We start from the raw sequence: 43910 nt of genomic DNA on the forward strand, positions 1-43910 counted from the left end.
TCTCAAAAAATGATAAAAAATTATGGCAGAAATCCAAAGAAATAGTACTGGTCTTTCAGGAGAATATTTTGTCGCAGCTGAACTTCTTAGGAGAGGATTTAGCGTAGGAATTACTATGGGAAATGCTAAGTCAATCGATATTCTTGCAGAAAAGGATGGCAAACAATTTATTATTCAAGTTAAAGCCATTTATAAAAGAAAGAATGTAGGATGGCCAATGATGAAGGATAAAATTAATCTGAATCACTATTATATATTTGTAAATCTTAATGGGGATCAAATGTCAGCTCCTAATTTTTATATTGCTACGGGTAAAGAAACCTATGATAAGTGCAAACAATATTCAACGAGGGGCATTGTGGATCTTTCAACACTAAATAACGATGAATTCCTTGGCAATTGGGAAAAGCTTAACAAGGATTCTTTTTGAAATCTCAAAAAACGATCACAAAATATGGAAAGCTACAAATTACCATTATACTTAGGAATTCTGCTTGGACTTTTAGTTTGGTTGATTCCTATTTTTAGATTATCTACAAAATTCATTACATATATGGCCATTGTTATGGGAGGATTCTGTGTATCAGGATTTTTAAAATTCAATGCAACATTTAGTGAAGTGAAAGAAGTTCTTCCATATTTTGGATTGCTGCTTTTGCTTTCTTTGATTACTATTATTAATGATTTGTGGGTCAATTTTAAATTTTAAAAAAAGATGGCTAGTATCAAGCTTCCTTTAAATGAAGTACAGCAGTTAGCAATACCAGGTATTGTAAAAAAAAATAATTTAATATATAATTTTATCATGGAATATTCTGTAGGTGTTGAATTAGAATTAATTGAAATATTAAAAAAGTATTGTTTCAATTTTAATTTTAATATTTTGGAAAGGGATGAAATTCTTTTTCTCCCAATACAATTTTCAGTAAAGCAAAATTTTGACTTTTACCCATGTATATTTGGTTTTTATGCACAATTATTTGATGAAGAATTAGTGAAAGACTTATTCAGCTATCAAGCTTCTCATTTAGAAGCGATAGATAAAAAAAACTTTATTATTCACTTTGCATTTCGTAACAAGCAAAGGCTGATTTAAGTCTCTAAAGAGCCGATTTATAAAATGGGAAGAAACGCAATTAAAACTATTTTAAATCTCAAAAAACGTATGATGGAAAATATAACGCAACTAGAAGTAATGCACTTTACTGCTTTATTTTATCACAATTGGACTCAAAATGATTTTGAGATAGCTTTTGAAAATTCAAGCCTTGGATGGGATTATCACTGGATTAAGTTACAAGGTAAAATTCAAGATAATGCAAACCCGACACAAGCAATTGTTTCTGTAGTGCTCAATATGGACGAAGAACATCAAAAAATGCTTTTAGACTTTATTTTAAATGTGAAATATGTAAAAGAAATTACGGAGCATAAAGAGTGGCGGATTGAACTATCAAAACTTATGGAAAACAGAAAATAATCTCAAAATACGATATGATGAAAACATTAAAAAATTATTTTAGGAATAAATTAATATTTGCAAAACCATTATCTGGAAAACAAATATCTGTGATACCTGGAGAACAACAGAAAGATGCAGGAGAAAAATTGAGAATGATAGATGAAGAACATTATAAAGAACTATTAATTAGATCTGAATATGCTTCTTTCTTCAAAGAATATGTTAATGATGATTGGGACAGAAATAATCTATTTATAGACATTATTGAAACAGAACAAAATATTTTTTTTTCACGTTCAAAGCACAAATTGGTATATCCTTTAAAATCTAAAATTTCTGAACTTCCATTAACTGATAAAGAAATAGATCATTTGAAGAATCTTTTTAAAACCGATTATGACATCATAAAGGAAATCTCATTGGGAAAGTATTTAATGAATATTTCATGGCTTAAGAGCTATTCAGAACACCAAGAAACAAAAAGTCCGGAGGTGTTTTATAAATGGGTTTTTAAAATTAATAATTAGTCTCAAAAAATGAAAAGAACTATGGGAAAAGACGAAAAGAAACCTAGTAAAAAAAACTTGCTTGAAAAAGATTTATTAATTGCTCCAGTAGGAACGGGAAAGCCTTTCCCCATTACAGATGAATTAATTAAAAAAATGTCTCTTTCAGAAAAGGAAAACCTGGTTAAATTCTTCAATCTTATCAGGAAGAAAGGAGGGGAAATTAGCAACCAAAATAATTAATCTCAAAAAATGATATGAACAATGGATAACGAAAAGAAACCTATTAAAAAAAACTTGCTTGAAAAAGATTTATTAATTTCTCCGGCAGGTACAGGAAAGCCTTTTTCTTTAACAAGATTCCATATTACAGAAAATGGGTTATTAATGGATGGAACGGAGAGAGTCTCGATTCCTGAATGCTATGTTATGGCATCATCTTATATGGAAGCAGTAAACATTTTAAATGATTTCTTGAATACTAAATTTCTTACAGAAAATATTCAACTGGTTACACGAATAGAAAGAATAGCATTTGAAAATGCAAATTGATTAATCTCAAAAAACGCTAAATATGATAACAATATTAACATTGAGTAATACAGAAAGGTTTGTTCTTTTTGGAGTTGTGAGCTTAGCTTTAACAATGTATGTTCTGATGACATGGCTGCCAAAGTGGAATAAGATAAATAATTACAATAAAGTTTTAAGGATTATTCTTTTTAGCAGTATAATAACATATAGTTTTTATGTTTTTAAAATCTTTCAGGAATGGTCTAATACTGCAAAACCATATATTGGGGTTGGCAAAATGATGCACATACAGTTAGAAGAAATTTTTATAAAAGAGCTGGAAACTAATAATGTTTTTATAGCATCAATTATTTTGACAATCATTGCTGCAGTTTTATCTTATTTTGTCAAAGATGCTGGTAAAAAGGAATTTCAAAAGGAGATATTAAAAATGAAATAATCTCAAAAAACGATAAAAAAATAAAAATGGATTACGATTTAATTTTCAAAATAGTTCTATATTTTTCTTTAATTGCTACATTGGCAATGGGTGCATTAGCAATTTTCAAGAAAAGATTTTCAAGAAAATTTTTAATAAATTTTTTTGTATTCGGTCTTTATGTGGCAGCCGTTAAAGTTTTTGCTGGATTAATGATTACATATTTTCAAATTGATAATTCAGGCTACTATTTAATTATAAGCCTTATGCTTTTGGCTGTAACATTCGCTTTTATAAAGTATTCTTTGTATTTAATAAAAGAAGAAAAAGAACACCTACTTTAAGATAATAAAGTCTCAAAAAACGATAATATGAAAAACTGTAAAATAATTTTTAGTAAGCATTCTGGATTCTGCTATCAAGAAGCATTGGCAGAACTGACTGTAAACGATGAAAGCACACTTAATACAATACTAAATTTGGGTTTTGAAAGGGAAGATTTACAATCTTTATTTGTAGAAGAAAATATTGAATATTTAACTTCAGATCCGGTGTATTTTAGAGAAGACGAACCCAACTCTCCTGAGTATAAGAATAAAGAGCAGGCTACTGTTTTGGTAAAAAAGATCTGTTCCGAAAAAGGTTTTAAAATTGAAGATGATTATAATTGTTTTGACTTTAGTTTTCCTCGAATAATGTTTAATTAATCTCACAAAACGATGTACCAAAACACAAACATATCTATTGAAAATTTGACAAAAGAACTCAATTTTCAGAAAAAAAATCATTATGATAGGAATTTTCATAAAAGAGTTAGGGAGGTTACCTCAAAGAGATTTTCATTATCTAAATTAATACAGCCTTACCAATTTGCTGCGTCTATTAAATTTAAATCGAGATTGGATAGAGATTTCGCTTATTTATTAGAGTATGATTTTAATGTAAAATGTTACTTGGAGCAACCACTTATAATTGTGTATGAGGATATTCAAGGTAATCGAAATTTATACTGTCCCAGTTTTATTGTAGAATATTATGATGGAACAGCTCCAAAACTAATTGAAGTTGTAAAAGAAAGTATGTTAAGCAATATGTCTCTAGAGCAAGAGAATAAATATAATGCAGTCAAAGAATTTTGCAAAAAGAATGGACTAGAATTTTGTTTGATAACTGATGTGCAAATTCGTATTGAAAAAAGGATAGAATTAAGTAACTATAAATTTCTGTTTCAATATAGAGATTTCTATAGTAATGTGAATAAAGAAGAAAAAGGCTTTCCAGAGTTTAATACCGACGTTGCATTGGTAAATCATAAAATGAAAAGGGGATCTAAAATTACTATTAAAGAGCTGCTTATTTCAATTACAATTGATAAAAAAAGACATAAAGAACTGCTTTTTCAAATATGGTTTATGGTGGCGAATCATTTTTTTACTGCTAACCTTAAAGAAAAATTAACTGTAAAATCACTTATTACTAAATAAATCTCAAAAAATGATAGATTCTATGAAAATAGCATACAAATTGAAATTTATAATATTTTTTTCACTACTGTCAACATCTTTTTTTTCACAGAAGTTTAGTTTTGTTTATGAAGCTAAATATAGAACAAGTAAAGAAAAATCTGAAGATATTAATACTGAAAATATGATTTTGGATTTTGAGAATAATACTTCTATTTTTAGAGACTCCATGTCCAGAGATGCTGATTCCCTGAAGCTCATTAATAAAAATGGAGGCTATATAATGGGGATTGAAAATCAATTTTATATTAAAAAAGATATCACTAATAAAAAAATAGGAAAAATTATTACTTATTTAAGAGCAAATTATCTTCTCCCGGTTGATGAACAATTGAATTGGAATATCTTACCGGAACAAAAAACAATTGGAAAATATAAATCTCAAAAAGCAGAAGTTAGTTATGGTGGTAGAAACTGGGTTGCTTGGTTTACGACAGAATTACCTTTTAATGATGGTCCCTATATTTTCTATGGATTACCTGGTTTAATCATTTCCATTGAAGATACAGAACATGATTACTCATTCAATTTAATACAGGTAAAAAAAGGAAGCAATTGGTTTGATGTAAGGACAAAAACCATTACAATCAACTGGACACAATATGATCAGCTAGGAAAATCATATTATAATGACCCTTGGAATTCCAAAACCGGCAAAAAAGTTACATTTACAGATCCCCAGGGAAATGAAAAAGATATGCATGAAATGATCAGAGAAGCGCAAAAATCTATTCTTGAAGAAAATAATCCTTTAGAGTTGAATCACAAAATCAATTATAAATAAAAACTTCTGCCGGAATGGGTATCGCCATTTTGAATTAGAGAGTTTTTGAAATTTTAGGTTTTAGAAAATGATAGATCTCAAAAAAATATCTCCCACTGGCCACGTTAATCATTCTCCCGGTTCCGGAACCCGGAGCGCTGCACAATATTGCTAAAGAAAAAAAATAGATTAAAAAAGGACTTCGATTAAAACGGGTATTAATCTATACATGGCTTAAATTTCTTGAGCATTAAAAATTATTAAATGCGTCAGTTTTTGACGTTGCTAAGAATTATTTTTGGTTATATAGAATATATATATTAACTTTGCTAAACAAATGACAACAAAAGTATTACATATCAATAAGCCAAGTAAAGACGTTCTTAATGTTTTTATGAGACTTCGTCTTGAAAAAGAGGAAAAAATAAGATCTGTAAAAGAATCTAATAATTATAAGACTTTTAAAAAGATATAATAATTGGAATTTGAGTCTGAAATTCCTTTTGAAACAAAAGAAGGGAATAAATATGTATTACGTTTCTCTTCTTTTAATGAGGATGCAGTACCGATTCAAAGTCCAATTGTTGAATTAAATCTTATACCTTTACAATTAAGTTCTCAATTTAATTCTTTCCACACGTTTAATTATATAGTAAAAGAAATCACTAATTATTTGAAGGATAAACCTGATGTAATTGTTTACTATTATTGTGATAACAAAGAACTTTTTTGGAGAACAAATAGACCAGCTATACCATATCAAGAATTTAGGAGTAATCTGTTTACAGCTATGTTCATGAGATCTAATCCAGATGATTTATTATTACGATCCTTTATAATTAAAGATGTAGAAAATGGAGATCATTATGTTTCATTACTTCATAGACAACATCATTTAGATCAAATACAAGTATTAGAAGATCTGATTAAGGATTTTCATAAGAGTGATTCTTAAACTAGAATCGTGTTCCTTTTTCAATTAGTTTATTTATCTCCAATTGAATTTTTTCTCTTGACAGCGGAGTCTGAGAGATTACTTCATAAGCGTCATCAAGAAAACTTAAAATTTCATCATCGATCATTGCGGATAGATAGACATAGAGCCATTTTCTATCTACATCATCGAAATAATGTTCATTAAATTGATTGAGAGTCTTAGAAGATTCTCTCCATTTAGTGCCAAAATAGCCATCAAACTCATGATTTTTCCTTTGCGCTTCACCGTGAATTAAGTCCATTGCGTCTAGCATATAATTTTTTAAATCCTTAGGATCATCTACCAAATATTCTACTAGTATATTTCTTACAGTTATCATATTAAAATAGCTTCTAGTTTTGGGTCATATATTGGATATATAAAATTCTTATGAGTAGTATCTTTCAGCCAGCTTTCCCGAGCTGCATTATCTAATACTATTGGCATTCGCTTTTTATTGTTGTGTATCTCAGACATTAATTCATTTGCCACACTTGTGCAAATAGAAAATGATAACAGGTCCTGTCCTGAACTTTTATCTTTCCAAATATTATAAATTCCCGCGAGGGCGAAAGGTTTGTTTTCGTTGATTAAATGTATATAATACTTTTCTTTTTTCTTACCAGCCGGATCTAGCCATTTCCACTCATAAAATCCATTTACTAAAACAAGACATCTATTATTCACGCTGTTTTTAAATGAGGGTTTAATTTCCAATTCCTCACCTACAGCATTTAAAGTATTTGTTTGAAATGACCGATCTTTTGACCATGAAGGCAATAGACCCCAATCTCCCAAAACAACATGATCGGGTTCAGAATCAATAATGATAGGAACTTTATTATCATATTCACCTTTCTTCCGAAAACCACTCAGAACTGGTGTTGCTTTAAATTCTACTTCAAAGCCTACATTAAATTCTTTTTCGATGTCTTCTTGTGTATAATTAGTTGAAATTGTGTAGCACATATTCTAAGCTTTTAGTATTAATATTTCATTAGTTGATAAAAACTCCTGTTTCATGATCCAAGTCCTTTTAAGATTCATCCCGGCAAGTTTTACTTTTGGACTTCCATATTTGGAATTAATCATATCTACGGCATCCATCACAGGTTTATGTTTTTGAAAAGAATCTTCATCAAAAAGACTGACAATTCTTTCATTCTCAGGAACAAATGTACTCAATATTACGCCTGCCTTTTTATATTTGAAGTCTGGCTTATAAATTTTATTTAACGCCTTTTTTGCATACTTTGCTATCTCCATAGAAGAGCTGTAAGGATTGGGCAAAGTCACTGTATAACTTTTACTATATTGAGGAAGGTCCTTCCGGAAGAAATTAGTAGTTAAAAACACGGTAATATGCCAGCAACAGCTTTTCTGAGCCCGTAGCTTTTTTGTACATTCTGATGTAAAAGTTACAATTCTTTCATTTAGAAAATCAAAATCATCAGTACCCTTATCAAAAGTACGTGTTGTGGCAATCTGTTTGTTAGGTTCAGAATAACTAATATCATATTGCTTTATACCAAGCAATTCATTTTTCATCCTTATACCAAAGATTCCCATTTCTTTTTTTAAAAACTGATCTGGCAAGTTCACAAAGTCGATAGCTTTTTTTACACCATAATCCAAAAATCTCTTTTCATACCTTCTTCCTATACCCCATACATCACCAATGGAAATCCATTTAAGCGCTTTTTCAATTTTTTCTGGGGTATCTATAGTATATACATGTCCGAGTTCATGAGAGTATTTTTTTACAATCTTGTTGGCGACTTTTGCCAGCGTTTTTGTTGGAGCTATTCCTATAGAAGTGGGAAGATCCAATCCTCTAAAAATTCTATCTCTCATTTCCGTCATTTTTAAATTTATGTTAGAATGCCCATCGAGATAGATCCATGATTCATCCACTGAATAACTTTCAACCATATCAGAGTATTTTTCTATTATAGACTTCATTCTGTTACTCAAGTTTCCATACAAAGGAAAGTTAGCGGATCTTAAAATCAAACCATGAGATTTAACCAGGTGATCAATTCTAAATTTGGGTTCTCCCATTTGAATGCCTAATTTTTTAGCTTCCGCACTTCTGGCAATAACACAGCCATCATTATTTGATAAAACAACAAGAGGTTTACCCCGATACTTTACTTGATATAAGGTTTCGACTGTTGTATAAAAATTGTTAGCATCACAAATGGCTATCATAAGTTCTCATCTATATTTTCTTACGATTCCCACAATCACCCCCCAAAGCAAAAACGATGTTGTTTCGTCAATATCAAAATCTGCATAGTTTTTATTAGCCGTTTTAAACTGTAGGCTTTTTAAACGATTGTTAGAATCATATTTGGGATTGAATCTTTTTATATAAGGCTGATCATCGATATATACAGCTACTAAATCCAGTTCTTTCGGAGTGAGACCCTTTTCAATTATTGCCCAATCATTATTATAAACCCCTATCTCAGAAAGGCAATCACCCTCTATTTTTGCAGGAAAAGTTGTTTCAGAATTTTTGATTAAAAAGCTAAATAAGTCCATTTCTGGATAATCATCAGCCGGACTGGAAAAACTCTGATATCCACTAGCACCCGCTAATAGAGACTCATTAAATGGCTTTAATATTACCGGGTCGGTACTTGCCAGTTTAAATATTTCTAATTTTCCGCTATGTTTTTCATGACTGTTCATAATGCAAAATTAGACACTTTTTTTGCCTAAAACATTCGATATTATGTTAAACTTTTCACAGCAAAGTTAACAGCCTAATACGACAGAACTTGTCGTATATTTTTAATACTTCCTAATCTGAAGCTTTAAAAATAAAATAATCAGAAATCTGGACTTCCACATTTTTTTTTATTGTTACTGAGTAAATTATTACTCCTGCTAATAAAAGCAATCCTCCCACTATTGCAACAGGGTGAGGCTTTATAAGTTGAATAAATTTTTTCATTTTATATATTTTTCATTTTTTAATAAATACTTTCAATTTTCCAAAAGTACGATCGACTTTAAAAAAAATCCGGTTTGCTAATTTTGCCCATTAATAAAGAGTTTTCAATGTACATATGGATATTAATTAAAGTTGTGACGCAACTTTTACATATTCTTTCTATACTAAAGATAAATTTCTTCAAAAATGTTTTATTTTATCTGCAGGTGCAGATCTTTCCACCCTTGGAGGATCCTTCCGGAACAATGCCTGTGATCTCATAAATATCCCCAGCTGGCCCCACTGATCTCTCTCCCGGATCCGGAACCCGGATGGCTGCACAATATTGCTAAAGAAAAAAAAGCCTCAGGACTCTCCCTGAGCTTCCCTTTATCATGGTTAAACTCCGATATCCTTTTTATCTGCAGGCGCAGATCTTTTCACCGGAGTTTCCTTCCGGAACATTACCGGTGATCTCATAAATATCTCCAGCTGGCCCCACTGATCACTCTACCGGATCCGGAACCCGGAGCGCTGCACAATATTGCTAAAGAAAAAAATTAAGAGCTTCAGGACTCTCCCTGTGCTTCTCTTTATCCTGGTTAAACTCCGATATCCATTTTATCTGCAAGCGCAGATCTTTCCACTCCCGGAGGATCCTTCCGGAACAATGCCAGCAATCTCATAAATATCTCCAGCTGGCCCCACTGATCACTCTACCGGATCCGGAACCCGGATGGCTGCACAATATTGCTAAAGAAAAAAAATAGGGCCCTCAGGACTCTCTCTGTGCTTCTCTTTATCCTGGTTAGACTCTGATATCCATTTTATCTGCAAGCGCAGATCTTTCCACTCCCGGAGGATCCTTCCGGAACAATGCCAGCAATCTCATAAATATCTCCAGCTGGCCCCACTGATCACTCTACCGGATCCGGAATCCGGATGGCTGCACAATATTGCTAAAGAAAAAAAATAGGGCCCTCAGGACTCTCCCTGAGCTTCTATTTATCCTGGCTAAACTCCGATATCCATTTTGTTTGCAGGCGCAGATCTTTTCACCCCCTGAGGATCCTTCCAAAATAGAAAATTAAAAGAATACGGTTTACCGTAAAATAGTTTAAATTTTTGTTATTTAATTTGTTAAAAAAATCACGAAATAGGGTATTATTTGAATAGTTTTTTGTATATTTGATAAGCATTAAAAGCACCGGTGCAGGTGGATAAAGTCGCAGAATAAATATGCAGTTTCATAAATTTAGACTCTCAATCGGAGAGATTGAACTTTCAGAAGAAGATATCAGACTTATAAAACCACAAATAGATAAAGCCTTTGTGGGTTTAGAGCAAGACGAGTATGAGAAACTTAAAGAATCAAAACCTGATGAAATTAAAATGGCTTTAGAAAATATGGATGATGATGAGCTTCTTTATATTGCTAAAGTAAATGACCAGAAAAAGCCTGATAATCGCTATAGACCTGACTCATTTTCTCAAAAAATTTATCGAGAATTGTTTAAAAGGAAAGGAGATCTTGGTTATAAACAATTAAATCATCTAAGCACGATTCAAAGAAAGTATCTAACAAGTTTAGGATTAAAAGAACGATAGATAATCAAAAACCACCGGTGCAGGTGGATAAAGTCGCAGATAAATATGAAAAATAGAAATCCACATTATGTAATTTTTAAAGTTACAGGAATAGAAAGAAAAGTAAAAAAAGGATCTACATTGCAGATTAATGATAGATTTGTAGGAATGTTTTTTCCACTTAATAACGAAGTCCAATTCTGTGATGTTAATGAAGAAGAATGGACTTTTAAAGTAGGTATGCATTGTGAAATAATTGATACAATATAATTGATGAATTTAATAATTTTAATCCCCTTATTATATGGATTTTAAAAAACTTATTGAGACAAAGAAGATTATAACCGAAAAAGAAAGAAAAGCACAAATCTCTTTTTTAATTACAGGCCCAATAGCCGTTTTTTCAGTCGTCTATCTTATTACGCTAAAAGATATATTAGATGTATTTATTATTTTAATAGGTTCTTTTACGGCATTGATTTGGCCCCTTTTTTTACTAAAAAAAATAGAGATTATTAGAAAACAGAAAATCTTGGTTGAGATTGAAATAGAAAATTATGAAGATGAAGAAAGAAGAACTACTCAAGGTATTTTAAAGCTGGTGACAGGAGCTAATATTAAAAGTACTTTTATCACACCTAAATATAAAGATGATCCATATCGTGATATAGATAACAATTCGATATATTATATAGATAAAATTGTTGGTTTTGAAAGATTGTTAAGGTAATTAATAAAATATAATAAATTAAAAAATGAAAAAGAGATTAATTTTAATTGCAATAATGGTAATTGTTTATTTCTGTGGCATCATTTTTTACCCTAAATATTTCAGAGAACACTTTCCGCAAAATACAGTGCTTTTTGATAAGAATGGAAAAAAAATGGCTGAAGGACTTTTTACTAGTGATGATAAGTTTTACATAAGTTATTCTACCGGTGAGAAAATTAATAAAAATGATATACATGATGTTTATTTTCTTCCTGAAGATAAACAACCAGCACCTTCTCGCTATATATTTCCAGTTATTGTAACCATACTTCCATTAATATTGTTTTTATTTTATTACTTTAAACCATCAAAAAGCAAAGAAAAAAATTGAAATTTTGTTATTCTCAAACTTCAACATCTGATCAGAGTTTAGTTTTTAAGTAATATTTTTTGAATCAATTTCGCTTGATTGGCTACAAAATTATTTTTTTTAATCTGTTACGGAAAGCCGTAGTGTAATCAAATATAAGAAGCTCAGGACTCTCCCTGAGCTTCTATTTATCCTGGCTAAACTCCGATATCCTTTTTTATCTGCAGGCGCAGATCTTTCCACCCCCGGAGGATCCTTCCGGAACAATGCTGGCGATCTCATAAATATCCCCAGCTGGCCACGCTGATCATTCTCCCGGATCCGGAACCCGGATGGCTGCACAATATTGTTAAAGAAAAAAATTAAGACCCTCAGGACTCTCCCTGTGCTTCTCTTTATCCTGGTTAAACTCCGATATCCATTTTATCTGCAGGCGCAGATCTTTCCACCCCCGGAGGATCCTTCCGGAACAATGCTGGCGATCTCATAAATATCCCCAGCTGGCCACGCTGATCATTCTCCCGGATCCGGAACCCGGATGGCTGCACAATATTGCTAAAGAAAAAAATAAGGACCTTAGGACTCTCCCTGTGCTTCTCTTTATCCTGGTTAAACTCCGATATCCATTTTATCTGCAGGCGTAGATCTTTCCAAAAATACTTTTGTAAAAGTTTGCACAATTTTAAATCAATGTTTCATATTCCAATACTTTTGATTCAAATTAAAAAATATGACTTATAATCAGAAAAATCAATTACAATCAAATATTCAAGCTGTTTTACTTGCAAAAAAAATTAATGATTTACCTAATTATAAACCATCTGAAGATGAACTTCTTATCTTAAATCAATATAAGGGATTTGGTGGAATCAAATGCATTTTATTTCCGATGGAAATACCTTGGACAACTATAGATAGTATTAGTAAAATAGATCTCAAACTAGAAAATGAAATAAAAAACTTTTACAACTATATTTCAGAAAATTTTGAAAATTTCGAACATATATGGTCTTCAATAAAAGAAAGTGTATTAACATCGTTCTATACTCCTGATTATATTGTGGATCTTCAAGTTTCCAATTTATATAATAATAATCCAAACAATATCATTTCCATTCTGGATCCTTGTGCTGGTAGTGGAGCATATATTGATTCGTTTCTACGATATTATCCAGATTCAAAAATTACCGGAGTGGAGAAAGATTATTTAGCAGCTTATATTCTTTCTGCTAAATATCGAAATGTTTCTAATGTGACCATTATTAATAAAGGTTTTGAAGAAGTTAACTTCCGAGAAAAATTTGATTTTATTTGTTCAAATATTCCTTTTGGAAATTTTAAGGTAAAATATAAAAATTATGATAATAAAATAACTGGAAAAATTCACAATTTCTTTTTTTATCATTCAATGAAACTTCTTAACGAAGGAGGAGCATTAAGCCTACTTACATCAACAGGAGTTCTCAATTCCCCATCAAATAAATTCTTAAGATCTGAACTGGCTAATGAAATCGAACTTTTAGATATTGTTGCGCTTCCTAAAAATGTATTTATTGAGAATGGAGCAGAAGTCTCAACTCATATATTTCAGGGGATTAGAAGATCTAATGCTTCAAAAGATCAAAGATATATTGAGACATTATCTTATGAAGGAGTTTTAATTAATGAGTTTATTTACAATAATTTTGATAAAGTATTCTTAAAGCAACCTCAAATTAGTACTGATCCTTATGGTAAAGAGGAATTTAATTATTTAATGGAAGCAGAGGAGATTCCTGAAGCTTTTAGAGATCGGAGCGTTCTTATACCACAACTTAGGTTTGTTAGAATCTCCGAAGACAAAGAAGAATTTATCTTTCAAAATTTCCCTTTTCCTACTTTCAATTATGAAGATATTGATACTACGGATCAACTAAATCTCTTTAGAAATGATATTAATACTGCAACTGGATTTGATTCATATAAATCACTTGCTATTATTTCAGCTAATTATAAAGGTAAGGAAGTACCTTTATTTACCGTTGCAAAATTTAATGAAACAAGCATTACGAATGGTACTTCAATACTTCAAAAGAAATATGTAATCGATGTTTATTCCAATATAATATGGCCACAAACTGGCACTATAATTTTAACTAGTCGTGAGTTTAAAATTACATTTGATAAAATTGTTGATTCTCTTCAAAATAATGCCAAAAATCACTCATTATTAGTAGATCTAAATATTAATGAAAGTAAAGATGGAGATGAGTTTTCTAAATACTTTTATGCTAGATTTAATCAGCCTTTAATATATAAAACTTATCAGTATAGTTTTGATAATTTTTCTTTTCATAAAGAACCAGTCGTTGGAATGCTAGCATTAAATAGATTTTATGAACCGGCTAGAATTTTTGAAATTAATGATGATAATCAAGATAGAATTTTTGGCTTGGAAAGTCTTCAAACTAATGAGAGTGATATTGATCTGATAAAGCAATATCTTTTAGTTTATGATGCTTATAATCTACTTCTAAATGCAGAACGAAATAAGATACAAAATATAGAATCCTTTAGAGAGAGACTTAATGTACAGTATGATATGTTTGTATCATATTTTGGGTTCATAAACGATAATAAAAAAGTCTGCAATTATGATTCTGATTATTTTTCACTTTTAAAAAGCTTAGAGAATTTTTCAGAAGAAATAGAAACGCAGATTGACTTATTTACAATTAACAAATTTACAAAGTGGGTTAAAGCAGATATATTTTTTTCGAAAACAGATGCTATTGAACAATTAGATGTTAATCTGGCTTTAGCAAAATCTTATAATTCAAAAGGTAAAATTGATATTGACTATATATCAGGCTTGTCAAATTTAGATACTGAACAAGTAATTGAATTATTAAAAGGAAAAATTGTTAAAAATCCTTTGTCAGAAAGTTTTGAATTAAGGAGTTTATTTTTTTCTGGCAATATAAAAGATAAAATCAGGAAAATTGAAGAACTAAAAAATCCGGAAAATGATTTGCTGCTAACAGAATTAAGTTCCTATTTGCCAACAACAATCCCTTTTGAATCTATTAATATTCAATTGGGAAGCCGATGGTTTCCACAGGATCTTTTTAAAATCTTTTTAAAAAAATATTTTGAGCAAGATTTTTCAACCAACTACAATCAGAACCTGGATAACTTTTTTGTAACTACAACAACTTCAGATTACAGTGCGAAATATAGAAGCTTTAATTATGAGTGTCATAGTGGAAGATATATCTATCCTACTGATATTATTTACAATGCTTTTTATGATCTTTATCCCATTGTTACTTACAAAACTATTGACGATATTTCAGTAACAGATGAAGCCGCTACAAAATATTATAAAAGAGAGATCACAAAACTACGTAAGGAATTTTTAAATTTTATTTATGATTTATCATTAGATAAGAAAACAGAGATTACACAACTCTATAATGATAAATTTAATAACATTGTTATTGCATCGTACGATACAGAAATTCTTGATTTTTCAGATTTTGATATCAAATCTTTTGGTATACCAGAAATATATGAACATCAAAAACGTGCTCCATGGAAAATGATTTCCAATGAAGGAGGAATTGGAGATCATGAGGTTGGATTAGGTAAAACATTTACTATAGCTGCTACTGCTCACTTCGGAAAAAAACTTTCTGTGTTTAAAAAGCCGGTGATAATAGGAATCAAAGCTAATGTTTCTGATTTGGCAACGGCATACAGAACATTACTACCTGCTTCTAATGTGCTATTTGCTTCTCATAAAGAATTTACGGCCAAAGAACGTGAAACCTTTCTCAATCGAATTAGAAACAACAATTATGACGTTGTGATTATGTCTCATGAACAGTTTTCTTCTATTCCTCAAGATCCGGATGTTGAAAAAGATATCGTTTCACAAGAGCTAACAGATGTTGAAGCTAATCTACTCGATGCAAAAGATATTGATATTAGTAAAAAGCAGTTAAAAGGGCTTGAAATACGCAAGAAAAATTTAGATGCTAAACTTGAAGTTTTGATTGATAAAATTAGGAATAGGAAAGATGAAAATGTACTTTCTTTCACTGATTTAGGTATTGATCATATAATTGTTGACGAATCACATAAGTTTAAAAATTTAATGTACCAAACAAAGCACACCAGAGTAGCTGGGCTTGGTAATACAAACGGTTCTCAACGAGCTAATAATTTACTAACTGCACTTAGAACTATTCAAAAAAATACAAAGTCAAATGAATATGGTGCCTCTTTTTTTTCCGGTACTCCAATATCAAATTCAATTACTGAACTTTATTTGCTTCAGAAATATTTAACTCCAAAATCTTTAAAAGAAAGAGGTATATATAATTTTGATGCCTGGTGTTCAAATTTCGCTGAAAAAACTATTGATTTTGAAACTAATATGATAAATCAAATTATTGCAAAGGAGAGATTTCGGTATTTTATTAATCTGCCTGAACTTTCTTTGATGTATAATCAAATGGCTGACGTAATGACAGGTGAACTTGCTAAAATTGATAGACCTGAAAAGAATGAGTTCCTAATGTTAAATGAACAGACACCATTACAAAAAAGATTCTATGTAAAACTTAAAAAATTCTTAGAAAATAAAGATCAAAGTATATTAGGTCTTGATAAACCATTGAATATAGATTCTCAATCAACGGCTTTATCCCTGGTAGCCATGAATTTAGCTTTTAAAGCTTCTATTGATATGAGATTAATTTCTGCAAGGTATCCTGACGAACCCGGAAGTAAGGTAAATTTAACTGTAAAAGAACTTGTAAATAGATATTATAAAGAATCTGCACAAAAAACAGCGCAGATTGTTTTTGTGGATATTAGTACACCAAAAAAGAAATATGATTTTGAAGAACTCGAGGAAAATTATAAAAATAATGTATTCACATCTATCTATGATGATATTAAATTCAAATTAATAAAATCTGGGGTTCCTGAAGCTGAGATTGCCTTTATACAAGACTATAATACTGAGATAAAAAAAACAAAACTTAGTAAAATGATGAATAATGGAGTAATCAGGTTTCTAATTGGAGGAACTGAAAATGCGGGTACCGGATTAAATGTCCAGTATAGACTATCTTTTATCAACCATTTATCAATTCCATGGAAACCAGCCGAACTTGATCAACGAAATGGGAGAGGTTTCAGAACAGGGAACTGGTTTGCAAAGAATTTCAATAACAATAAGATTGATATTGGATTTTCTGTCACAAAAAATACATTAGATAATTACAAAATAGATATTAATAAAAATAAGGAAGGATTTATTAAACAAATTAAAGGAGCTAGTATCGGATTGCAAATTTCTCGTAGAATTGATGAAGGTTCTATTGATGAAAACACTGGGATGTCTTTAGCTGAACTTCAGGCACAGCTAACAGGAGATAATACAATGTTATTAAAAACTAAAGTCGACAACCAGATTAAGGAATTAGAGCAAGATCAATATCTAATAATAAGTAAGAATCGGGAAACTGTTCAAAAAATTGAATCAAGCAAAAAAAGGCTGAGAGAATATGAGTCAATTAAAGTGAAATTTCAATTTGATTACTCATCATACAAATCTAAGGTGGTAATGGACGAAAAAGGGAATAGGGTTAATAAACCAATTTATTTTGAGCTAGATTCAAAGGCAACAAATGTAGAAATCTATGAATATCTAAAAGGATTAGTTGAAATAATAGGGCCTTCATTGGATATGTATAGTAAAAAAGTGATTGGCGAATTGTTTGGATTTGAAATATTTATAGAAAACCATTCATGGCTTGGTGTTCTTTTTAAAATCAGGAATAAAGAAGCTATGGAAAATAGTACTAGGCTTGAATATTCTGTTAATGAGGGTAAAATAAATTTGGATAGTGTTCAATCTGCAATGACATTTTTCATTAGATCTATAGATACAATATGCTCTAAAATAAAAAATGTTGAAGAAAATATAGAAAGAGAAGTAAAAGCTATTGATGCCTTAATATTATCGTCTAATCAAACATTTAACCAAGAAGAAAAATTAAGTGATTTAAAACTTGAAAGTGAACTTTTGGAAGAAAAAATAAAAAATTCTTCGGTACAAGATGTAATGTCTTATGAGACTAAGAGTTTGGTTATTGATAATGAAGAAAAATCATTTAAAATAATTTCAGATCTGGAAACATTAGATAAGGCTATACTAAATGAGCATTTAGGAGAGCAGCAGAAATTTATAGGAATCTTTTGTAATACTAGTGTCAGGGATATATTGAATGAAATGTCAGAATCAGAAATGCCAGGATTCAGAATTGAAAGTCAAAACTTGGATTTTAAAAACTATCAGCATTTCATGAAAATTCTGATTTATGATTATGATATAATGTATTGTTGCTTAGATAGTATTGCTAAAAAAGAAAATCTAATGTGTTTACAGCGGTACAATATTTTAAAAGATGAAGGTTATAAAAATGTTTTTGTTTCTAATGATTCTGCAAACTTTTATTCATATAATGATGAAGCTACAAAATTTTCTGAAATTTTAGGCATTCCCGTTATTCTTAATAATGGAAATACAATTTTAAAAATTTCTAACAAACAGATAAATCAAATAAAAACCGATCTAAATGTCAATCATGGAATTGAAATCTCATTAAACCAAATACTGGAGAATTCTGAACAAAATCAAAACTTAGGATTAAAAAAATAATATTCTCTTTAAATAAACTTTCAAATTGCTTTGTGACAATAAAAAATTTTATAACTTTGTCACAAAGCAATTTTTATTATGAATAGTTTGTCACAAAGTATTAATATTGAAAAACAACTTGCTGATAAGAAAGACAAGTACGTTGAAATTTTTAAACTTCACTATCCGGACAACCAGATTACTGAAAAAAGTTACGATATCACATTAATTCGTGTCTTGATTATGTATTTTCTTTATCAGGAAAAGAAAGTTAATAAAATAAAAGGTGCAAATTTTGAAACAATAGCCTCTTTTTTCGAGGTAAGACACACTACTGTAGTGAGAGCTGTTGAAAAGGTAAACTCGTATATTCAAACATTAGAGGATGAACGATTCAAAAGTAAAATAGGTACTGTAAAACATCTAAAAGATTTTAATCTGTACTACTACATATTTCAAAATATTTTTTTGAATTACAAGTGTTCTGCATAATGTAAAACGTTATGAAAAATTCTCAACCCACAAAAGAATTCTATAATCTTTTTAATTACCTATTTGAATTCTATAATGTAAACCTGTTTCAGGGAAATTTAACTTATCCAATGATTGTAATAACCAGGAATAAAAATGTTTTTGGACATTATTCATTCAAAAGATGGGTTGATTCTACTTCTACTGAAAATGTAGATGAAATTGCAATAAATCCTCTGTGGTTTCATAAATACCCATTAACTGAAATATGTCAAACTATTGTTCATGAAATGTGCCATCAATGGCAGTATCATTTCGGTTCTCCATCGCGAACAGGATATCATAACAAAGAATGGGCAGATAAAATGATTGAAATTGGCTTAATGCCATCGTCAACAGGAAAGGAGGGGGGGAAGGTAGTTGGACAAAAAATGGCAGATTATCCAATAGTTAGTGGCAGGTTTTCAATACTTACCCAGTCTTTAATGAATGAAAATATATTTTCTGATCTCTATTATGAAGCCAATTCTATTGTAGGGAGAACTGTAGAAATGGTTAATGGACTAATGGTATCTTCTGAAGGGGAAGTGGTAGGAACAAACAAAATGAAAATAAAATACAGTTGCAAAATATGTAATGTGAATGTTTGGGCTAAGCCCGATGTTCATTTGATATGTGGCGAATGTAAATCCAAATTTGAACAACAAAATCCAAATCAATTATGAAAAAATTTATTGAACTATTAAAAGATATTGCTGTAGCTTTTATTAATGGTAAACTTTAAATATGAAAAAGTTAATTATAGCAGAGAAGCCAAGTCAGGCTAAAGAGTACGCTCAAGCTTTAGGTGGATTTGATAATAAGAACGGATATTATGAGAGTAATCAATATTACTTAACATGGTGCTATGGGCATCTAATCGAATTAGAGCGGGATGAAGCTTATCATAACGAAAAAAAATGGAATAAATCTTATTTGCCATTAATACCAACAAAGTATCTATATAAAATTGGTTCATCTCCTTCAAATTCTAAAAACATTGATTCTGGAAAAAAGAAACAATTAGACATCATTAGAAGTTTGCTTTCTAAATCAAAAGAAATTATCAATGCTACTGATGCTGACAGAGAGGGGGAATTAATTTTCCTATATGTGTATAATTTTCTCGGATCAAAACTGCCTTACAAAAGACTGTGGATTTCTTCATTAACTGAAGGTGATATTAGAACCGGCTTTAACAATCTACTTGATTCAAAGGAAGTTTTTTATTTGGGAAAAAGCGCTTATGCCAGGGCTATTGCTGATTGGTTAGTAGGTGTTAATGGAACACAGGCGGCTACCTTACAGCTTGGGAATGGATCTGTTCTTACGATTGGAAGAGTACAGACTGCAATTCTCAAAATAATTTGTGAACGGTTTCTTAAAAATAAGTCATTTCAAAAAACTTTTACTTATAGATTGCGAGCGGAACACAATGAGAATGTTTTTTTTCACTCCGAAACAGAGATTTTTGATCATAAAATAGATGCAGAAAATACCATTAAAAGCTGTTCTGCTTTTCACAAATGTGTTGATATTATAAAGCAAAATCAAAAAGTTAATCCTCCATTATTATTTTCCATTGATACGTTGATTATTGAGGCAAATAAAAAATTTAAATATAGTGGAAAGGAAACCTTAGATATAGCTCAAACTTTATACGAAAAAAAGTTGACGTCATACCCAAGAACAGATAGTGAATATATTAATCAAGAAAACTATAACAGGCAAAAAGAATTTATTGTTTCTTTTGCTAAAGCGTTATTAGGTTATTCTTTTTCTTTTAGCAATAATATACCTAGATCGGTCAATGATACTAAACTTACAGGAAGTCATGATGCTATTGTTCTTACTGGTCAAAAGGAAAATATTCAGAGCTTAAATGCTAAAGAAAAAAATGTTTATCTCTTAATTCTGAATCGATGCTTACAATCATTCTCTGATGCAGCAGTATATGAAAAGACAAAATATGTATTTGATAATAATTCTGTCATGTTCTATACTTACTCCAGTAAGGTATTGTTTAAAGGTTGGCAAGTATATCAAGTGAACACAGAGCAGAATGAAAAGGAAGATGATGTTGATTTGCAGCAAAACGAACAACAAATTGATATTGTTCTTGAAATAAATAGAAATGTTAAAGTCGAAAGTCTTGTAATTAAGGAAATCGAAAGTAAGCCACCACAATTATATTCAGAAGTCAATTTGACAAAAGATTTGACAAATTTTGGAAAACTACTCAAGGAGCAAAATCCGGAATTAGTAACTCAAATAAGCAGCAGTATTGATCTTAATTTACTTCAAATAGGAACACAGGCTACAAGACCTGGAATAATTGAGAAGCTAAAAAAAATAGGATTTATTGATTTACATAAGAATAAGTATGTCCCTACAGAGAAAGGCTTAAAGTTCTATAGTATTATTAAAGATTTAGAGGTTTCTAATATAGTAACTACGGCTATATGGGAAAGTAAATTAAAAAAAGTTGCTGAAGGTAAAGAAGATATTGGCGTTTTTTACAAAGAGATTACAGAATTTACAAAAAAAATTGTCGTAGATATTTTTTCAAATTCAACTGATGTTTCATTTAGCAAAGAAATTAATTCTTTAGGAACTTGTCCCATTTGTAAAGATGGGCTAATAATAGAATTTACTAAAAGTTATGGGTGTAGTAATTGGAACAAAGATAACTTCAAGTGTAAATTTAGTATATGGAAGATAATTTATGGTAAAAAGATTACTACCAATATTGTTTCTCAGCTTATAAAAAATGGAATTACAAAAAAAATAGATAATCTTAAGAGCTCTAAAGGTACCAGTTTTTCTGCAAAACTTAAATTAAGTAAAGATGGAAAAATAACCCCTGAATTTTAATTAGTATACAGTATACTAAATATTTTATAAAATTAGAGTATTGTATACCAAATAATTTGTATATTAGCAGTAATAATTTTAAACTTATATATTATGTCACTAAGAAATCGCGTTGCCCTGATCGGGTTTACTGGGAAGGAAGTTGAGATGACCACCTTCGAAAATGGAAATGCTAAAGCCAGTGTATCTTTAGCAACAACTGAGCATTTTACTAATTCAAAAGGAGAAAAAGTTGAAGAGACGCAATGGCATCAACTCATAAGCTTCGGGAAAACTGCAGAAATTTTTGAGAAGTACGTTCCTAAAGGAAAAGAAATTGCCATAGAAGGAAAAATAACATACAGGTCGTATGATGATAAAGATGGTGTTAAGCGGTATGTTACTGAAATTAGAGTGGATGAAATCCTTCTGTTAGGAGGTAAATAATTAATCTTGTTAAATATGCCGAATTTCGGCATATTTTTAAAATTATTTTGGTATATTAGAATCTAGTATATTGAAAACTATAAATTAAAACTAAATACATCTTTTAAAATGGTAATATCAATAATTAATAATAAGGGTGGTGTTGCAAAAACCACTACAACTTTTATGTTAGGAGCATATCTTGCAAATCAGGGAAATAGAGTTCTATTAATTGATTTCGATGCTCAAATGAATCTTACTGAAAAAGTAGGGGGTCTTCACAAAGATGTCAAAGTAGATTATAACATCGTAGATCTTCTTAATGGTAAACGAAACCCATCCTTTTTTACAAATGAAGATGGAAATTTGTTTACTATAATGGGTACTGAAGATATTGATGTGTATTTCAACATTAATTCTGACCAAGATGAAAATTCTGAGGAATATAAGCGGAAAAGATATTCTCTTAGAGCTTACAGAGAGTTATTTTTAAATAACTTTGATTATGTTCTGATAGATTGCCAGCCACGTCTTTTGAATAAATCTTTGCTGACTTCAAACGAGGTTGCCTTGCTTGCTTCCGATTATGTTATTGTTCCGGCTAGTCCTGATAAAGATAGCATAACGGGTTTTCAAAAAGTAATATCTTCAATCAAAAGAATAAAGCCTGAGAATCCTGGTTTGAAATTATTAGGTCTTGTATTTACTATTATTGGAAGTAGAGAAGAGATCATTTATAAGCAGTACAAGGAAGCTATGGCGGGTAGTATAGGTGATCTGCTATTTAAATCAGACATAAGAAGAAATACGGCAATGCAGCAAGCATTAAATTTAAACTCTACTATCTTTAATTATAGCCCTAATAGTATTTCTGCAGAAGATTATACAAATTTTGGAGTTGAAGTAGTTGAAAAAATTAACAAATTGAAAGCGTTATGATAAAAAAAGATAATAAATCCAAGAAAGGAAACCCTGAATTTGCAGGTGCAGTAAGCAGTATGGATTGGGATCTTACATCAATCAATTCTTATACTGAGGAAAAGAAATCAGAACCTGTCATTTCAAAAGTTATAGACAGTAAAGAATCTGTCTCAAAGGTTGAGAGTGCTAATGCTGATGTTAGTAAGCTTAATTTAGCACCTTCTAAAGGTAATAAATCTACGTCTAATGTTAAGCCAACTCAGGATATATTGCTAAAAGAAAAAAATTCATTTACAAAGCCTAAAAAAACATTAGAGAAAATATTAAATGCCGATGGAGATGAGCTTTTTTCTAAAAACACAGATTTTTTGAAACTTGTTTTTAGAACTGAGAGATCCTTTCTTGAAAAATATATTACTTTATGTAATAAATTATTCATTAAACTAGATTTAGACAGGAAAAAACAATCTTATGCCTATATCTTTCATCTAGTTATTAATATGATGAAAATTGATTACGAACAGACATATAAATATCTTTTATATCCGTCTGAAGATGAAGCTCTTTTTTACAAAAATAATGTAACCAAGGGATCTCATCACGTAGATATTGATCAAATTGTTGATAGAGATTCGTTAACAATCAAAATTAATATACCAGATTATGAATTACTTTTCGCCTTGATGAATACTAAATTCAAAAATTTTGAAACTAAGCCAACGAGGTATAGTATAAACTTCTTCTTTTTTGAAGTTGTTAGATTTATGAATGATAAGATGATTTAAAAATTATAGCCATGGATCAAAGAAAAAATAAGAAAATTTATTTTCCGTCTATAAGAACAATTTTTATGCTGGTGGTATTATATTATACTGCAAGTACAGTTTATGATTCAGTACAAAAAGCAAAGAAAAAAATTGAGGATAGGGTTGAACTTATAACAAAAAGGTAAGTATGTCTACAAATGATAAAAATAAGAAAGCAGGGGACGTTGAAATTAACTATGGTAATGTTGTAGATTATAAAAAAGAGTCTACTAAGAGACCTCTTGTAAAATTTGGGAAAGACTTTATAGATAATTTTTTCTTTGATGAAACTGGAAGAGCAATAGATGTACCTATAACTTCACTGAGAATAATATATCTTATCTATGAAACTTTTTACTCAAAGCAGTTTGACCCTAAGTCAGAAGCTAAACAATTAGAGTTATTTGAAGAAGAATTTTTAACTGAACATAATACTTATGCAGAAGTCAGATTAAAGAATAGCCGTATTTGTCCTACAGACAATCATACTTCTTTAGATCCCGCACTTGCTTTTTTGGCAAAATATAAACAGGATTGGAACTTTGCAATAAATTCGAAGGGCCAAAAAATAAAGACATTTGGTGGACTAATTTCAAACGTAACTGTAGTAGAAAAGGGCTTTACTCAGTTTTTAATCAGTTCATATTGGTTAAAGCAGATCGTTCAGATATCACAATATAACTACTTGATCTTAGAAAGTGCATTTAAGATACAAAGTAACAAGAGGGTACTTTTCTTACTTTGGCTTTCTAAAGTGAATCTTGAAAAAGGTACTCTTATTAAATATACTACCCTTAATTATAGATTTTCTGTTAATTATAGTACAGCACGTGACCTATCTAAGGGATTTTTAGCGCCAATCAAGAAAGATCTTGATCTTTACAGTAATTTATCTTTTAACTATAGTATAAAAAAAGATAATATTACAATTATGCCTTATAAAACAGATAAGAGTATTGTAGTTGATTTACCAGAAGGAGCTAAGAAAACAGTTAGTGTTGCTTCTAAGCTTGCATATATAAAAAAGAGACATGCTGTTGAAGATGATGAATTTAAATTGTTTTCTGAAAGATATAGTGATAGTGAAATGAATAGAAAGGAAATTGAAGATGCCTATACTTTGTTTAAGGGAAAGTGCAGGAAGACTGGAAAAAAAATGCAAGATTATATTGGTAAAGATTTTTTACATGAAATACAAGGATTTATTATTGCTGGATACAATAGTTCTAGGAAATCTAAAATTTTACCTAATGGATATTTAAGAATAATCTAGAATTTTTATATGTTTTGTTATCCTGGTTTATCCAGGATTTTTTTTTGTAATTGTAAACTAAACTCTGAGATCCTTTTTTATCTGCAGGTGCAGATCTTTCCACCCCCGGAGGATCCTTCCGGAACAATGCCGGTGATTTCATAAATATCCCCAGCTGGCCACACTGATCACTCTCCCGGATCCGGAACCCAGATGGCTGCACAATATTGCTAAAGAAAAAAATAAGGACCTTAGGACTCTCCCTGTGCTTCTCTTTATCCTGGTTAAACTCCGATATCTTTTTTATCTGCAGGCGCAGATCTTTCCACCCCCGGGGGATCCTTCCGGAACAATGCCGGTGATTTCATAAATATCCCCAGCTGGCCACACTGATCACTCTCCCGGATCCGGAACCCAGATGGCTGCACAATATTGCTAAAGAAAAAAATAAGGACCTTAGGACTCTCCCTGTGCTTCTCTTTATCCTGGTTAAACTCCGATATCTTTTTTATCTGCAGGCGCAGATCTTTCCACCCCCGGGGGATCCTTCCGGAACAATGCCGGTGATTTCATAAATATCTCCAGCTGGCCACACTGATCACTCTCCCGGATCCGGAACCCGGAGCGCTGCACAATATTGCTAAAGAAAAAAATTAAGAGCTTCAGGACTCTCCCTGTGCTTCTCTTTATCCTGGTTAAACTCCGATATCCTTTTGTTATTTGGTCAGGAGTTCCAATTGTTTTAGAATCTGTGAAAAATAATAAGTAGTAACAAAAAATAAAACCGTCTAATTACATTATGTAACAAGACGGTTAAAAAAATTTTTGACCAATAAAAAAAATCTATACTCTTTTATTGTAATTCAAAGATAGCAAAAAAAATACAATATAAAATTTTATAACAAAAAGCACATTTGTTTTAAAAATATTTATAACTTTGTCACAAAGCAATTGTTTAGAGTTTTACTTTGTGACAAATAGAATAATAAATTAATAAAACATGAAAAAAATTAACATGACAAATAGATTGACCCGTTTTGGTTTAGTTTTGTTAGCTTCTACAGTATTAACATCAAATCTATACTCTCAACAAGGAAGAGTAGGCATTAACACTCAAACACCTTCTTCAACACTTGATGTAAGAGGAAAGTCAGATGTAACTGACATGACTGGTTTTCAGGCTCCAAGATTAACCCGAGCGGAACTTACTGCTAAAGGTGATAATTTGTATGGAGCTTTACAACAAGGAACAATTGTATACATTACAGATATTTCAGGTGGAGATTCAAATGCACAGAGAGTTAATATTAAAGGATCAGGTTACTACTGTTTTGATGGAACAGTTTGGCAAGAAATGACATTTGGAGGATGGAAGTTAAAAGGAAATAATGGTCTTGATGCAACTAATAATTTTATAGGAACAACAGATAATGTAGATCTTGTTTTCAAAGTTGCTAATATGAAAGCTGGTTTAATTAGCCCTACTTCACTAAATGTAGCATTCGGTCCTTTATCCCTTGGTTTTGCCAATGCTAATACTGTAGGAAACGTTAGTATGGGTTACGGTTCATTGGGTATTCTTAATCAAGGAATGAGAAATGTAGCAATTGGTGCAGGATCTATGTCAACAGTTACACAAGCTGAAGACAATACTGCAATTGGTCAAGGTTCTTTATCTTTCCTTAGTAATGGTAATTTTAATATTGGAGTGGGTAAAAGTTCTGGTATAGGCTTACAGAATGGGGATAACAATATTGCAATTGGTTACAACACCTTATTTCCTACATCCATCAGTAATTCTGTGAATATTGCAAATGCAATTTACATATTGGAAACTAACCACGAAACTAATGACCCATATAATAAAACTCGTACAGGAATTAATATTGATAAACCTTCTTCTTCATTTCAAGTTGGTGGTACATTTGCTTATGCAGCAAGTCCAATTGATGGAGGCGTAAATGATTCTTCTAGATACAATTCTTCAGCTAGTTTGTTTGCTAAATCAAATGTTACTTTACCCCCAGCAACCTCTTGTGATGGAAGAGTATATAACATAATTTATGTTTCTGGGACAGTAACCATTACTAATCAAATTATGGATGCTGGAGTTCCTATAACAGGTTATGTTTTAAATTCCAACCCAGGTTCAAAAAGAGTTTCAGTTCAAAGCTATCTTGGTGAGTGGCATATTATTGCATCAAGTTAAAATATTAAAATTTTTTCATACGTGTTTTTTTTTGGTTTTTAATAATTCTCAAGTGTATGCTTGAGAATTATTTTTTTGTAAACTTTAATATGTATTATTTGCTATTTTAAAATGTAAAGCGTAACTTTACACTTTACAAATGATAAGTTTATAATGATCTATTCCATTTCGCATAAAGGCTTAAAAAAATACTGGACCAAAGATGATTCGAGTAAGTTACCATCAGAAATGATTGATAGAATACGTGAGATTCTTGATATAATTGATAGTATTGAAGAAGTTCCACAAGATTTTGAACCTTTTAAGAACCTACGGTTGCATCCATTAAAGGGAAAATTAAAGGGGTTTTGGTCAGTAGATGTAACGGGTAATTTTCGAATTATTTTCAAATTTGAAAGTAAAAATGCTTTTGATTTAGATCTATTAGATACTCATTAAATTGAAGAATTGTAGAATTGTAGAATTGTAGAATCGAATTTTAATTATATGAAACCTTTAGTCCGTGCTATTAAGCACAATACACATCCAGGAGAAATCCTTTTGAACCAAATTGTTAAAGCTAATAATTTGACAGTCGATAAGGCTGCTAAACATTTGGGTATTACTCGGCCTACATTATCAAATATTGTTAATGGAAAGAGTGCAATTACTCCTATTATGGCCATAAGAATTTCTAAAGTTTTTGGAGGAAATCCAGCCTTTTGGATTAGATTACAGTCTGCTTTTGATTTACGTAAAGCAGAACAAGAGTTTGAGGAAGAACATATCGAATTAAATAAATTTGAATATGCTTAAAATAAGTAAGCTTGCATATAAAATATTATCCTGGTTACGCCAGGATTTTTTTATCTGCAGGCGCAGATCTTTCCACCCCCGGAGGATCCTTCCGGAATTATGCCGGCGATCTCATAAATATCCCCAGCTGGCCACGCTGATCATTCTCCCGGATCCGGAACCCGGAGCGCTGCACAATATTGCTAAAGAAAAAAATTAAGAGCTTCAGGACTCTCTCTGTGCTTCTCTTTATCCTGGTTAAACTCCGATATCCTTTTTATCTGCAGGCGCAGATCTTTCCACCCCCGGAGGATCCTTCCGGAATTATGCCGGCGATCTCATAAATATCCCCAGCTGGCCCCACTGATCACTCTCCCGGATCCGGAACCCGGAGCGCTGCACAATATTGCTAAAGAAAAAAATAAGGACCTCAGGACTCTCCCTGAGCTTCTCTTTTATCCTGGTTAAACTCCAATATCCATTTTATCTGCAGGCGCAGATCTTTCCACTCCCGGAGGATCCTTCCGGAACAATGCCGGTGATCTCATAAATATCCCCAGCTGGCCACGCTGATCACTCTCCTGGATCCGGAACCCGGATGGCTGCACAATATTGCTAAAGAAAATAATTAAGGACCTCAGGACTCTCCCTGTGCTTCTCTTTATCCTGGTTAAACTCCGATATCCTTTTTATCTGTAAATCCTATTTTGAGATTACCGAGATTCAACACCCCTTTTTGAGTTTTTAAGTTGGAATAATGAGTTACTTACTTTGAAGAAAAACATTTATAAATCAGTTAATTAAGGCTGTTTTAAAAAAAATCACGTAACTGTGAAAATATTATTTTTTTTTATTGTTTTTGCGTCTCTTCAACTTGATATGAATGATATAATTATCATTTTACTGAACTTGAATGCTTACTTTTTTAATTATTATGGACAGATTTTATGGCAAAAGCAAATTATCAGTGAGAATTTCCGACATTTTACCCCCCACTTTTCCGACATTTAACCCCCTTTAGTTAAGGAAATCTTAATTTTAACGAAGTGCCTGACCTTATTACCGAGATTTAACTACCCATTTTAAGTTTAAGCAATAGATTAGCAAGTTTTTTTTTATAATTACTTTTTATTATCCATTTTTACTATCCACAAACCGAGATTCCACACCCCACAAATTTCTATAGTTACCGATATTCTACACCCCATGATAACTTATTTTTACCGAGATTCCGCTTCCCATATTTCAGGCGAGATTCCACACCCCGCATTGTATAAATTATTATATATTAATTAGATAACTGAACATTTTTATTATTTTTTCCGAGCGCTTAAATATTAATATTATAATGTATTATAAAATGTTTTTTTTAATAAACTGTAATTTTAATAAGGAGTTCACTGCGTTCACCGACTTTTAATTTTTTTATTGCTAAAAGAAAAAAATAAGATATACTAACATAAAACTTTGTTCTATTTTAAAAAAAATGATTTTTTTTTATATATTTGTTACAATACGTTTAAAATGAATGAAAACTTAAAGAAGATAAAAGAAAATGTGGCTGGGATTATTCAGAAAAAAAGAATTAATTCTGATTTTTCTCTTGAAGATCTTTCTAATAAAGTAAATGAAGTTGGTGTTAAAATTTCAAAGAATACTCTAGAAAGAATTGAATTAGGAGCCATTTCTCCCAATTCAGAACAATTATATTCTATTTTTATAGCTTTGAATTGTAAGGTCGAAATTGATTCTGAAATTATCATTAATTAGTGAAAAAAAAATTTTATAAATAGAAATATGTCCAGTCAAATTTTTGGCTGGATTTTTTTTGTTAAAAAATAAAGTTTGCACATTCAAGCCTTAGTTTGCACATTTTTCAAATGGAAAAATTTTAAGTATTTGCTTTGTAATAGTTAATATTTTATTGTTTTTAATAACCATTTGAAATACTCCAGCGCAGGAGTTAAAAGTCGGCATAAAGCTATGTTAAGTTTTCGTTTTTCAAAAAAAAAGGCATTGCTAATTTTAAGTTTTTTTATTCCATTAACTCTCGACGCTCAAGATTCTGATTGGAGAAATCAGTTTGTAAAATGGAATTTGGAATCTAAATACAATTTTGGTTCTTATATTGGGAAAAATAAAAACGAAAGTCAAAAAAGTTTTGAAAGATTTTCTTTTATTATTTCGGTTGATGTTGCTCTTAATGAAAATGATGTTTTTGATTCCTCTTCTTTATACTTGCAGCCATACTTTGAGGTTGGTCTACCTTTTAATAGTAAGGAAAAAAATATAGTATTTACAAATTACTCTGCAGGTGTGCATTTGAAAAGATTTATTAATACAGGTAATCAAAAATTTAATTTATATTTTTTGATTGGAAGTAAATTGGAAATTCTAGAATCGAGAATTAAATATTTGAAATATGGAGAAGAGCATAGTTATAAAGAACTTAAGAATGATGTTCTTATTGATGCAGGTATAGGTTATACTATTACTGATAGATTTGAATTTTATTTTATATATACCAGGGGATTGAATAAAATTTATTTACTGGATGATTATTTTACAAAAACAGGAGTCCAGACTTTTTCATTTGGTTTAAGGTTAGGTTTGAACAGAAATTGGTGGTTTACTGGAAAATGAAAAAGTTGAATAATGATGAATGATCTACAAAATCTCTTTTTTATTATATTATCAATAAATTTCTTGATTGTATTTGCTGTTCTAATAAAGATTTTTCATTTAAATCGTTTCCATACAACAAAATATTTATATTTAAAATTTGAACTCTGCATATCAACATTACTTTTTTTATTTTTAATCTCAAGTTTCATATATTTTAGCATGCATAACTTATTTAATAATTAAAATAATTGCTAGAGTTATTCAATTTTTTTTCTTTTAGCATTATGTGAGAGGCATCTATTTTAAAGATGCCTTTTTTAATTGTAAAATTCTTTAATCAATTTTCTATTATGAATATTATATTTCTAATAAAATTATAAAAAACAGTTTATTTTTAATATCAAATGATCTTTGATATTTTTTTTTTCAATTTAGAGAGTTAATTTTATATCTACACTGATTGTGAAATATTATTTAATAACTTCAAATAATTAGGATTATTTGCTGATGAATAGATAATTTTTATTACTTTTGAATTCATTAAATAGTGATTTAAAACATAATTTGATTAATATAATATTTATAAAATGGAAAAAAATCATACTTTTTGTAACCTTAGTATAAGATGTATGACTTATATTTAAGTTTAATAAATATTATATTATGACAACAAAGTTATTTTTAAGTGGTTTAGTATTATCTATTTTTTTAATAGGATGTTCTGATAGAACAGATGAAAATTTAATACCAACGCCTGAACCACAGAAAAAAGTTGAAAAGACTTTTTCTCAACAAAAAATTGAATTGAACAAAACAGAAGCTTCAAGGGTTGCAGGAGATTCCCTAAAAAGCTACCAAGAAAACTTAAATGGATACACAAACAAAGAACTCACCAGCGGACCAGGACAAGAGCAAGAAACAGTTGACCCTACCAAAGGGGATAGGCCGTAATAAAATAATCATTGAAATTATTGCTTCTGCTTTTGTAATCATATCTGCAGTATTGCCTTTTCTTAATAATATTGTAGGATACTTTATTAATTTAAATGAGCAATTAAGTAATAATGCTGGTGAACGAAGACTAGATTTAGATACTTCATTATATTATTTGTCTATATCTTCATGTTTCATTTTGCTTGCATTAGGAGGACTTTTTAGAGCGCATAGATTTACTTTTTATGCTGCATTAGTCTCCGGGTATTTTCATTTAATTACTTATGTGAAGTTTATATTTTTCAATAAAAATCAGATATCCATTATTGCAGATATGGCAGTTATTTGCCTCTTGATTTTAATTATATTTTTAGTTTTCCGTCTTGACAATTACTATCGGAAATTGAATTTATTAGACGAGTTCAATACGAACACATTAGGTAGATTTTCGTCTATTCTTTTTAAACGAGGTAACATTCAAGATAATGAATAGTCATAGAGAAAGATTAAAAGTACTTGTTGCTATATCAGATAAGCTTTGGGAGGATTATAATTCTACTACTATATCTGAAGAGGAATATTTACGAAAGATGTTTTTGGTTAAAAAGGAAATTAATAATGGATTTATTAATACCATGCAAGAATTGGAATTGTTTGCAAAAGATCTGGGTTATTTAGTACTTAATAATCCAACAAAAACTTTTTTAAGTGACAATGATAAAATTATCGTAAATAAGAATTAATTTATTTATTTATTAATTTAGCCAATTCGATAATTTCTTGTAATTGCTTATTTTGCTTTTTAAAAGCTTCATCGTATTTTTGTTCCATTCTTTTTATTTGATTTTGAATGAAAAGAATTCCTTTATCTTGAGTATTATATTGTGCAAATAAAGAAGCCAATAAATCTCCAACTTGTTCTTCACCCGACTTTATTATATTAAGACCAGCATTTTGCTGGTTTTTTTTTATTTCTATATTTAGTTCCCCTTCTCCAGTAACTAGCCACAATAGATTTTCATTGTAATTAAGTTCTGGGTATACAGTAAGTATTTTCGCCAATTTATCTACTCCTAGATCACTTTTCAATGCATTTCCTTTAAAATTTGAAGATGACATTCCGGTGGCTTTATAGAATGCTTCTTTCCTGATTTCTTTTTTTTCAAGGAATATGAAGATTCTTTCTTTTATGGTTTGTATTTTGTCCATTTATGTGTATATTGGTCTAAATATTGTCTATATTTGTCAAAGATAAAAAACAAAAATAACATAACAATATTAAATACTTAGCAGATATATAAAAAATCTATTAACAGCCAAAAAAACTAAGACTCCATGAATGAAAAACCATATAAAACCAAAAACTCAGCTAATGACCTTTACAACGTATATGTTAACCGTGAATTACTTCATGAATATAAAAATGGCAGTAAGATTACTGAAGGTATTTATGATCTTGCTAATAAGGGTTCAAACCAAAAATGGGATAAAATGGTTGTTTTAGATTGCAATTAATTGATTTCAAATGAATTAATTGCAATCTGAAATTAAAATTTGTATAAAATTGGGGTCAGCTCACATAATGGACTTTAAAGTATGCTAAGAGTAAAATCAATTTAATTGATTTTTAATAGTTGTAATTTATAACAATTAAAGCTTGTTCTCTAATGTGCACCATATTTTGAAGGAAACAAAAAAGGCCCGAAGGGCCTAAAATTAGTCAGTGTAATAAGTGATATTTATTTTGCTCCTTGTAAAGATAAATAAAAAATACAATTATACCCGCAATTCCACTCCCCTTTTGCTAGCTGTTTAAATTTAAAGACTCCAATGAAGTACGTAAATGTCATATAATTTCTTAAAATACTTGTAATTTGTAAAATAAACAATGTTATTTTCTAATCAAGAAAAAATAAATCCATCCTATTAAAAATAATTGAAATGGAATCCTGAACCAGAAGAGATATTTTAGCCCACTTCCATTATGTTCAGCCGTTTCATAATTTATATTTTCAAAGGCAGCCTTAATATTGGCAGGAAGTACCAGTATCAAGAAAGCTATTATTATCCATCCAGCAAAACGATCATGAAGGAAAAGTACCGCACAAGCAAAAACCAATTCTAAAATTCCTGAAGCAATAATAATTTGAAATTTATAAGGAATAATGTCAGGCATCATTAAAGACATTCCTTTGGTGAATACAAAATGTCCGATTGAAGTAAAAATAAACATAGCAGCCAAAGCTGCTCTGCCTGATAGATTCACATCACATTGCCCTTTAATAAGTTTGGTTGCCACCAAAAATAATATAAATACAACAATAAGTACAAATAGAGGTTTCATTTTTTTCTGTAAAGTTCCATGAATTTACTTCAAAAGTAAATGAACCTATGTTAAAAAATTTTTTTCCTAATTCTACTTAAAGCCTGAGGAGTAATGCCAATATAAGAAGCTATATATTTTAAAGGAATTTGCGGAATGAGCTCTGGTTTTTCTTGAAATAAGCTTAAGTATCTTTCTGTGGCAGATTTCAAAAGTAGATCATTTTCCCTCTGCAATTTGTTTAAAAAAAGCTGCTCTGCAATTTTCCTCCCGATTTCATTTCCATTTTTGGTCCCATTGTAGATTTTTTGTAAATTTTCATATGAAATACGGTGTACCTTTGAATCTACAAGACACTGTATTTCATATCTGCAGGGAATTTTTAAAAGAAAAGAATCATAGGCAGAAAAAAAATTTTCTTTAAAAACAAAACTGAATGTTTTTTCATTACTTATATCAGGATAATACAACCGTACGATTCCATCATCAAGAAAATAAAGGAAATTTTCAATTTTGCCTTTTTCAATTATTATATCTTTTTTTGAAAATATCTTTTCTTCAAGACAGTCTGCAAAAAAATCAAATTCAGTTTCTGGAATAGAAACATATTTATTAAAAAAAAGATTTATTGCTTCCATTCAATATTCATTTTTTTAGATATAAATTTATCTGTGGTTTGAGTTTTCTATACACAGGTATAATAGATTTTCATTCTCATTATGCAGATCCAGATAAAATAATTCAATATTTATTTTTCTTATTTTATTCGTCTTCCATTTTCAAAAGCCGCTATTAACGTTTCCCATGCTCTTAAAAGCCCATTTTCATCTAAATAATATTGTTCATCTGATTTTATAACATGCAGGACCAAACTGTTTTTTTCACTTAATCTTTGTGCCTCTTTTAATGCTTCTTTCTCTGTGCTATATTTTATTGCTTCCATTTTGATATTCTTTTATTAAGTATATATGATCTTCCTCTTTTTAGAAACTTATATTTTCAGGACTGATAGAATCCATTTTTCATTGCAAATACAATAAGATCAGAAGTTCTATTAACATTAAATTTTTTCATGATATTTTTATAGTAGCTTTTGACAGTATGGGGACTGAGGTTCATATCATATGCTGCTTCTTTTATTGTTTTGCCAGAGCAGATCAATTTAAGAACGTCTTTTTCCCGGGGAGAAAGATGATAAACAATTTGCTCATCGTTAAAAAAATTATTAACAATACCATCCCGAAGATTTCTTCCAATATACTTATTTCCATCCATGCATTCATTAATTGCTTCTATAAGTTCTTCTATAGTAGACTCTTTTGAAAGGTAGGCATTAGCCCCATAGCGAATTGCCATTTTTACTGTCAAAGGATCAGATAATGTAGATAGTACAATAAGTTTGCAGGTATGCTCTTCATTATTAGATAAGATAAATTTATGATAGGCTTTTAATAATTCTACACCGTTTATTCCCGGCATCAAAAGATCAGTAATAATAAGTTCTGGAAGTCTCGATTTATCAGTTTTTTCAAAAAATGACTGAGCACTGCCATAAATTTCTATTTCTGCAGCTATTCTTTGAAATAAAAGGCTATTTCGTATAGCCTCGGCTATCATTTGATGATCATCTATTAATGCAACTAACATAGTATTAAACAATATTATACAAATATATTTTTATTTTTTTATTTATATATCCCCACAAAAGGGGGGCTTTTTAATTAGTTTGGGTTTATTAGATTTGTAAAAAAAATTATAATGAATGATGTTAGGATAGACAGTGTAATTCCCTATATAACCTTAGGTGCTGTAATGGCAGCAACCTCATTCTTTACGTTCTATTATCATTATGTAAAAGACGAAGTATTGAAGCGGTATAGAAATTTCCTATGGCCAACTTTGGGGTATATTCTGATAAAGGAATTTTTATTAACACCCAAATATACTCATGAGCCTCTTTTTTTATATCTATTAAGTGAGCTGTTGTATTGGGGAAGCCTATTTCTATACATCCGTTTTATTTATATTACAATTGATTTTAAGAAAAAGATAAAGACATTTAGAAAATTAGCAGATATTGCACAGTTACTACTCATTTTTGCTTTTTTAGTTTATCTTACACTTCAGCTTTTTTTTCCTAGCTATACAAATTACTTTGAATATATGATAGTCCCGGTTTCGCTATATATGCTTATAGTTGTTATACTGTTTATACTACATCTGTATAGAAAAAGAATTGTCGCCTATTATAATTTTTTTTATGTAGGGAGTATATTTTTTCTCGTTTTCAATACAATTGGGGTATATTTTGATTCGCCTGAAAAACAACTCTATGGTTTGACAAACTTTTCTATTCTGTGTACAGGGTGGTTTTTGGAACTCATTATGTTTATGGTGGGCTTGTGCATCAGAGCAAAGAACGATTGGGATGATAAACTGAAAATTATTACACAGAATGCGACTAATGAAAAGAAACTTCTTATTGCTGAAATTGAAAGACAACATGCAGTGCAGGAAAGCAGACATACAGAAAGACTTAAAATTTCTATAGATATTCATGATGGAATAAGCAATGCTATAACCGGATTGAAATTTTATATCAGTGATAAAAGGCTGCAGTCCAAAAATGATAATGAAAAGGAATTGCTGAAAGATTTGGAGTATGAGGTCAATAGTATTTACATACAGGTTCGGGATTATATTCAGAAACTTTATTACGGAGAAAGCAGTCAGGGCTTTGATATAGTACAACTGCTGGATTCAATAAAGGAACAATATAAAACATCTTCACTGAATATTAAAGTGGATATGGATAGGTCTACCATTAATAAATATTTAACTGCGTTTCAACTCAATGAGTTATATTTTGTACTTAATGAAAGTATTGGAAATGCTGTCAAACATTCAGGAGCAGACCAAATTATTGTTAATATATCCTTTGATAATGAAATGTGCTATTTTTCAATTGAAGACAACGGGATAGGATTCAATTATAAACAGAAACTCAATAATAATAACACTGGAGGGCTAGGTCTCTCTAATGTTCTTGACAGAATGGAAAAACTTCATGGGCATATCCAGTATCATTTTTCTGACGGAACAAAAATTTTTGGAAGTTTTCCCTATTTCAAATAATAACACCCCCAAAAGGAGGGGGCGTATTTACCCACTTTTACTGAAATTGTACAATATGTTTTTCTCATAAATTTGTCATCAAGAATTACAGATAATATTGTAATTCAGGTGTAAACATTTAAAACACAAATTATGAAAAGAAAAATATCTTCAACAGTTTTTTTATTTCTTTCTTCGTTAGCTTTTACTCAAGTAGGGATTAATCTTGATCAGCCCAAAGCCACTTTGGATATCCTTTCAAAAGGATCGAGTGCAGCTACAAAGGCATTAAAAATTAGTAATTCTGCGTCCACCCCCTTAGAAATGGTTACAGTCTTAGATAATGGGAATGTAGGTGTCAATAATATGAGCCCACAAACTAAATTTGCAATTACAGCATCATCACCAGGCAGCGGTTTTAATTTGTCTGATGGATCTCAGGGGGTAGGAAAAGTTTTATCCTCAGATGCTAACGGTAATGCACAATGGACTCAAAGCCCATTGATTGCTCCTGTAATAATACCAGATCTTTCCAGTTCAGGAGTAAATTTGACAATTGGTGCAGCAAACTTCACTCATACCGGAACAACAATTACACTGCCTGCAAATTCAACTTATGCTATAAGTGCTTCATTTCTTATAACTGGAAATATACTTCCGACACCAGGGCAGTCAATCTTTTTAAGATCTTGCTTTTCAGATACCCCTGGTGGTGGATCTTCTCCTGACGTAGTTTCGGGAAAATTGATATCAGGAATATGGACGTCTTCCAGCATATATGGGTTGGTTGTAGGAGGGACGGTGATTAAAAATAGTTCTTCAAACCCTAAAACCTATTACTATAATGCCGGAGCAATGACAACAAATGGCAACCCTAGCGGAACTATTTTTAACTTTGGAGGTAAGGCATGGTCTGAAGATTCAATATATGCAATACCGGTAGGATCACTACTAGTAACACAATGATTTTATATATATATATTTAAATACAAATGAGAAAAACTGTCATCTGAATATTATTCTAGGTGGCAGTTTTATGAAATAGCATGAATAATTTTAAAGATATACATATCGGGAGCCTAATAAACCAGGCTGTTACAGAGAGTGGGATAGAAATATCCCGCATTTGTAATTTCCTAAATTGTACTGAAAATGATGTATTGGAGATGTACCAAAAAGAAAGCTTGGACACTATCGTTCTTTTACGATGGGGTAAACTTCTTGAGTACGATTTTTTCAGAGTTTACAGCCAACATATGATTTTGTATGCACCGCCTTCATCAGGAGAAAAAGCAAAAAACCAAAGAGAGAAAAAATCATCACTCCCTAAGTTCCGCAAAAATATCTACACCGGAGAGCTTATCAACTTCATACTTGAACTTTTGGAAACCGGTCAGAAAACAAAACTGCAAATCATAGAAGAATATAAAATTCCTAAAACTACACTTTATAAGTGGATAAGTAAATATTCAGGGAAAACCGAAAGTTCATAAATTAAAATTAAAAAAATATTATTTATAAAAGAAATAGGTATGAAAACACAGATCCCAGATTATAAAAGAATTTATAAAGATATTCTTTTAGTTAAATTTCCAGAAAAGATACAAGATTGCGAAACATTCATGAATAAAAGTCAGTTATCTTTTCTGGATGTTATTAATCTTAATAAACTCATTTTTGGAGAGGACAGTTCTAAGAGCTTTGATAAATTCAATCAAAGGCATCGTTCTTATGATAAGTCCACTATTCTACAGATATTAGAATTCCAGAAAAGAAAAAGGTTGAGTAACATTCAGCTAGCCATACATTTTAAGCTTAGTAGAAACACTATTGCTGGCTGGAAAAAAAAGTACTATTAAAGAATGGCAGAAAACTCTATTTTACCTTTAGTATTTATATAAATTAATATATATTTATAGAGCCTTTATGCAAAGAAAAATAACTTAAAATGGAATATAACTGCCCCAATTGTAAACAACTTATTACTGAGAACTTTTGCAGTAACTGCGGTCAAAAAAAATATAAAAGAATAGATAGAGAGTATATTTGGAATGAATTACAATATTCAATATTTCACACGAATAAAGGATTTCTTTATTCTATAAAAAATATTATTAGAAACCCAGGTAGAACCGCAAAAGAATTTATTGATGGTAATAGAATAAATCATTATAAACCTATATTATTAGCATTTGTATTAAGTAGTATTTCTGCCTTCATATCATTTAAGATTATTGAAATAAATTCTATTATGAGGGAAATTTATTCACAGGAAAATATTTATGCAGGCTCTTTGAACAATTTACTTTCGTACTTGTCAAGTTATAACTCCTTGATCATGCTTTTGCTCATTCCTATTTTTGCTATCTTCACAAAGATAGCATTTAAATGTTGGGGGCAGAATTATTATGAACACATAGTAATGAATGCATATATCTTATCATGCTATACATTAATCAATATTATTTTGATATATCCTGTGATGTATTTTTTTAAAAATAATGTTAAAGTATTTATCCCTATTTCATTTCTTTCAATAGCTATAATACCTTTTATTTTATTATGGTTTTACAAAGGTTTTTATAAAGAAAAATTTTTAAGGAAAATATTTTTAAGAGTTTTATTATTAATAACGTTTTTCTTTATTTGTTATGTCATTCTGATATTTGGTCTGCTTTTCTATCAAAGCTGATTAAATCAGAGAATTTTAATAATGAAATAACACTGCAATAAAGATTAGGTAATTATAGAAATTATTTATAATGAATATATTTTTTTACTTTTTGTACTGTATTTTTAGAGCAATCTGTGAGTTTAGCAATTTCTATAATGGTTGGTGGATTTTTTTTGTTTAAATAATGAATAACATTCGGGTACTTGGCTAAAAATTCGTCTACAGATTCTGTCGTATTTTTTAACCTCCCTTTATAGGTTCCTTTAGCTTTTGCAATTGCAATTCCTTCCTTTTGTCTCTCCAATAAAGAGTTCCTTTCCATTTCACTGATATTGGCTAAAACACTAATGATCAATTTGAAAGTTGGGTTTTCTTTTCCATTAACCCAACTTTCCAGCCCTAAATTATCTACCTTCAAACAGATATTGTTTTTATGGAATTTCTCAATAGTCTGTAATACATCCAAAGTATTTCTTCCTAATCTGTCAATACTTGAAACACTGATATAACGTATTTTATTTTCCTCAACGGCTTTGAGAAGCTCTTTTGCATAAACTCTCTCACTAAATGGAATTGAACCGCTAAGTTTATCTATATAGATTTTTTCATCAGGATATTGTTTTTCTAACTGTCGTTCAATTTTTTGATTTAATGTAGATACTCTTATATATCTTGCCTTCATATTAGTTTTTTTTGAATTAATAAATATATTATAAATTTATCAATTTTAGAGTAGGTGTTTTTGGTATTAAATTAATTCTCTTAATTCATCTGAAATTACGGTATTCTATTCTCAATATTAAACTATAGTCTAATTTTGGGAAATTCACAAATTTGAAATGCATGGAAAAACGTCTTTTTAATATATTTATAAATATAAAATATTTCTGATGTCAAGAATAAACCTATTAAAAGAAAAAGATATTGAACTTTTTGATAATCCTGTTGAATTAACGGATGAAGAAAGAAAAATTCTATTCACGTTAGATTTGGATAATGAAGCTAATTTAAGGCTTAGAAAAAGTATTACAACCGTTGGATATATACTTCAAAAAGGATACTTCCTGGCACAGAAAAAATTCTTCGTTCCTAGTCAGTACAGAGAAGATGATATTAAATATGTATCTGAACTTTGTGGTTTAAGTTTCAATATAGATATTTTAAAATATAAAAAGTACGCATACAATAGACATCGAACATTTATCTTAAATAAATTTGGATACAGATCCTTTACTAAAAATAAGGATTTATTTGAAAAGGAAACATCAGAATTGGTTAAAACTCCATTAAGGCCAAAAGAACTTTTTAATTCGTTAATTTCGTTCTTAGAAGAAAAAAAGATTGAGCAGCCAAAGTATTATATTTTTGCTCAGACTATAGCAGAATCTTTAAATTTATTTGAACAGAATTTAGTAAATATGGTTGATAGGAATCTTACCATTATTCAGAAAAATTTACTAGATGAAATGATGAAGCTCCCAACCAATGATGATGAAGTAACTTCTAAAAATCCATATCTGATCACAAAACTGAAACGAGTTATTCAAGCAACAACACCAAGAAAAATTAAAGAAAGTATTGATGATTTTAATATTATTAGAGATATGCATTTTAATCTTTCTAATATTACTAAACTGAATGAAATTTCCGGCATATTAAATTATTATGCTGTTTGGGTTGTTAAAGCTGAACATATACAGTTTGATAGTATTAGAGATATTGAAAGAAAAAGACTTTATATGGTATCATTCATTATTTATCAATATCGTATTCGTCAAGATTCATTCGTTGATATCTTTCTACAAGTAACCCAAAAATATTATAATAACACTAATAAGTTGATAGCAAATGATTTTTTAAAGAAAGATCTAAAACCTAGTAAACAAAAACAGTTAATGAAAATTAGAAACATTATTTTTTCTTCAAAAAAACAATTAGAAAAGGTAAAACAAGTAATTTTCACAAATCAATATGGAGATTCTGAAAAACTGAGATTAATAAAAAACATTCTAGCTTCTGAAAATGAATCTTTTCATGATAATATTATTCAGGAAATTAACAAACTTGAAAATTTAGGAACAGCAGCATTAAAAGAAGAATTATTCTTTAAAGCCTTAAATAATGGATATAGAAAAATACACAATAGGGTTGGAGGAATTTTATTAATGCTTGAATTCAATACTGAAATGTCTGATTCGAATATAATATCTGCAATAAAAAATTACCAAACTAAAAATGGAAAAATAACTCATTTTTCTCCTACGGAATTTATTGCCAGAAATGAACAAAAATGGCTGTTTAATGATAGCGGAGAATTTAATAGCCAAATGTATAAAATTCTTTTATTCAAAGAGGTTTCTAATCATATAAAAGCAGGTACGTTAAACCTGAAATTTTCAGATAAATATAAATCAATTGATGATTACTTAATTGGTTATAACCGTTGGAAATTAGATAAAAAACAACTTTTGGATAGAGCAAATATCAATCACTTATATGATATGGAAGATGCTTTGTCATTTTTAAAAGAGAATATGGCTGAACATTACAAAAAAACTAATGAAAATATAATGACGAATGAATATTTAAAATTTAGTAAAGATAACAGACCAAGAGTAACTACCCCAAAATTAACCGAATCTACAAGTCATTTTGTTCATGAAATCATCGGAGAAAACATTTATATCCCTCTTACAAAAATATTATCTGACATTAATTTTTCTACAAATTACACTTCTTCTTTTTTACATTATAGCCGAAAGTCAAGTAAAGATTCACCTTCTGAAAATATTATTTATGCTGCAATTATAGCATTGGGGTGTAATATTGGAATAAGGAAAATGGGTAAGATATCCACAGGTATTGGAGCTGATAAATTGGAATATGTAGTACGATGGTTTTTTAGCAAAGATAATATAGATGAAGCAAACCGGATGGTTCTAGACATCATAGAAAAGTTATCCCTCCCTAAAATATATCTTCAAAAGAAAGATTCATTACATACTTCTAGTGACGGACAAAAATTTAATGTAACTGTTCCGTCAATTAATGCTACTCATTCTTTCAAATACTTTGGAACAGGAAAAGGTGTTTCTGCCTACAGTTTTATAGATGAAAAAAGCAAACTTTTTTATAATAGTGTAATTAGTGCTTCTGAAAGAGAAGCCGGATATATCCTTGATGGACTGCTTCATAATAGAGATATAGAAAGTGATATGCATTCAACAGATACTCATGGATATAGTGAAGTTATATTTGGTGTTTGTAATTCTTTGGGAATTTTATTCGCTCCTAGAATTAAAAATTATAATGACCAGCTATTATACACTTTTAAGGAGGTTTCAAGAAATATATATGAAAGTAAAGGCTATAAAATACTTCCATCAAAGAGTATGTATATTGATGAGTCTATGATCTCAGATCAATGGGAAAATATACTAAGGTTATTATGTTCAATTAAATTAGGAGAAACAAAAGCATCTATTATTTTAAAGAGATTAAGCTCATATGCAAAGCAACACCCTCTCCACAAAGCAATAAAAGAAATAGGGCGAATTCATAAAACTATTTTTTTATTAAGGTACTTCGATGAAACCCATCTACGACAAAATATTGAAAAACAATTAAATAAAATTGAATTATCACACTTATTTGCTAAAGCTGTTTTTTTTGGAAATAATCAAGAGTTAAAATATGGAACTAAAGAAGAACAAGAAATTGTTGTAGCATCTAGGCACTTGATCCAAAATGCAATTATCTTGTGGAATTATCTTTTTATATCAAATAAATTATCTGAAATTGAAGAGGAAGATGAAGTGCAGAAGAACATAGAATTAATGAAAAACAGTTCCATAATGACTTGGCAGCACGTTAATATGCATGGAGAATACGATTTTATAATTAACCTAGACAAACCATCTTTTAATATGGTTAAAATTAACTCATTTAAAATCAATTAATTATAATCTGAAACAAACATTTTGTCCCATTTTTGGTTTGAAGCC

Annotated in this window: 51 protein-coding genes; 40 read left to right on the forward strand and 11 right to left on the reverse strand. The window is 30.0% G+C overall.

The window, feature by feature from the left end; all coding sequences use genetic code 11:
• Nucleotides 1-22 precede the first annotated feature (22 nt).
• The 14 genes from C1638_RS20830 to C1638_RS20890 all read left to right on the forward strand — a co-directional run bounded on the left by C1638_RS20830 (nt 23) and on the right by C1638_RS20890 (nt 6161).
• Nucleotides 23-430, forward strand: a complete 408-nt coding sequence (locus C1638_RS20830) for a PDDEXK-like family protein (RefSeq protein WP_109623859.1) — start codon at nt 23-25, stop codon at nt 428-430.
• Nucleotides 431-454: 24 nt separating this feature from the next.
• Nucleotides 455-709 (forward strand): hypothetical protein, encoded by a 255-nt coding sequence (locus C1638_RS20835; protein WP_109623860.1) that lies wholly within the window; start codon nt 455-457, stop codon nt 707-709.
• 6 nt (nt 710-715) lie between these two features.
• Complete coding sequence (locus C1638_RS20840) at nt 716-1096, forward strand: hypothetical protein (protein ID WP_109623861.1); 381 nt, start codon at nt 716-718, stop codon at nt 1094-1096.
• Nucleotides 1097-1120: 24 nt separating this feature from the next.
• Nucleotides 1121-1480 carry a hypothetical protein gene (locus C1638_RS20845; RefSeq protein ID WP_109623862.1) on the forward strand — a complete coding sequence of 120 codons (360 nt, stop codon included), beginning with the start codon at nt 1121-1123 and terminating at the stop codon, nt 1478-1480.
• Between the two features lie 17 nt (nt 1481-1497).
• A complete protein-coding gene (locus C1638_RS20850; RefSeq protein ID WP_123838414.1) occupies nt 1498-1989 on the forward strand; it encodes a hypothetical protein in 492 nt (163 codons plus the stop codon).
• A 9-nt stretch (nt 1990-1998) separates the two neighbouring features.
• The gene (locus tag C1638_RS20855; protein ID WP_109623864.1) at nt 1999-2211 is read left to right on the forward strand and encodes a hypothetical protein; all 213 of its coding nucleotides are present in this window, start codon (nt 1999-2001) and stop codon (nt 2209-2211) included.
• Between the two features lie 21 nt (nt 2212-2232).
• The gene (locus C1638_RS20860) at nt 2233-2520 is read left to right on the forward strand and encodes a hypothetical protein (RefSeq protein WP_109623865.1); all 288 of its coding nucleotides are present in this window, start codon (nt 2233-2235) and stop codon (nt 2518-2520) included.
• A gap of 22 nt (nt 2521-2542) precedes the next feature.
• On the forward strand, nt 2543-2941 hold the full coding sequence (locus C1638_RS20865) for a hypothetical protein (RefSeq protein WP_109623866.1): 399 nt from the start codon (nt 2543-2545) through the stop codon (nt 2939-2941).
• A gap of 26 nt (nt 2942-2967) precedes the next feature.
• Nucleotides 2968-3264 (forward strand): hypothetical protein, encoded by a 297-nt coding sequence (locus C1638_RS20870; RefSeq protein ID WP_123838415.1) that lies wholly within the window; start codon nt 2968-2970, stop codon nt 3262-3264.
• A 27-nt stretch (nt 3265-3291) separates the two neighbouring features.
• Nucleotides 3292-3627 (forward strand): hypothetical protein, encoded by a 336-nt coding sequence (locus C1638_RS20875; RefSeq protein ID WP_109623868.1) that lies wholly within the window; start codon nt 3292-3294, stop codon nt 3625-3627.
• Between the two features lie 45 nt (nt 3628-3672).
• The gene (locus C1638_RS20880; RefSeq protein WP_165826568.1) at nt 3673-4404 is read left to right on the forward strand and encodes a TnsA endonuclease N-terminal domain-containing protein; all 732 of its coding nucleotides are present in this window, start codon (nt 3673-3675) and stop codon (nt 4402-4404) included.
• 22 nt (nt 4405-4426) lie between these two features.
• A complete protein-coding gene (locus C1638_RS20885; RefSeq protein ID WP_165826569.1) occupies nt 4427-5227 on the forward strand; it encodes a GLPGLI family protein in 801 nt (266 codons plus the stop codon).
• A 316-nt stretch (nt 5228-5543) separates the two neighbouring features.
• Nucleotides 5544-5681, forward strand: a complete 138-nt coding sequence (locus tag C1638_RS22470; RefSeq protein ID WP_165826570.1) for a hypothetical protein — start codon at nt 5544-5546, stop codon at nt 5679-5681.
• A 3-nt stretch (nt 5682-5684) separates the two neighbouring features.
• Nucleotides 5685-6161 (forward strand): hypothetical protein, encoded by a 477-nt coding sequence (locus C1638_RS20890; RefSeq protein ID WP_109623871.1) that lies wholly within the window; start codon nt 5685-5687, stop codon nt 6159-6161.
• A 1-nt stretch (nt 6162) separates the two neighbouring features.
• On the opposite strand, the gene C1638_RS20895 is transcribed toward C1638_RS20890, so the two are convergent.
• The 5 genes from C1638_RS20895 to C1638_RS22475 all read right to left on the reverse strand — a co-directional run bounded on the left by C1638_RS20895 (nt 6163) and on the right by C1638_RS22475 (nt 9144).
• Nucleotides 6163-6522 (reverse strand): hypothetical protein, encoded by a 360-nt coding sequence (locus tag C1638_RS20895; RefSeq protein ID WP_109623872.1) that lies wholly within the window; start codon nt 6520-6522, stop codon nt 6163-6165.
• The gene (locus C1638_RS20900; RefSeq protein ID WP_109623873.1) at nt 6519-7151 is read right to left on the reverse strand and encodes an SOS response-associated peptidase; all 633 of its coding nucleotides are present in this window, start codon (nt 7149-7151) and stop codon (nt 6519-6521) included. The genes C1638_RS20895 and C1638_RS20900 overlap by 4 nt, the downstream gene beginning before the upstream one ends.
• 3 nt (nt 7152-7154) lie before the next feature.
• On the reverse strand, nt 7155-8393 hold the full coding sequence (locus C1638_RS20905; RefSeq protein WP_109623874.1) for a Y-family DNA polymerase: 1239 nt from the start codon (nt 8391-8393) through the stop codon (nt 7155-7157).
• Nucleotides 8394-8399: 6 nt separating this feature from the next.
• Nucleotides 8400-8879 carry a LexA family protein gene (locus C1638_RS20910; protein WP_109623875.1) on the reverse strand — a complete coding sequence of 160 codons (480 nt, stop codon included), beginning with the start codon at nt 8877-8879 and terminating at the stop codon, nt 8400-8402.
• Between the two features lie 112 nt (nt 8880-8991).
• Nucleotides 8992-9144 (reverse strand): hypothetical protein, encoded by a 153-nt coding sequence (locus C1638_RS22475; protein ID WP_165826571.1) that lies wholly within the window; start codon nt 9142-9144, stop codon nt 8992-8994.
• Nucleotides 9145-10362: 1218 nt separating this feature from the next.
• Between C1638_RS22475 and C1638_RS20915 the strand changes: the two genes are divergently transcribed.
• From C1638_RS20915 to C1638_RS21020, 19 genes are all read left to right on the forward strand, one after another.
• A complete protein-coding gene (locus C1638_RS20915; protein ID WP_109623876.1) occupies nt 10363-10731 on the forward strand; it encodes a hypothetical protein in 369 nt (122 codons plus the stop codon).
• 45 nt (nt 10732-10776) lie between these two features.
• On the forward strand, nt 10777-10980 hold the full coding sequence (locus C1638_RS20920) for a hypothetical protein (RefSeq protein WP_109623877.1): 204 nt from the start codon (nt 10777-10779) through the stop codon (nt 10978-10980).
• Between the two features lie 34 nt (nt 10981-11014).
• Nucleotides 11015-11440, forward strand: a complete 426-nt coding sequence (locus C1638_RS20925) for a hypothetical protein (protein ID WP_109623878.1) — start codon at nt 11015-11017, stop codon at nt 11438-11440.
• A 25-nt stretch (nt 11441-11465) separates the two neighbouring features.
• On the forward strand, nt 11466-11813 hold the full coding sequence (locus tag C1638_RS20930) for a hypothetical protein (RefSeq protein WP_123838416.1): 348 nt from the start codon (nt 11466-11468) through the stop codon (nt 11811-11813).
• Nucleotides 11814-12522: 709 nt separating this feature from the next.
• Nucleotides 12523-18507, forward strand: coding sequence for a helicase-like domain-containing protein (locus tag C1638_RS20940; RefSeq protein WP_109623881.1), 5985 nt, complete (start codon nt 12523-12525; stop codon nt 18505-18507).
• 78 nt (nt 18508-18585) lie between these two features.
• On the forward strand, nt 18586-18978 hold the full coding sequence (locus C1638_RS20945) for a hypothetical protein (RefSeq protein WP_109623882.1): 393 nt from the start codon (nt 18586-18588) through the stop codon (nt 18976-18978).
• Nucleotides 18979-18989: 11 nt separating this feature from the next.
• Complete coding sequence (locus tag C1638_RS20950) at nt 18990-19682, forward strand: SprT-like domain-containing protein (protein WP_109623883.1); 693 nt, start codon at nt 18990-18992, stop codon at nt 19680-19682.
• Between the two features lie 61 nt (nt 19683-19743).
• On the forward strand, nt 19744-21870 hold the full coding sequence (locus C1638_RS20955; RefSeq protein ID WP_109623884.1) for a type IA DNA topoisomerase: 2127 nt from the start codon (nt 19744-19746) through the stop codon (nt 21868-21870).
• A 93-nt stretch (nt 21871-21963) separates the two neighbouring features.
• Nucleotides 21964-22296 carry a single-stranded DNA-binding protein gene (locus tag C1638_RS20960; RefSeq protein ID WP_109623885.1) on the forward strand — a complete coding sequence of 111 codons (333 nt, stop codon included), beginning with the start codon at nt 21964-21966 and terminating at the stop codon, nt 22294-22296.
• 108 nt (nt 22297-22404) lie between these two features.
• On the forward strand, nt 22405-23214 hold the full coding sequence (locus C1638_RS20965; protein WP_109623886.1) for a ParA family protein: 810 nt from the start codon (nt 22405-22407) through the stop codon (nt 23212-23214).
• A complete protein-coding gene (locus tag C1638_RS20970; protein ID WP_109623887.1) occupies nt 23211-23981 on the forward strand; it encodes a hypothetical protein in 771 nt (256 codons plus the stop codon). The genes C1638_RS20965 and C1638_RS20970 overlap by 4 nt, the downstream gene beginning before the upstream one ends.
• 169 nt (nt 23982-24150) lie before the next feature.
• Nucleotides 24151-25275, forward strand: a complete 1125-nt coding sequence (locus C1638_RS20975; RefSeq protein WP_109623888.1) for a hypothetical protein — start codon at nt 24151-24153, stop codon at nt 25273-25275.
• 979 nt (nt 25276-26254) lie between these two features.
• Nucleotides 26255-27463 (forward strand): phage tail-like protein, encoded by a 1209-nt coding sequence (locus C1638_RS20985; RefSeq protein ID WP_109623890.1) that lies wholly within the window; start codon nt 26255-26257, stop codon nt 27461-27463.
• Between the two features lie 153 nt (nt 27464-27616).
• On the forward strand, nt 27617-27901 hold the full coding sequence (locus C1638_RS20990; protein WP_109623891.1) for a type II toxin-antitoxin system RelE/ParE family toxin: 285 nt from the start codon (nt 27617-27619) through the stop codon (nt 27899-27901).
• 48 nt (nt 27902-27949) lie between these two features.
• Complete coding sequence (locus C1638_RS20995; protein WP_109623892.1) at nt 27950-28258, forward strand: HigA family addiction module antitoxin; 309 nt, start codon at nt 27950-27952, stop codon at nt 28256-28258.
• A gap of 1503 nt (nt 28259-29761) precedes the next feature.
• Nucleotides 29762-30007: a helix-turn-helix domain-containing protein gene (locus tag C1638_RS21000; protein WP_109623893.1), complete on the forward strand. Its 246-nt coding sequence runs from the start codon at nt 29762-29764 to the stop codon at nt 30005-30007.
• 213 nt (nt 30008-30220) lie between these two features.
• Nucleotides 30221-30880 carry a hypothetical protein gene (locus C1638_RS21005; RefSeq protein ID WP_123838417.1) on the forward strand — a complete coding sequence of 220 codons (660 nt, stop codon included), beginning with the start codon at nt 30221-30223 and terminating at the stop codon, nt 30878-30880.
• A gap of 645 nt (nt 30881-31525) precedes the next feature.
• Nucleotides 31526-31813: a hypothetical protein gene (locus C1638_RS21010; protein WP_109623895.1), complete on the forward strand. Its 288-nt coding sequence runs from the start codon at nt 31526-31528 to the stop codon at nt 31811-31813.
• 467 nt (nt 31814-32280) lie between these two features.
• A complete protein-coding gene (locus C1638_RS21020; protein WP_109623897.1) occupies nt 32281-32538 on the forward strand; it encodes a hypothetical protein in 258 nt (85 codons plus the stop codon).
• A gap of 1 nt (nt 32539) precedes the next feature.
• On the opposite strand, the gene C1638_RS21025 is transcribed toward C1638_RS21020, so the two are convergent.
• Nucleotides 32540-33004: a hypothetical protein gene (locus C1638_RS21025; protein ID WP_109623898.1), complete on the reverse strand. Its 465-nt coding sequence runs from the start codon at nt 33002-33004 to the stop codon at nt 32540-32542.
• A 126-nt stretch (nt 33005-33130) separates the two neighbouring features.
• Here C1638_RS21025 and C1638_RS21030 point away from each other — a divergent pair, with 126 nt between their 5' ends.
• Nucleotides 33131-33310: a hypothetical protein gene (locus tag C1638_RS21030; RefSeq protein ID WP_109623899.1), complete on the forward strand. Its 180-nt coding sequence runs from the start codon at nt 33131-33133 to the stop codon at nt 33308-33310.
• A 376-nt stretch (nt 33311-33686) separates the two neighbouring features.
• Here C1638_RS21030 and C1638_RS21035 read toward each other — a convergent pair whose 3' ends face one another.
• From C1638_RS21035 to C1638_RS21050, 4 genes are all read right to left on the reverse strand, one after another.
• Nucleotides 33687-34139, reverse strand: a complete 453-nt coding sequence (locus C1638_RS21035; protein ID WP_109623900.1) for a DoxX family protein — start codon at nt 34137-34139, stop codon at nt 33687-33689.
• A gap of 50 nt (nt 34140-34189) precedes the next feature.
• The gene (locus C1638_RS21040; RefSeq protein WP_109623901.1) at nt 34190-34756 is read right to left on the reverse strand and encodes a Crp/Fnr family transcriptional regulator; all 567 of its coding nucleotides are present in this window, start codon (nt 34754-34756) and stop codon (nt 34190-34192) included.
• Between the two features lie 119 nt (nt 34757-34875).
• Nucleotides 34876-35061, reverse strand: a complete 186-nt coding sequence (locus C1638_RS21045) for a hypothetical protein (protein WP_109623902.1) — start codon at nt 35059-35061, stop codon at nt 34876-34878.
• Nucleotides 35062-35117: 56 nt separating this feature from the next.
• Nucleotides 35118-35765: a response regulator transcription factor gene (locus C1638_RS21050; RefSeq protein ID WP_109623903.1), complete on the reverse strand. Its 648-nt coding sequence runs from the start codon at nt 35763-35765 to the stop codon at nt 35118-35120.
• 111 nt (nt 35766-35876) lie between these two features.
• On the opposite strand from C1638_RS21050, the gene C1638_RS21055 reads away from it, so the two are divergent.
• The 5 genes from C1638_RS21055 (at nt 35877) to C1638_RS21075 (ending at nt 39924) form a co-directional block, all read left to right on the forward strand.
• On the forward strand, nt 35877-37253 hold the full coding sequence (locus C1638_RS21055; RefSeq protein ID WP_109623904.1) for a sensor histidine kinase: 1377 nt from the start codon (nt 35877-35879) through the stop codon (nt 37251-37253).
• 132 nt (nt 37254-37385) lie between these two features.
• The gene (locus C1638_RS21060) at nt 37386-38198 is read left to right on the forward strand and encodes a hypothetical protein (RefSeq protein WP_109623905.1); all 813 of its coding nucleotides are present in this window, start codon (nt 37386-37388) and stop codon (nt 38196-38198) included.
• A gap of 80 nt (nt 38199-38278) precedes the next feature.
• Complete coding sequence (locus C1638_RS21065; protein WP_109623906.1) at nt 38279-38725, forward strand: transposase; 447 nt, start codon at nt 38279-38281, stop codon at nt 38723-38725.
• 39 nt (nt 38726-38764) lie between these two features.
• A complete protein-coding gene (locus C1638_RS21070; RefSeq protein ID WP_109623907.1) occupies nt 38765-39091 on the forward strand; it encodes a transposase in 327 nt (108 codons plus the stop codon).
• Nucleotides 39092-39180: 89 nt separating this feature from the next.
• Nucleotides 39181-39924 (forward strand): DUF3667 domain-containing protein, encoded by a 744-nt coding sequence (locus tag C1638_RS21075; protein WP_109623908.1) that lies wholly within the window; start codon nt 39181-39183, stop codon nt 39922-39924.
• A 61-nt stretch (nt 39925-39985) separates the two neighbouring features.
• On the opposite strand, the gene C1638_RS21080 is transcribed toward C1638_RS21075, so the two are convergent.
• A complete protein-coding gene (locus C1638_RS21080; protein WP_109623909.1) occupies nt 39986-40588 on the reverse strand; it encodes a recombinase family protein in 603 nt (200 codons plus the stop codon).
• A gap of 208 nt (nt 40589-40796) precedes the next feature.
• On the opposite strand from C1638_RS21080, the gene C1638_RS21085 reads away from it, so the two are divergent.
• Nucleotides 40797-43865 carry a Tn3 family transposase gene (locus C1638_RS21085; RefSeq protein ID WP_109623910.1) on the forward strand — a complete coding sequence of 1023 codons (3069 nt, stop codon included), beginning with the start codon at nt 40797-40799 and terminating at the stop codon, nt 43863-43865.
• Nucleotides 43866-43910 lie beyond the last annotated feature (45 nt).

Source organism: Chryseobacterium oncorhynchi (assembly GCF_002899895.1).
In the GTDB taxonomy this organism is placed as follows: Bacteria; Bacteroidota; Bacteroidia; order Flavobacteriales; family Weeksellaceae; genus Chryseobacterium; species Chryseobacterium oncorhynchi.

Bases quoted from the DNA above. Each gene is read 5' to 3' on its own strand.
- C1638_RS20945 (WP_109623882.1), top strand. From the start codon at position 18,586: ATGAATAGTTTGTCACAAAGTATTAATATTGAAAAACAACTTGCTGAT.
- C1638_RS20925 (WP_109623878.1), top strand. From the start codon at position 11,015: ATGGATTTTAAAAAACTTATTGAGACAAAGAAGATTATAACCGAAAAA.
- C1638_RS20895 (WP_109623872.1), bottom strand. From the start codon at position 6,522: ATGATAACTGTAAGAAATATACTAGTAGAATATTTGGTAGATGATCCT.
- C1638_RS20920 (WP_109623877.1), top strand. From the start codon at position 10,777: ATGAAAAATAGAAATCCACATTATGTAATTTTTAAAGTTACAGGAATA.
- C1638_RS21010 (WP_109623895.1), top strand. From the start codon at position 31,526: ATGACAACAAAGTTATTTTTAAGTGGTTTAGTATTATCTATTTTTTTA.
- C1638_RS21050 (WP_109623903.1), bottom strand. From the start codon at position 35,765: ATGTTAGTTGCATTAATAGATGATCATCAAATGATAGCCGAGGCTATA.
- C1638_RS20845 (WP_109623862.1), top strand. From the start codon at position 1,121: ATGGGAAGAAACGCAATTAAAACTATTTTAAATCTCAAAAAACGTATG.
- C1638_RS21060 (WP_109623905.1), top strand. From the start codon at position 37,386: ATGAAAAGAAAAATATCTTCAACAGTTTTTTTATTTCTTTCTTCGTTA.
- C1638_RS20875 (WP_109623868.1), top strand. From the start codon at position 3,292: ATGAAAAACTGTAAAATAATTTTTAGTAAGCATTCTGGATTCTGCTAT.
- C1638_RS20830 (WP_109623859.1), top strand. From the start codon at position 23: ATGGCAGAAATCCAAAGAAATAGTACTGGTCTTTCAGGAGAATATTTT.
- C1638_RS21070 (WP_109623907.1), top strand. From the start codon at position 38,765: ATGAAAACACAGATCCCAGATTATAAAAGAATTTATAAAGATATTCTT.
- C1638_RS21065 (WP_109623906.1), top strand. From the start codon at position 38,279: ATGAATAATTTTAAAGATATACATATCGGGAGCCTAATAAACCAGGCT.
- C1638_RS20865 (WP_109623866.1), top strand. From the start codon at position 2,543: ATGATAACAATATTAACATTGAGTAATACAGAAAGGTTTGTTCTTTTT.
- C1638_RS20870 (WP_123838415.1), top strand. From the start codon at position 2,968: ATGGATTACGATTTAATTTTCAAAATAGTTCTATATTTTTCTTTAATT.
- C1638_RS21030 (WP_109623899.1), top strand. From the start codon at position 33,131: ATGAATGAAAAACCATATAAAACCAAAAACTCAGCTAATGACCTTTAC.
- C1638_RS21040 (WP_109623901.1), bottom strand. From the start codon at position 34,756: ATGGAAGCAATAAATCTTTTTTTTAATAAATATGTTTCTATTCCAGAA.
- C1638_RS21080 (WP_109623909.1), bottom strand. From the start codon at position 40,588: ATGAAGGCAAGATATATAAGAGTATCTACATTAAATCAAAAAATTGAA.
- C1638_RS20840 (WP_109623861.1), top strand. From the start codon at position 716: ATGGCTAGTATCAAGCTTCCTTTAAATGAAGTACAGCAGTTAGCAATA.
- C1638_RS21020 (WP_109623897.1), top strand. From the start codon at position 32,281: ATGAATAGTCATAGAGAAAGATTAAAAGTACTTGTTGCTATATCAGAT.
- C1638_RS20900 (WP_109623873.1), bottom strand. From the start codon at position 7,151: ATGTGCTACACAATTTCAACTAATTATACACAAGAAGACATCGAAAAA.
- C1638_RS22475 (WP_165826571.1), bottom strand. From the start codon at position 9,144: ATGAAAAAATTTATTCAACTTATAAAGCCTCACCCTGTTGCAATAGTG.
- C1638_RS21000 (WP_109623893.1), top strand. From the start codon at position 29,762: ATGAATGAAAACTTAAAGAAGATAAAAGAAAATGTGGCTGGGATTATT.
- C1638_RS20930 (WP_123838416.1), top strand. From the start codon at position 11,466: ATGAAAAAGAGATTAATTTTAATTGCAATAATGGTAATTGTTTATTTC.
- C1638_RS21075 (WP_109623908.1), top strand. From the start codon at position 39,181: ATGGAATATAACTGCCCCAATTGTAAACAACTTATTACTGAGAACTTT.
- C1638_RS20835 (WP_109623860.1), top strand. From the start codon at position 455: ATGGAAAGCTACAAATTACCATTATACTTAGGAATTCTGCTTGGACTT.
- C1638_RS20915 (WP_109623876.1), top strand. From the start codon at position 10,363: ATGCAGTTTCATAAATTTAGACTCTCAATCGGAGAGATTGAACTTTCA.
- C1638_RS21045 (WP_109623902.1), bottom strand. From the start codon at position 35,061: ATGGAAGCAATAAAATATAGCACAGAGAAAGAAGCATTAAAAGAGGCA.
- C1638_RS21035 (WP_109623900.1), bottom strand. From the start codon at position 34,139: ATGAAACCTCTATTTGTACTTATTGTTGTATTTATATTATTTTTGGTG.
- C1638_RS21055 (WP_109623904.1), top strand. From the start codon at position 35,877: ATGAATGATGTTAGGATAGACAGTGTAATTCCCTATATAACCTTAGGT.
- C1638_RS20960 (WP_109623885.1), top strand. From the start codon at position 21,964: ATGTCACTAAGAAATCGCGTTGCCCTGATCGGGTTTACTGGGAAGGAA.
- C1638_RS20905 (WP_109623874.1), bottom strand. From the start codon at position 8,393: ATGATAGCCATTTGTGATGCTAACAATTTTTATACAACAGTCGAAACC.
- C1638_RS20975 (WP_109623888.1), top strand. From the start codon at position 24,151: ATGTCTACAAATGATAAAAATAAGAAAGCAGGGGACGTTGAAATTAAC.
- C1638_RS20995 (WP_109623892.1), top strand. From the start codon at position 27,950: ATGAAACCTTTAGTCCGTGCTATTAAGCACAATACACATCCAGGAGAA.
- C1638_RS20955 (WP_109623884.1), top strand. From the start codon at position 19,744: ATGAAAAAGTTAATTATAGCAGAGAAGCCAAGTCAGGCTAAAGAGTAC.
- C1638_RS21085 (WP_109623910.1), top strand. From the start codon at position 40,797: ATGTCAAGAATAAACCTATTAAAAGAAAAAGATATTGAACTTTTTGAT.
- C1638_RS20850 (WP_123838414.1), top strand. From the start codon at position 1,498: ATGAAAACATTAAAAAATTATTTTAGGAATAAATTAATATTTGCAAAA.
- C1638_RS22470 (WP_165826570.1), top strand. From the start codon at position 5,544: ATGACAACAAAAGTATTACATATCAATAAGCCAAGTAAAGACGTTCTT.
- C1638_RS20970 (WP_109623887.1), top strand. From the start codon at position 23,211: ATGATAAAAAAAGATAATAAATCCAAGAAAGGAAACCCTGAATTTGCA.
- C1638_RS21025 (WP_109623898.1), bottom strand. From the start codon at position 33,004: ATGGACAAAATACAAACCATAAAAGAAAGAATCTTCATATTCCTTGAA.
- C1638_RS20990 (WP_109623891.1), top strand. From the start codon at position 27,617: ATGATCTATTCCATTTCGCATAAAGGCTTAAAAAAATACTGGACCAAA.
- C1638_RS20885 (WP_165826569.1), top strand. From the start codon at position 4,427: ATGAAAATAGCATACAAATTGAAATTTATAATATTTTTTTCACTACTG.
- C1638_RS20855 (WP_109623864.1), top strand. From the start codon at position 1,999: ATGAAAAGAACTATGGGAAAAGACGAAAAGAAACCTAGTAAAAAAAAC.
- C1638_RS20940 (WP_109623881.1), top strand. From the start codon at position 12,523: ATGACTTATAATCAGAAAAATCAATTACAATCAAATATTCAAGCTGTT.
- C1638_RS20950 (WP_109623883.1), top strand. From the start codon at position 18,990: ATGAAAAATTCTCAACCCACAAAAGAATTCTATAATCTTTTTAATTAC.
- C1638_RS20965 (WP_109623886.1), top strand. From the start codon at position 22,405: ATGGTAATATCAATAATTAATAATAAGGGTGGTGTTGCAAAAACCACT.
- C1638_RS20910 (WP_109623875.1), bottom strand. From the start codon at position 8,879: ATGAACAGTCATGAAAAACATAGCGGAAAATTAGAAATATTTAAACTG.
- C1638_RS20985 (WP_109623890.1), top strand. From the start codon at position 26,255: ATGAAAAAAATTAACATGACAAATAGATTGACCCGTTTTGGTTTAGTT.
- C1638_RS21005 (WP_123838417.1), top strand. From the start codon at position 30,221: ATGTTAAGTTTTCGTTTTTCAAAAAAAAAGGCATTGCTAATTTTAAGT.
- C1638_RS20860 (WP_109623865.1), top strand. From the start codon at position 2,233: ATGGATAACGAAAAGAAACCTATTAAAAAAAACTTGCTTGAAAAAGAT.